The organism is Treponema sp., from assembly GCF_045641405.1.
Lineage (GTDB): Bacteria > Spirochaetota > Spirochaetia > Treponematales > Treponemataceae > Treponema_D.
Genome location: NZ_JAZUGX010000028.1, coordinates 1 through 57671 on the forward strand (window position 1 = coordinate 1; position 57671 = coordinate 57671).

Consider the following 57671-nt stretch of genomic DNA (forward strand, 5'->3'; position numbering starts at 1 on the left):
TCGTCCATCAGCCTCAGGTTCCTGATTATCTCAAGGATCCTCTGCCGTCGTTTTTCTTTCACTATTAACCTCGGTCATATGAATTTCGAGAAGCGCCTTTCTCGATGTTTACATATATATATAACCGCAGAAAAATAAAAAATGACGGTTTCATATGGAAAAAACAAAAAACTCAGCCCAAAAGTATATTTCTGGACAATCAAGAATCGTGTAACAATCCGCATGACGAAAGTTGCAGAAGCTCCTTGCTCCCAAAGTGCCACCAGCCCCCCCAAGATTTTCCGTAGGAAAATCCAATCCGTGTAACACCCCGTGAGCGCCGTAGGCGCGAAAAGATTCGCTGGCAGAAACAGAGGGGACAGACCCCTGTAAAGCATTTTTATAAAATCAACAGTTTTGTCCAATTTGAACAAAATTACAAAAACTGATAAAATGTCATAATAAATCAAAAAGGCAGGCAAGCATGACATACGTTGCACTTTGTGCCGTGGGCGCAGAAAAAATTCTTGGAAATGAAATCAAGCACTTGGGTTATTCTCTAATGGACAGACAGGCACCAGGACGCGTTACATTCAGCGGTGACCTTGATGCCATGTACCGTGCGAACTACTGCCTTCGCACAAGTGACCGTGTATATCTTCAGCTTGCCGAATATAAGGCATACAACTTTGATGAGCTCTTTGAGGGCTGCTACAGGATCAACTGGCAGGACTATCTAAAGAAGACAGCCCGTGTTGTTGTAGACAAGGTGCGCGTTCATGGAAGCAAGCTCAACAGCGAGCACAGCATACAGTCAATGATCTTGAAGTCGATCTACACAAAACTTGGTGATGTGTGGCACATGGCATCAATGCCAGAGACAGGCGAGAGCATTGATGTCCGTGTTTACCTTGACAGGAACATGGCTACGATTCTCCTTGATACAAGCGGTGAAGCACTTCACAAGCGTGGGTACAGAACTGACGGTGGAATTGCACCATTGCGTGAAACTACAGCAGCGGTTCTTCTACAGGAAATGATGTGGAGGAGAAAGACTCCTTTGCATGATCCATTCTGTGGCAGTGGAACCATTGCCATCGAAGCCGCCCTATACGCCCACAATATCGCACCAGGGCTTGGCCGCCGTTTTGCCTACGAAAATCTTGTCATCTATGATCAGCAGAGAGCCCTTGAAATCAAGAAGGAAGAAGCATCAAAAATCCGCACTGATGTTGAATGCCGTATCACTGGAAGCGACATTGATCCTGCGGCTGTTGAACGGTCAAGATTGAATGCAGAGCATGCCTGTGTCATGGCGGGTCGTGCACTTCAGCTTATTGGAAGCGACATGAGGATAGAACGTCCAGACTTCATTCAGAGCGACTACAAGGATATCCGCGCTCCTTATGAAACTGGTCTCCTTCTTTGCAACCCACCATACGGTGAGCGTCTTTTGGATCAGGCGGATGCAGAGGATCTTTACGGTGAAATGAAATCCCTCTTCGTGGACTTTGAAAACTGGCAGATGGGCGTAATCACAAGCCAGAAAAATTTCCAGGAATGCATCTGCAAGAAGGCAGCGGCACTCAAGAACTTGAAGGCTGGAAACCTGGATACAACATTGTATATTTATCGTTAAGGGTGGAGCATAAAGAATGGCAATAGTAGTAGAACATGAAAAACGCAAGAAGGAAATCCTTGAGAAATCCCTTGAGCTTTTTATTGCTGAAGGTTATGAGGATGTTACCTATCAGAAAATTGCAGACCGCTGTGGCATTACACGCACTACCCTCTACATCTATTTTAAGAATAAGCGTGAGATTTTTTCATTCAGCATAAAGCAGCTTACAGGTGATCTTGAACGTCAGCTTCTTGAAATCATCAAGGAACCAGGACTTCATTCCGTTGATTGCCTTAAAAAAATTTTCTTCAAGATTTTTGATGTAGCAGAAGCAAACTGCAAGTTCTTTAAGGTCCTCCAGATGTACCTTATGCAGCTTGAGAAAGGCGGAGTGGATATCAATGAAAGGATAAAAAAACGCGTGATAAGGATCACTCATCTTATGAGTACCATCATCATCCGCGGCCAGAAAAAAGGTGAGATCAAGAATGTTTCGGTAAAGGACATGAACGATCTTTTCTATAGCCTCATCGAATCAGGAATGTTCCGCCTAGGAATCCTGAACCAGTCGAATCTAGACCAGATGAGAAGCATCATCAATTTTACTGTTGAACAGTTCAGGGGATAGGAAATGTTTACAGGACCAATCATTCCTTCAGTTTTGATTTGCATTCTTCCTCTGCTTGCGGTCTTTGCCTGCATGCTTATCCTCGTCAAGGAATTCAAATTCCTGAGCGGCGTTTTTTCGATCCTTCTTGGGCTATTTGCAGTGGTACCGATAGCTGCCATCCAGTTTACGATTGACTATTATCATCTGGTTTCTGCCAATTCCCTTTCCCAGGTGCTTTTAAAAAGTCTTTTGATAAACGGCGTGGTTGAAGAGACCATAAAGATGCTGCTGCTTTTTACTCTTTCAAAAAAGCATAATCTTTCATCTTTCTTTGCCTGCGCACTTTTAAGCGGACTTGCATTGGGATGCTTTGAGTCGTTGGTATATCTTGTTTCAGGAATACAGAATATTGGATTGAGGATGCTCACGGCAGTTGTCATCCATACGACCTGTGCGGGTCTTTCCGGTCTTTTTGTCTACAGCATAAAGAATGAAAGTACAAAGGTTCTTTCGTTTGTTCTTGCAGTTCTTCTTCATGGGATCTACAACTATTTTGCGGGATTCAAGATGGACAGCTTCTTTTTCTGGTTTTCTCTTGTGGTTGTTCTTGTTGCCCTCGTTGAATGCCGCATCCGCTACCGTGCCTTGGTGCCAGAAGGGCTCATTCTCTTTCAGTAAAGACTAGCGGTTGCCGCAGTCCCTGCAGGTTCCCCATAGGTTTGTCTGGCTCTTAAAGAGCTGGAAGCCTTTTGGGAGCATGTCTTCATCAAGATCAATTTTTTCATAGATGTCAAAAATCTTTCCGCATCGTGAGCATTTAAAATGCATGTGGTTGCTTGTGTCTGCGTCAAAACGGAGTTCCCCATCCTCGATGGTAATGGTGTTGACAAGTTCCACTTCGGCAAACTGCTTGAGTGTATTGTAGACCGTTGTCTTTGACAGTGTTGGAATCGAGGGAGCCAAAGCCGTATAGATGTTGTCTGCCGTCGGATGGACAGGGTTTTTCAAAAGATAATCATATACTGCGATTCTCTGTAAAGACGGCCTTATTTTTTTTGATTCCAATCGATCTGCGATTTCCTGTTTGGTCAGCTGGGTGATCATTTTTTTCTTCCTGTTTATAAAAATGAAGGGGAACCAGAAACATACTGATTCCCCGCAAAGAATGGGAGGGAATGGATTTAGAAATATCTTTTGAGCAGACCTTTGAAACCTGCGCCGTGGCGGGCTTCGTCTTTTGCCATTTCATGAACTGTATCGTGGATGGCATCGTATCCAAGTTCCTTTGCGCGCTTTGCAAGTGCAAGCTTTCCTTCACAGGCACCTGCTTCTGCATCGGCCCTCATCTGAAGGTTCTTCTTTGTATCCTTTGTCAAAACTTCACCAAGAAGCTCTGCGAATTTTGCTGCGTGCTCTGCTTCTTCAAATGCATAGCGTTTGTATGCTTCTGCGACTTCAGGATATCCGTCGCGTTCTGCCTGGCGGCTCATTGCAAGGTACATGCCGACCTCCGAGCATTCTCCGTTGAAGTTGTCGCGGAGGCTCTGTACGACTTCGGCATCAAGTCCCTGTGCAATACCTACTTCGTGTTCACAGGCAAATCCTTCCTCTTCCTTTACTTCCAGCCAGGGATTTTTTGCCTTGCACTGTGGGCAGACTTCTGGAGCATTGTCTCCTGTGTGGACATAGCCACAAACCTTGCATCTCCATTTCTTCATAAGTTGTTCCTCCGAATAATATATAAAAATGTAATGATTACAATATTGAATATATTATAGTTTATGTGTCCTGTCAATTAATAAAAAAAGGTTGTCCAATAAGTAAGTACACGGTTGCCGAGCCTGCAGAAGGACTCAGTGATCCTGGTACAAATACTTATTGGGCAACCCCATTTATGGATTGCTTGATGTCCTAGATTTTCTTCAAGTCGTAGGCACGGACTCCAAGACCGATTTTTTCCGCGTGTTCAAGGCAGCTTTCCCATTCAGTGTCAGGATGGTTCATCTTGAATACGTCGTGAGCTTCGTCGTGGTGGCAGTGCATTTCCTTTTCGTTGTCGTGAAGTACGCTTCCTTCGATGGCAGGCATCTTGTTGCATAGGTCGGCACATGCTTGGTCCAGTGCAACTGGGTCAAAGCTTGCAAGCATTCCCACATCAGGGATGATAGGAATGTCGTTTTCGCTGTGGCAGTCGCAGTTTGGAGAAACGTCGCAGATCAGGCAGATGTGGAAGCAAGGTCTGTCCTTGCAGACGGCAAGGGAATATTCCGCCATCTTGTAGTTGAGCATTGCGATGGAGTTGCTGAAGTTTGCGCTGATTACATCCTTTGGACAGACAGCAAGGCATCTTCCGCAGCCAACGCATTTTTCCTGGTCGATCTCCGCCTTTTTGTCCGTGATGATTGGAGCTCCATGGGCACAGATTCTTGAGCAGGCTCCACATCCGATGCATCCGCTCTGGTCAACGTGAGGTTTTCCGTCGCAGTGCTGTTCCATTTTGCCTGCACGGGATCCGCAGCCCATTCCGATGTTCTTGATGGCGCCTCCAAATCCAGCCATTTCATGTCCCTTGAAATGGGAAAGAGAAATGAAAATGTCAGCGTCCATTACTGCATGACCGATCTTTGCTTCCTTTACATACTCGCATTTTGTTCCTTCGAGATTGACGATGGTTTCATCCGTTCCTTTGAGACCGTCACCGATGATTACATGGCATCCCGTCTGCAATGGCGAAAAGCCGTTGAGATATGCAGTCTCAAGATGGTCGAGTGCATTTTTTCTTGAACCTACATAGAGTGTGTTGCAGTCCGTAAGGTATGGTTTTCCGCCAAGTTCCTTTACATAGTCGGCGACAACTTTTGCGTAGTTAGGGCGAAGAAAAGAAAGGTTTCCAAGTTCTCCAAAGTGAACCTTGATAGCCGTATACTTTTCGTTGAAATCGATGTTTTCAAAACCTGCGGTCTTTATGAGACGATGAAGTTTCTTTAAGAGATTTTCACTTCCTGTAGCCTTGAAGCTTGTGAAATATACTGGTGATTTATCTGTCATTTTCTAGTTACCTCTAATCCAATTCTGAACCAAATTCAATTTTGGGACAAGTCGATGGATGTGGGACAAACAATAATTTTTTGATATTATTTTTTTGTGGTAAAAAGATTTTTTTCGCTTGTGATGGTAATGTTCTCTTTATGTTCCGTACTTGATGCAGTTCCAGTGGAAAAAATAGTTCCAGAAGAATTCCTTGAGGAATTGATTGCCGAGAAAGTTGTTTCAGTAATTCACGATGAGGATGATGAAAAGCTTTCCCTTGTTCCTGAATCTGCTTTCAAGGATGAACTGCTTTCAAGTCGAATAGAAAAAAAGGACAGTCCTTATACTGCGGAATTCCTATACCTTGTTTCAAAGCAGGAATTGATTGAATCTGGAAAAAAGAATTTCAGCGAAATAACCATGGCAGACATCTCGGAAATTTTTACTGCCCTTTCAAGGATGAGCGGAATGCGCTACAGGTTTTCAGAGACCAACACAGAAGGAACCGTTCTCTATAAAAAAGTGTGCACCATCGATGCCATTGAAAAAGGAAATGAAATTCCTGACATGATTTCAAGGAACTGTGATGGAATGAAAATTTTCTGCCATCAGCATGACCGTCTCCTAGGCAACCTTAAGTTTCTTCTGGGCTATGAGATGAAGGAGGATGAACTTTATCTTTCCATCACGAATGAAAACAATCTTGGACTTTTCGGATTCAACGCATGCAAAAAAGAAAATCTCCGCATCAACATACTTGTTACTGATTGCGGAGACGACATCCTTTTCTACATATCGGCGGATGCAAACTATGAGAATGTGCTCAAGATGTTCAGCATCAGGAAAATCATAAAGAAAATGATGAATGAACGTCTTGATGCAATCTACCGCTGGTTCTTCATCCAGTTCTAGAAATTGTAGTAATCCTTTTTATCTCCGTTCATCCTCATCTTTACCTTGTTTGCCTGGACGTTGTCAACGCTGCAGCCTATGCCTGCGCTGTAGTGATGTATGAGGTGTCTCAGATCCTTTGGCACATTAAAGTAGCAAAGCTTCTTGAGCCAGTGGAAAGAAAGTCTATCGTCTTTCTTTACGCGCCTGTAGTAGTTCCAGAGGGTATTGTAGGCTTCCCTGGTCTGTTCCCTTTCAAGCTCACGGAGCCTGTCGTCAAAGAAACCGATCTTGAAGCATTCGCTGTTCGTTTCCATCACTTCCCTGATTGATTCTACAAAGCCATCTTCCCAGTCACCCTCAAAGTCGTCTATCTCTCCTTCAAAGACGACCGTGCCGAATAATCTGAACTTGTATTCGTTGTCAAATTCTTCGTTGACCTCGATGGAGACTGAAGGAAAATCAATGTCGCTGTCAGCATTGATGGATTCGCGAATACCCTTGAGCTTTTTGAGCAAGGCTCTTCTCGGCTGGTTGTTGATGAACTGCAGGAACCTTTCACCTGTTTCAAGGACGGCGGGTGCTTTTGTAAGATTGAAATTCCTGGAATCCATGCTACACCTCAAATCCTATCACCTTTTTGTCTCCCTGCTTTTCCCTCTGGATCTCGCACAGCTCGTCGATGATAAGTTCGCTGGAAATATCGTCCGATTTCTTGAATCTTATCTTGCCAGACAGGGCGGCAAAGTCACCTGGCGTAACGGTGGTATAATCCGCAAGACGGCTTACAAGCTTCTCGTTGAAGTCATAGTTCCTGAAGAACTTTTTGAGAAGGGTCTTTATTCCATTGAAATCCAACGGCTTGAATTCGGTGATGATGTGGAACCTTCTCTGCATTGCAGGATCCATGATCTTGCGAAGGTTGGTGGTGCAGATAAGGATTCCGCTGAATTCTTCCATCTGGGTAAGGAATTCGTTTACCATGGTGCGTTCCCAGCTTGTGTGCGCATTGTCACGGTTTGCAAAGAATGAATCGGCCTCGTCAAAGAGAAGGACATCACCGCTGGCCTCCGCCTGTTCAAAGGCACGCCTGATGTTTTCTTCGTTTTCGCCGACGTATTTCCCAAGGATGTCGCTGGTCCTCTTAAGGATGATTTTCTTGTTGAGCTTCTGGGCGATGAATCGGGCAAGCTCCGTTTTTCCTGTACCGCTCAATCCGTAGAAGAGCATTCTGATGCCTGTTTCTTCGGAACCGTTCTTCTCTGCGAATTCCTGGGCGTTCTTTACCATGTCCACAATTTCTTCCGCTGGGGTCGATGTGTTGAGTATGCCGAGGTCGTAGGAGTCCTTGACCTTTTCCCTCATCGTGCTCTTTCCGTAAAGGAGCGTGGAATTTGCCTCGAGGACCTTCTGGACATCGCTTACAACGCGGTCTTCGGTGTTCTGGTCAAGATGCATTCCCTGGACGGTCTTGACCATGTTGTCTACGGATGCACCAGTGACATGATATTTACCGCAGAGATCGACAAGGTTTTCGTGGAGCTCCCTGCTCATGGTGATCTTTCCGAGCTTGGTGTCGACAATGTTCCTGAGCATGGTGCGGCTCATTTCCTTGAAGCGGATGGAGTATGTAAAGCGTCTCAAGGTGGATTCATCGAGGATGTTGGTGTAGTTGAGGATCCAGATGACCTTGTTGTTGCTGTTTTCCAGCATGGTGTTGACCGTCCCCTTCTTTGCGTTGCTCTGGTTTCCGCCAAATAGGCTAAAGAAAGAAATCATTCCAGTTGATAGCATGCTTTCAGCTTCATCTACGATGATGACCGAATCCTTCTTCTCAAGGGAAAGGAGGCAGTTGAGTCGGCTGAGGGCATGGTTGCTGTTGTTGTCGTCGCTGTCGTTTACCTCAAGCTCGTTCTTGAAGAGCAAAGGCTTAAGCCCCGATTTCTTGACGAGGCTTCTTGCGTATTCTGTCTTTCCTGCTCCAGGTGCACCGTAGAGAAGGATGTTGGAGGAGTTGGAGCCCTGTAGAAGGCGGATGGCAAGCTCGCTTTCCTCTTCGCTTACAGAGAAGGAATCCAGTGGGTAGATTTCCTTTTTTGTGTCGTTCTTAAGGACATCGCAGAAGAAAACATTGAGGTCGCCTGCATAGATGCAATCGGCCGCATCCTGCGCAATGCTGCCCTCGCTGTCCATGATTCCGTAGGAAATCAGCTTTTTGTCGTTTCTTAGGATTCCCCTGCACGACCTGACTGGAATATCAAGACACCTTGCATATAGGGAAGGTGAAGTTTCATCATTTTGATTCACAAGGGTGTTGAAAATCGGATAGATTTCCCTTGTTGCATGGGAGATGTAGGAAAGGTTGAGTATCTGCCCTTCTTCTTCGGAAAGGTTGAAGGAATCGATGAAGAACTTGACGGTGTCGCACTTTCTGGAAGAATCAAGGATTTCCTGGGGAATCTTGAATGTCTTAGGAATGGTGAAGTTCTTTTTTTCCTCATTGGGCTTGCAGAAGAAGGTTGATGCGATGATGTCCGTAAATGGTTCGGACTTTGAGGCAAAGACTGCACGGACAAGATTGATGTCCTTCAGGGTGTCCGTAGACCATCCTCCGCAAGTGTCGTAGATCGTCGAGTCTTCCCTGTAGTTGTCGTCAATAGGTCCGCGAAGATCGAAGGGATGCATGAAAGTATCTGAGTCGATGCTTTCTGTAAGGAACTTGTTCCTTTTATGGCGTGCTATGAAGGCATTGATTACCTTTCTTGAGTGATCCTCCAGATTAAGGGCCGAGACAAGTGAATTGTAAAGAATCTGGCATTCTTCATAGTTACGGAAATAGTCTATTCCACAGCAGATTCTGTAGAACCAAAGGGAAATAACTTTCTTTTCTAATTCATTGAAATCCTTGACTGAATATATAAAATTTTTCATCATACTTCCGTTACCTCTGTTTCTTCTAGTTCTTGTTCTAATCATGGTAACAATATAGGACTTAATTTCAGTTCGTCAAATTTTTTAGCAGGAGAATTCAAATGAATGTTTTCAACAAAGACCACTTTATAAAAAGATGTCTCATGAGCGCCATCGGTGTTCTTATCTGTGGAATCGCTGTAGGCTTCTTCAAGCATGCCTTCTTTGGAGTGGATCCCTTCCAGTCCCTCATGGCTGGACTTGATGCCCTCATTCCAATCAAATTCGGAACCCTCTATGTGATAGTGAATGTAATCCTTCTTCTGTTCAGCCTGATTTTTGACCGCCACTACATTGGTCTTGCAACTTTCATCAATCTTTTCCTTTTGGGATATGTGGCACAGTTCTCCCTTGAAACACTGCAGCATTTCTTCCCTGCCCCAGCCCTCTATCTCCGTGCAATTTTCCTTTTGATCGGTATCGGCGTAATCTGCTTTGCCTCATCTTTCTATATAACGGCGGATCTTGGTGTTTCAACATACGATGCTGTTGCCCTCATCATTTCGAACACATGGCACATCTGGCAGTTCAAGTTCATCAGAATCATTACCGATGTAATCTGTGTTGTTGCAGGCGTTGGTCTTTTCCTTCTTGCAACAAAGAAAATCGACGGCATTCAGGCGGTTGTCGGTATCGGTACCATCATCACCGCCTTCTTCATGGGACCTCTCGTTGATTTCTTCCAGGTAAAGGTTGCCCGTCCATTCCTCGAAGGCAAGAAACCAGCCCAGCAGAACCAGTAAAACACCTTCCGAATGCATTCCTTAGGGGGAATTCCCAGGATTCCCCCAAATCTCAAATATATCTGTAAATTTGTTCTTAAATGTGTTAAGATTGAATAAACTATGGAAGAGAATGAGAAAACAGTTTCTACAGGCAAAAGAGTAAAGACTTGGCTTACGGCGGTCTTTGCCATCGGCTTCATCGCCATGACAGTATTCTTTGTCTATGAGTATTCTCAGGGACGATTTAAATCTGAAGAAAACCTTCAGGAATACATTGCCTCCTACGGAATATACGGACCTCTCATCCTCACTTTCTTCCAGTGCATCAAGGTAGTTTACACGGTCATCCCAGGGGCTTTGGGATGCATTGTTGGGGCGACCTTGTTTGGAACGGTGAAGGGATTCATCTGCAGCTACATCGGTATCTGCACAGGCTCCTTGCTTGCTTTCACCTTGTCCCGCAAATTCGGGGTTTCATTTGTAAGTTCTCTCATGGGGGAGAAGCATTACAACAAATGTATAAAGTGGCTTAACAGGAACAGGAAGAACTACTCGGTATTCCTCTGGGTGGCGATAACATTTCCTTTTTCGCCAGATGACTTTTTGTGTTACTTTTCAGGCCTTACTCACCTGTCCTACAAGAAGTTTCTGATTATACTTTTGACCTCAAAACCATGGACCATTCTTGCATACAGCATCATTTTTGGTTACCTTGGCAAAAGCGTGTAGTATATTTAGGGGATAAATATGTTAGGTGTTTACAATTACACAGTTTGGATGACTTATGTGGCTATGATCGTTTCCTTTGTCGGCATCAGCTACGTTCTTGACGGAAACTTTAAGGCAGCCCTTCTTTGCCTCATGGTGTCGGGTGTCCTGGATATGTTCGATGGCAAGGTTGCTTCCACAAAAAAGGACCGTACCGACTTTCAGAAGGGATTTGGAATCCAGATAGATTCCATGAGCGACCTTATCTGCTACGGTGTCCTTCCTGCAATGATCGTCTATGAACTTGGACGCGAAGGTTCAAGACTTAAGTTTGGCCCTCTTCCACCGGTACATAACATTGTGACTGCAATCTGTGCCTGTTATCTTCTCTGCGCCCTTATCCGCCTTGCTTTCTTCAATGTTGACGAGGCAGAACGCCAGAAGACTACTACAGAAGAACGCCATGTCTACAAGGGACTTCCAGTTACTTCGATCGCCCTCATCATTCCTGCAATCTACGACATCTGCAGCGTCGTAAGAAGACCTTTCAGTGAATATGTGGGTGCTGGTATCCTTATTGTATGTGGAATCGCCTTCATAAGTCCATTCAAGCTTGTGAAACCGAACATGCTGGGCAAGATAGTCCTTATCTGCGTCGGCATTGCAGAAATTGTAGCCCTTGTTGTCTGCTGCTAGCCATCGAACTCAATCAATATGAAGAAAGAACCAAACGATAAATCCGTTCTTTTCCTTTACGGAACAAAGCCAGGCAGAGTGCTTCTTGAATTCATCCTTGCGATCAAGACACCTGCCCTTCTTGGACTTTTTCTACGCTCTCCACTTTCGGTTCCTGCAATCAAGCCTTTCATCAGGAAGAACGGAATCAACATGGATGAATGGAAAGGAAAAAAATTCAAGTCTTTTAACGACTTCTTTACACGAAAAAAAGAATCGGTTGCCTTTGATCCTGAGCCTTCACATTTCATCAGCCCTTGCGACAGCCTTTTGACGGCATACGACATCAATGAAGACAGCACATTCCACATCAAGGGTGCGGACTATGGGCTTACTGATTTTTTCCAGAACGAAGAAACGGGGAAGAAATTCATAGGCGGCAAATGCCTTGTGTTCAGGCTTTGTGCCACCGACTATCACCGCTATATTTACTGCGACAATGCAACCGTAGAAAGCAATCACTACATAGAAGGAAAGTTGTACTGCGTTCAGCCTATTGCCCTTGAGAAATACAAGGTTTTTACATTGAACAGGCGCAGCTGGAACATACTCCATACTGAAAACTTCGGTGATGTTGCTTCCGTTGAAATCGGTGCCTTCAGCGTTGGCGGAATTATCAACCACCATGAGAACTGTGCGGTAAAGAAAGGTGAAGAAAAAGGATACTTTGACTTGCATGGATCTACGATTGCCCTTATGTTTGAGAAAGGAAAGATAAAGCTTCTTCCTGAAATTGAAGAAGGCCTTAAGGACGGGGAATACCGTGTAAAAATAGGTCAATGGATTGCCGAAAGCCTTGTCTCTTAGTAATCAGACATCAGGACACTTTCGGCGCACGATTGCGGGGGCAATCGTGATAGCGTAGGAAAGGTGGTTTGCGAAAGCCTTGTCTCTTAGTAATCGGGCACCAGGACACTTTCGGCACACGATTGCGGGAAAGCATCATTAGGATCGGTAATTCTATGCCAGAGAATAAATATTCAGACCAGACGGACTCAGATGTTGAGGTGGAATTTGACGTTCCTCCCCAGTACAAGGTTGTCCTGTTCAACGACGACTATACTACCATGGAATTTGTGGTTGAAATTCTGATGGTTGATTTCAACAAGACATTTGAAGAAGCCAGCGCCGTCATGCTTGAAGTCCACAAGTCGGGCAAAGGCATTGCAGGCATCTATCCTTACGACATTGCAGCTACAAAAGTACGTTCAGCACAGAGCAAGGCAAGGGCTGCTGGATTTCCTTTACAGATTACGGTGGAAGAAGACTGATGGAACTATCTGACGAACTTAGAAAACTTCTGGACCAGGCGGAGGAAATCGTCCTTGACCGTGGCCTTGAATATGCAACGCCTGAGCTTGTCCTTTTCTGCATGCTGGACAGCTCGGTGATTTATCATTTTTCAATCAATCCAAATGTAAATTTGCCATCTCTCGAGAGGGACATACTTGAATACCTTGATGAATACAATCCGACGGACAGGATAAAGTATGGAGACGGAGATGCAGCGCCACATAGCGTTCTCTTTGACGAGGTCTATGACAAGGCTGAGGCTATTGCTTTAAAGGAAAAAGCCCAGGTGGTTTCTCTTTACCATTATCTTTTTGCAATGGTTCAGGACACAAGGCTGCATGCTTCGTTCCTTATGAAAAAGCATGGCATCAACATGGAATTCCTTGTTGCGGCAAGGCAGTTTGAGCATGACCATCCAGAACTCTTTGATCCGACAAAAATGAACTTTGAGCAGATCGCAGAGGAGGCCGCAGCTTCCATTGAAATGGAAACGGATGATACCCTTTCAAGATTTGCGACGAATCTTACTGAACAGGCAAGGGAAGGCAAGCTGGACAGGCTTGTAGGGCGTCATGATGAAATTGAACGCACCATTGAAATACTTTGCCGCCGTACTAAAAACAATCCCCTCCATGTGGGAGATGCAGGCGTTGGAAAAACTTCAATAACAGAAGGACTTGCCCAACGCATCGCAGAGGGGAATGTCCCAGACTATCTTATGGATGCCGAGATTTACTCCGTTGAGATGAGTTCCCTTGTCGCTGGAACCAAATTCCGAGGAGACTTTGAAAAGAGAATAAAGAAGCTTGTCGAAGAACTGCAGAAGAAACCTAAGGCCTTTCTATTCATCGACGAGATCCATACGCTTATCGGTGCAGGGGCTGGAAGCAATTCAAGCGGAAACCTTGATGCGGCAAACATACTCAAGCCAGCGCTGTCAAAGGGAAATCTACGCTGCATCGGATCAACAACCTTTGAGGAATATACAAAGACCTTTGAGAAGGACAGGGCGCTTGCAAGAAGATTTCAGAAAATAGATATCCTTGAGCCTACCCGTGAGGAGTGCATCAAGATACTCAAGGGCATTCTGCCTAAGTATGAGGAATTCCATAATGTCAAATATTCTCCTGAATGTCTTGCACAGGCCGTGGATCTTTCCGTCCGATTCTTCAGTGAAAGAAGACTTCCAGACAAGGCCATAGATGTCATAGATGAAAGCGGTGTCTATTCCCGTCTTCATGGCAAAAGCCGTGTAACGGTAAATGAAATCCGTCATGTGGTATCAAGGGCGGCAAAGGTTCCTTTGGAAAACCTTAGCGGCAAGGAAAAGGAAAACCTGCGGGGCTTTGACCAGAAGATCAAGGCAGAGATTTTTGGACAGGATGTAGCGGTCGATTCGGTTTGCTCTGCAGTAAAGAAGGCAAGGGCAGGATTCCGTAATATTGAAAAGCCAGAAGCAAGCTTTCTTTTCGTTGGGCCTACTGGTGTCGGTAAGACCGAGCTTGCAAAGGTTCTTGCAGAAAAACTTGGAATCAAGCTTCTTCGTTTTGACATGAGCGAATATCAGGAAGCATATTCCATCAGCCGTCTTATAGGTTCAGCACCAGGTTATGTGGGATATGAAAATGGAGGTGTCTTGACCGAGGCAGTAAGAAAGGAAAGCCATGCGGTGGTTCTCTTTGATGAAATAGAAAAAGCCCATCAGGATATCTACAACACCCTTCTTCAGGTCCTTGATTATGGAATGCTTACCGACAGTCAGGGAAGAAAGGCGGACTTCAGGAACTGTCTCATTATCTTTACAAGCAACTGCGGGGCCCGTGACATGGGAAGGAATTCCGTGGGCTTTGGTGGAACCGTAGATAGACTAACTAACGACCGTTTTGTCCTGAAGGATGCTGTTGAGAAGACCTTTACGCCTGAATTCCGCAACAGGCTGGACAGAATAGTATATTTCGAGCGCCTTGGAAAAGAAATGGCGGTAAGGATAGCCTGCAAGGCTGTCGATGCCATTGGAAGGCGCCTTGAATCAAAGAAGGTAGTTCTTGAAATAGTCCCTGAAGCCCTTGATTTCATCGCTGAACAAGGCATGAGCGAGGAATTCGGCGCAAGAAACATCCAGCGCTATGCCGAAGATAAAATTTCATCCCCATTGATTGACGAACTATTGTTCGGTAGTCTGATTAACGGTGGTAAGGTAAAGGTTGTCCTTCAGGACGGAGATATCAAATGCCAGGTAATCTCATAGACCCGTCGCTGATATATAGATTCCCAGAACCAGGAACCATTTATAGGGATTTTGGGGATTCCATATGTGCGGTGACTGAGGACATTGATCTTCAGCTTCTCTATTCAGCATACATGCAGGGAGTGTTTCCCTGGTTCAGCGAGGATGATGGGGAACCAGTAGTGTGGCATTCCACTGATCCACGGTTTGTCCTTATGCCTCAGGAATTCCATGTTCCAAAGAGCGCTGTAAAATTCCTTAAGCATACTCCGTATACTTATACAATGGACAAGGCGTTTCCTCAGGTAATGATGGAATGTGCAAGGCAAAGCCGCGAAGGACAAAATGGAACCTGGATCGGCACGATGATGCTTGAGGCATATACAAAATTCCACGAGGAAGGCTATGCCCACAGCTTTGAAGCATGGAAGGATGGTGAGCTGGTGGGAGGCTTCTACGGTATTCTGATTGGCAGCGTTTTCTGTGGAGAAAGCATGTTCACAAAGGCGACCGACAGTTCAAAAAGCGCCTTCATAATTTTCATGAGAGCCTTCATTGAGTGCGGTGGAATGATTGTGGACAGTCAAAGCTATACGGACAACATTGCACGCTATGGAGCAAAGAACATAAGCCGAAGCGCATTTTTAAAAATTGAGGAAAAGGCACTTTACACTCCACTAAAAAAAGATCTTGCGGTAGAATTTGAAATACAGTCGGACAAAGTGACAGGAGGCCGCGCATGATCAGTATTTACAGGACATTCATTGTACTTGCATATATTTTTTTCTCTGGGTGCATCCTCGGTTGGTTCATAGAATTCTTTTTCCGTCGTTTCAAGAAGGCGAACAAGGAACATGTCTGGTATAATCCTGGGTTTCTTACAGGTCCCTGGCTTCCTATCTATGGCTTTGGAGCCATGGTCCTCTTTGTGTTGAGTTCGTTCGAGCAGTATGTGGTCAAAGTCTGTGCTTCAGGTGCCGTTTATTATTTGATCATGTTTCTCGTGATGGCTCTGTTCATGACCCTGGTTGAATACATTGCAGGAAAGATCTTTATCAACGGAATGCACATCAAGCTTTGGGATTATTCAAAGGAATGGGGCAACATACAGGGAATCGTATGTCCTAAGTTCACGCTGTACTGGGGTGTGCTGAGTGCCATCTATTATTTCCTGCTGTTTCCAAAATTCCAGATGATGGTCCTGTGGTTTATTGACCATCCATGGTTTTCGTTTACTGTTGGTACTGTCTTTGGTTTGTTCCTGGTGGATTTTGCCTTTGCCGTAAGGCTTGGTGCTTTGCTCAGGAAGCAGGCGTGTTCCCTTGACAGGAAAGCGGCTCTGGATTTCCAGAAGCTGCAGGGAAAGCTCAGGATGAACAGCCAGTCGATTCACTCAAAGGGATTCCTTGAGAACAAGTTTGACCAGTTTGAGGATTTCATCCAGAGAAGCCCTGCCGCAAAAGATACACCATCCCACGATTGATGTGGGATGATATTGTTGTTTTTTAGAAAATGTATGTCATGAAAAGTCCGCTAGACCAAGCCTTTCTGTTGTGTCCGTCGAAGGCTGTACGGCTTTCAATGTTAAGGTATGCGTTGAATGTTGTATGGCTTGAGTAGATGAACTTGATGCCAGGCTTGATGTCGAAGATGGTACCACCGTCCCAGTCATCTGTAGCAGAGTAGTCCTTCCATCTCTTATCCTTTGAACCTGAAGCAAATGATCCCCAGAGGTTGAATTCGAATTCCTTTGTAAGAGGAAGGTCAAGTTCTGCGCCTGTGTAGAATGCGCTTGAGTAGTTGTCGTCTTCAAACCAGTTGAGGCCTGCTTCCGGTCTTAAAGTAATGTCTGTTGAAGGAATGATGAATGTGATTGAAGCGCCGATTCCGTATGCTTCATCGTTCTTTGCGTCAGAGAAAAGGCTGTCTGCGGCAAAGTATACATCAAGCACGAAGTTCTTCATGCCGATTGTAGCACCAGTGTAGAAGTTTGCCTGCTGGTCGAAGGCTCCTTCCAAAGCTGCGCTGAAGGAAAGCCAGTCGCATGGAGTGATTTTTGCGCCGAAGTTTGATGCAGGATCATCTGTGTTGAATCCGTTTGGAATTGCAACGCCAAGTTCAAGTCCGATGTCGCTCTTCTTGTCAGTCTTGAATCTTACACCAAGTGCGCGCTTTGCATACTTGTTTGCGAATGGAACAAAACCAACAACATCTGCTGTACCAGGTCTGTTTCCTGCAGCATGTACATTAAACTTGTATGAATGTACAAGTTCCGATGAAGTCTGAGTTCTAACTCCGCCCCTGTCATCGTAGCTTGTAGAGAATCCACCCTGGCGGGAATGTGCACCAGGTTCAAAGAGCCATGCACCGTAACGTGGGCAAGGACCAACCTGCCAGTTGAGCTTTGTTCCTACACCGACATCGAAGTTTTCGTTGATGTGGTAGAGGAAGTTTACATAGTAAGAATCCTGTGTAGTGTTTGATGAGTTTACTGCGTTGCTGTATTCTCCATCAAGCAACCTAGCTTCGCCCTTTACTGTGTTGTCGCTAGAGATTCCGCTTCTACCATAGTGAAGGCTGAGAGCGTTCTGGTTTGATGTTCCGAATACGAAGTTGTCTACGTTTCCCTTGTTGTTGTAGTTTGCAAGGAAGCTTGTGTTGAGCATTCCTTCTACAATGAAGTCCTTGGTGTCAAAACGAGCCTGCATTGTGTCTGTAAAGCCGTAAAACATTGTATCGCCGACATAAGGATTGCCGACTCCAGTCCAGAAAGTATTCTTCATCATAGGAGATGGAAGAACCTGTGCAAAAGCTGCAGCAGAGAAAAGTACTGATGCTGCAAAAGCAATAAGTGTCTTTTTCATAAAAAAGAACCTCCCTTAATAATGTCTGACATTTTAATGTTTTGTGTCATCTTAGTCACTAGGGGGGATCCCTTGTTGCGCTCGCAATGTCGTGTGAAAAGTGGTACACTAGACCCCATGGAACAGTACAAGAAAGATTTTATTGATTTTATGGTTCAGTGCCAGGTTTTGAAATTCGGTTCTTTCACTCTCAAGAGCGGAAGAAAATCACCTTTCTTCATGAACGCAGGAGCCTATGTTACAGGCAGCCAGCTTGCAAAGCTCGGTGAATACTATGCCCAGGCAATCCACGCTAACTTTGGTGATGATTTTGATGTTCTATTTGGACCTGCGTACAAGGGAATTCCCCTTGCCGTAACAACCGTAATCGCATACCAGAAGCTTTATGGAAAGGAGATCCGCTACTGCTCAAACCGCAAGGAGGTTAAGGATCACGGTGCAGACAAGGGAGCGATCCTTGGGTCTGAACTTAAGGACGGCGACAGGGTTGTCATCATCGAGGATGTCACCACTTCGGGAAAATCTATTGAAGAAACATATCCAATCGTTACTGGGCAGGCAAAGGTTACTGTCGTTGGCGAGATGGTTTCCCTCAACAGAATGGAAAAGGCATCTGCTGACTGCAGCAAGAGTGCCCTTGATACGATTACGGAAAAATACGGTTTCCCAGCCCGTGCCATCGTTACGATGAAGGAAGTAAAGGAAGCTTTGACGGGGACAGTCCTTACGCCTGAGCTTGTAAAGGAAATAGACGCCTACTATGCTGAGTGGGGTGCCGAAAGCGTTTGATTATAAAGTGATCTAGGTCTTTTGTAACTTTCGGCACACGAAATGCTTGAGGCATTTCGTGAAAGCTGCGGTAGAGGTAGAAGGGCGGAAGCCTTGAACTCTTAGTAATCAGGGGCTTTAGTAACTTCCGCGCCACGAAATGCTTGGGGCATTTCGTGAATGCTGTGGTAGAGGTAAGAAGGCGGAAGCCTTGAATTCCTAGTGATCAATATCTTTAGTAACTTCCGCGCCAGGGAATGCGGGGTTTATGGGTGCAGACTCTGTACCCATTTTTTATAGGCAAGGAGACGGAATCCATGACAGACGAGCAGTGGAAGGCATTTTCCTGGTTTCGTGATGAATATAGATCCCTATGTGAAGAATGGGGCAAGCTGGCTCCGAAACTTTTGCCGTTGCAGAAGGAGCTTGCAGGCAAGGATTATAGCGTTGAGACAAGCATTGTGTTCAATCGAGCGTACGATGAAATCACAAAGGAAGACGAAATAAACCTGATAGTCATAGGGGACAATCCTGGAAAGGACGAGCAGCTGGCAAAGAACAACCGCTATTTTGTAGGAAAAAGCGGCATCGTTGCGGAAAACTTCTTTAAGAAAAATCCTGAGCTTAACATGGACTTCAGAAAGAAGACCATCATAATGAACAAGACTCCGATCCATACGGCAAAGACAAAGCAACTTAAGGAACTTGCAAAAAAAGGTGGCCCAGAAATACGTGATCTCATAGAACAAAGCCAGCTAAAGTGCGCGGAGATTACCGCAAGGCTTCATATGGGTCTTGGCAAGGAATGCCAGCTCTGGCTTGTTGGACACAGCGAGCTTAAGAAAGGCGGTGTATTCCTCAAATACAAGGACCAGCTCAGAAAAAGTTACGGGGACAGTTCCATATGGGACAAGGTGTTCCTTCTGAATCATTTTTCCATGGGACGCTTCAGCTGCGACCTTAAGGCATTCGGAAAAACGAATCCAGAAGTTTCATTAAGCGATGCCCTGCATCAGATAGGCACAAGGCATAAGAATGAAGTTTACGGAGTTTGAAATTGAAAAACAATGGAGGAAGTAAAGGGTTCAAGCCCTTATGTCTGGCTGGGTTGGTCTGTCTTGCATTGATTACGGCCTGCAGCTTGCATCGTCCAAAAGCAGCTAAGGAATCTTTTGCCTCAAGGGTTGTCTGTCTTTCACCTGCAGGAGCAGAAATTCTCCATGCGATAGGTGCTGGTGAAAAAATCATTGCCCGTACCGATTTTTGTGACTATCCGCCTGAAGTTCTGAAGCTGCCTTCTGTCGGTGGTTTTGATGGCAGGACGCTGAGCGTGGAGAACATAGTTGCATGCAGACCAGATCTTGTTTACGGGGCAAAGGGAATGCATGATTTTCTGGTTCAGCCGTTGGAAAGCCTTGGAATAAAGGTGTACCTTTCCTCTGCTGGAACTGTGGATGCAATCTACGATGAGATGGAAGAAGTTTCTGTGCTGGTGGGCTGCGCTGAGAATGGAAAAAGTTATGTGGAATCACATAGACCACTCAGACAACTGTATGAATATGCAGTGCCTGTCTACTACGAGGTCTGGTATGCTCCCTACATGAGCACAGGAAGATCATTCGTCAGCGATGTCATTTCCTATGCAGGAGGTGCCAGCATCTTTGCCGCTCTGGATGAAGCATATCCGATGATAAGCGAGGAAGCGGTCATAGCGGCAAAGCCTGAGGTAATAATCATACCTCGTCAGAACGGTGTGACGGCAGAAGCGGTGATGGAAAGAAAAGGATGGCAGGATATTCCAGCGGTTAAAAACGGAAGGGTATATCTAGTTGACGGTGATGTTGTTTCAAGACCTGGTCCAAGAATCGTGGATGCGGTTGAGGAACTGAAGAACGCAATCAGGTAAAGGCAGCGGATCTTTCTGCTGGCATCATGGGGAGGAACCATGAAGAATAAAATATATGTTTCAATATTTCTCTCACTGATTGTTCTATCGGTGTCATTTGCCCTTTCTCTTTTTTTAGGAGCACAGAAGCTTTGTGTTTCTGAAATGCTTACGGAAGGTTCCGTTGCGAACAATATTTTCCTCAACCTTCGCCTTCCAAGATCCCTGCTATGTCTAATCGCAGGAGCGATGCTTGGAGGCAGCGGCGCCGTGTTCCAGATGTTTTTCCGTAATTCCCTTGCGGAGCCTGGCATCCTTGGACTTTGCGCAGGGGCAACCTTTGGTGCTGTTTCCTTTGTCTGTCTTGTTCCAGCTGTAGGTGTGGCAGGACTTACCCTGCTGAATCTTGGCGCTTTTACTGGAGCAATCCTCGGCGGAACGATAATAGTTTCCCTTGCTTTTTTTTCACGGCATTCCTTGAATTCTGTCCTTTTACTGTGCGGAGTTTCCCTTGGAACCTTGTATTCGGCATTGACCTCAATAATCCTTTCCATCGACACCGAAAGGATATCTTCAATGTACATGTGGATGCTTGGAAGCTTTTCTGGTCGCGGCTGGAATGAAGTGCTTTTGATTTTTCCAGTTGCGGTTGTGGCCTGCATCCTTTTCATCATTGCAATGGGACATCTGGATCTTCTTTGCGGAGGTGAGGAAGCGGCTTTTGCCCTTGGACTCAGATTGCCTGTCCTAAGGATACAGGTGCTTCTGTCAGGTGCCCTTGCAACAACGGCGGCTGTCTGCGCTGGTGGAACCATAGGTTTTGTGGGACTGATTGCTCCCCATATGGTCCGTAAGATTTACGGCACCCAGGCAAAAGTGCTTGTACCTCTTTCCATGGTGATGGGTGCAGTTGTTCTTCTTTTGTCTGACACCCTTTGCCGATGTGTTCTGCCTCCAAGAGAAATACCAGTGGGTACAGTTACAGCCATACTGGGAGTTCCATTCTTCCTGTCGCTTTTACTTTCAAAGAAAAGGGGTACAGAATGAACGCAGACAAGACTGAAAGAATCTCTGTGGATAAGGTTGATTTTTCCTATGGGGACAAAAAGGTCCTTTATGGTGTCAGTCTGATGGTGGAAAGGGGACAGATTACTGTTCTTACAGGTCCCAATGGAAGCGGCAAGTCCACCTTGCTTCGCTGTCTTCATTCTTCGTGTAGTCCTGAAATAAAGGACCCAAAGGATAGGGCCAGATTAATAGCCTATATGCCACAGAATGAGACGGCGGCGTGGAACTATGGTGTCAGGGATTTTATCCTTACGGGAAGGTACTGCCACACAGGTTTCAGCGGATTCTATTCCAGAAGGGACAGGATGGTGACAGATGAGGTCATTCAATGGTTGCAGATAGAAGACCTTGCAGAACAAGGGGTACAGAGTCTAAGCGGTGGTGAATTCCAGAAGGTTCGGCTTGCAAGATCTCTTGCCCAGGAACCGTCATATCTTCTTCTTGATGAACCTGTGGCAAACCTTGATTTTGGTTATCAGAATGAATTGATGGAGCTGCTCCACCGTCTTGCCGTTGAGCGAAACATGGGAATATGCGCCACGATCCATGACATTAATTTTGCCGCACTTCAAGCCGACACTATGGTGCTCCTTCCAAAAGGTTCACGGGAAATTACGGGAAAAGTGGAAGAGGTCATGACCAGGGAAAACCTTGAGCGGACCTATGGCATTCCGATGCAGGTTTACAGACATCCATTGCTGGGCGTGATTCAAGCCTGCTGCAGGTGAATTTATGGATTCAGCCTTAATGACAAAAACTCTTTTTCCTACTATATTGTTATCACAATTCTTAAAAAATCGTACCAAAGGAAATCATTATGAAAAGATTATATGAACCAGGACAGCTTGTAGAGACTACAGTTGTAGCGATCAGCGGTGACACAGTATTCATCGACTTGGGCTTGAAGAGTGAAGGCTTTGTTGATGTTGCAGATTTCAAGGATGCAGACGGAAACATCACTGTAAAAGAAGGCGACAAGATCAAGGTTTACTTTGTTGGCGGAAAGCACGAAGAACTCCACTTTACGACAAAGATTGCAGGAAGCTCTGCAAAGGGTGACAATTCAGTATTTGAAAATGCATATAAGAACGGCATCCCTGTAGAAGGAACAGTCAAGGGAGAAATCAAGGGTGGATTTGAAGTTATGCTCGGAACAACACGCGCTTTCTGTCCATTCAGCCAGATGGGTTACCGCCAGAGAAAGGAACCTTCTGAATATGTTGGCCAGCACCTTTCGTTCAAGATCACAGAATTCAAGAACGACGGAAAGAACATTGTCGTTTCAAATCGTGTTCTCCTTGAGGAACAGGCCGCTGCTGAACTTGCTTCCCTTGCTGAAAAATACACTGTGGGAATGACAGTTACAGGTACAGTCAAGTCAATTGAATCATACGGTGCATTCATCGACCTTAACGGATTCCAGGCACTTCTTCCAGTTTCAGAAATCAGCCGCACTCGCGTAAGCAGCGTTGCAGATGTTCTTGAAGTTGGTCAGGAAATCACGGCAAAGATCATCAAGGCAGACTGGAAGCACGAAAGAGTTTCCCTTTCAACAAAGGAACTTGAAGCAGATCCATGGGATTCAGTTGCAGACAAGTTCAGTGTTGGCGACAAGATTGAAGGAAAGATCAGCCGCGTTGCAGACTTCGGTGTTTTCGTTAATCTTGCAGACGGCGTTGACGGTCTTGTTCACGTTTCAAAGCTCAATGTTGAACGCAACACAAATCTCAAGAAGGTTTTCAATCCAGGTGATGTTCTTGATGTCATCATCGAAAAAATCGATACAGATGAAAAGCGCATTTCTTTGAGCACAGTTGTTTCAAACGAAGAACAGGACAACGCAAAGGAATACATGTCATCTCACAGCGATGATGATGACGGCGAGACATACAATCCTTTCGCAGCCCTCCTTAAGAAATAAGCGATAAATTTAACTTATTATAGGAAAATACCGACAATGGGAGTATGAGGAAGTTTGTCATATTCTTGCTGTCGGTATTTTTTTTGTCCGAAGCATTCTGCCTTGAACTGTACAAGGACAAGGTTGTCGTATCTTACTACGCTGAAAAATTTCACGGGCGAAAGACTGCCAACGGCGAAAGGTTCAACATGTATGACATGACCTGTGCCCACAAGACCCTCCCTTTCAATACAATCATCAGAGTCACAAACTATGCCAACGGTAAGAGCGTAGATGTACGCGTAAACGACCGAGGACCCTTCGTTGCAGGCCGTGAAGTAGATCTTTCAAAGGGTGCCGCCGTAAAGCTTGGAATGATAAAGACAGGTACCGCAAAGGTAAAAATCCACATCGTAAAGATGGGTCCAAACACAAAGCAGAGTGCAGTGTCTGCCGCAAAGGCCCAGAAAATTCCACTTACTCCTTCAAAAGGAACTGCTGCAAAATCCCAGTCTGCAAAAAAACTTGTACTTAAAAGCGGACAGCTCTATGACATTCAGCTGGGCTCTTTTTCCGATGAGAACAATGCCCGTGAATATGCAAGAAAAATCTTAAAGGCAAAATTCAAGAATGTCGCAATACAGAAATCAGGAAGCAATACTAAAGTTTTAGTGATAAAGGTTGACGGAAAGGATGTTCCATCGATTGTGGAGCGGCTTGAGCTCAAGGGTTTTAAAAATGCCCTGGTAAAGGAAAGGAAGAAGTAAAAATGTCGTTAAAACTTATCCATGTATCCGAGCAGAAGCCTTTGTTCGTCGCTCTTGAAAAATTTGTTCTTCCCCATGAGAAATTCTGCAGCGTCCTTTATGAAAAGATCCTGCTCAAGGATGAAAGTGTCTACGCCATCATGGGGGATGACATACAGGGTGTATTTTCTTTTTCCAGGGGAAACTCCTTTGTCTGCTGCATTCCAAAATGGAATAAGGAAATCAAGAAGATGATCTCTGATTTCTTTAAGAACAGAAAGGTCTTTTGCATCCACGGAGAGGAAAGCGATGTTCTCAAAGTGGAAAGGATTCTCAAGAATAGATATGAACAAAAGGAAATCAGGAACATGTTCCTCATGGAATATGATGGCCGTGTATATATCGATGGATCTGGACCACGAACCTTTGTCTGCGGAGTGGAAGACTGCGAAAAGCTTATGCCCCTTCAGACTGGGTTCTGCCGTGAGGAAGTTCTTCCTGCGTGGAAGGAAATAAATCTTCCGTTGGAAAGAATGAATCTCGACAAGGCTGTAAGGAACAACACTGTATATGCGGTGGGCGATGACAGCGACATCTATACAAAGGCAAACATCAACATGTTCTCAAACAAGATAATACAGATTTCAGGAGTCTACACAAGAAATGATCTACGTGGCAAAGGCTATGCTTCGGAGCTTGTGAACAGGATTGCCCTCATCGCTGAGAAAGTCGGAAGAAAGGCAACCTTGCTTGTCCGTCAGGAAAACATACCAGCATACAATGCCTACAAAAAGGCAGGCTTTGGAATCTCTGGAACCTATAAAATCGTATATCTCAAGTAGCTGCCGTCAAAACCGTATTCCAAGCTGAATGGAAGGATATAGCTGGAATTTCTGGTTGATTCTTATTCCGTCAAAGGTTCGTTTGCGTGCGTTTGATTCAAAGGCGCTGTCATTGAATCCGTCTATGTTCAGGTCAAAGGCAAATGCAAGAAAGCTGTTTGAGTGCGCGATAAGATTGCGGGAAAAAGAAAACCTTACTTCTGGGACAAATGAAGCTCTTTCGGAAACATCAGCCCTAGAAGAAAAAATGCACATCTTTCCAAGAAGTTCAGTATCAAGGGCATATCTTCCGTAGAAGGCCGTCTTATGTCCAAACCCACCGAGGATATCCACGCCTCTGTCCCATTTTGAAAGATCGTAGTTGATGAGGGCTGTCCCATATAGGACAGGAATTCCATAATGGATTCCCATGGTGAGGTTTCTATTTGTTCCAAATGAAAATTCTGGATAGAATCTTACCTGATGGTCCGGCTTCAGGTCCGCAAGGTCAACATATTCTTTCCTTTGCTTTAATGTAAGCTTTTCTTCGCGGATCCCAGGCTTATCTACGGCTTCATTTCCTATTTTGAACCTGCTTGCGTTGTACATGCTTAGGTAGATTCTCTGGGCTTCCGTAGTGCTTTTATATATTCCCGCTGAATTGAAATGCTCAAGATAGACTTTTGCAGGAGAAAGAAGGACCGTGTCGTCCGTAACGAACATCTCAAATTCCATGTTTGACGGAACTCCTACAAGAAGCTGTTTGCTTGCCGTTGGAATTGCGGCGACAGGAATGGTCTGGTTTTCAATTCCTACAAGCCCTTCCATGACCTTGAGGTAGATCTGACGGTTGCTGTCAAAAACCGCTGCTTCTATTGCTCCGTCAAGAACTACAAGGGTGTAGTCTTCATCGGAATAGGTATCCTCTTCTTCAGTGACAAGGAGAAATGAAAGATAGGTTTCAATCTGGTGCATGTCGGTAAATGCCTTTGCCATGTAGTCGGTGAAGCCTTCTCTTTTTTCGTCGATGCGTTCCTTCATTTTTTCTACCAGACGGGATTTCTGCCTGTTCTTTTTTTCCTGGATTTCTTCCTTGAATGAAGGGAAAATCCTGTACATAAGGTTGACTGCCTTGCTGTGCAAACCAGAAAAACCTCTGTAGAATTTTTCAACATTTCCAACATAATGGGAAACAATACGGGTGATGTAGATTGGAATGAAAGGTCCCGTGTAGAAGGGGCAGTAATCCCTGTCGAAAAAGCTGTTGTACAGCCTGTTTATCTCTGGGAGAATTTCATCATCGAATCTGCTCTGGTCCATGTTGGTGTAATTGGAAAGAGCGAGGGTATGCCCGTATTTCATGAAATGCCAGTTGTTTCTGTAGAAAGGCAAGGTTGGAACTATGTCCTCTGCATTGACGATGTTCCAGATGAAATCATATTCCTTGTTGTGGGCGTCTTCAAAGGTCGTCACGTTTGGAGAGGCAAAGGTATAGACATAGCAGTTGTCTGGCTTGAAGAAATTGTCATCGTATAAAGTTCTTGCAAGGAGATTTGATACTGCAGCCCCACGGCTATGTCCCGTAATAAGGATGTATGAATCGGTCGGGTCGATCTTGTTTCGCAACAGGTAGGAAATCAATGCCGTATGTATTATGGCAGAGGCCCTTCCGAAGCCCTTGTGTATCTTATCCTCCGTCTGGGAGCTGTCGTTGATGTTCAGGTTTGACAACCATTCGTTGGCGTTGAGAGGAGTTCCGCGGATGTTCAATATAACTAACGATTGTTTTCCTTTTGCGCTGTTTATGTCCTTTGAGGCAATGCTGAAGGCGCACTGGTCATTTCCCCAGAGGGAATCGTTGTAGTCTACATCATAGTGGAGCTCAATATTGTCTGGGGAGATACCTAACAAACGATAGTTAATATCTATCATTTCCGTGCTGTATGCGGTGGCAGAAAGAAAGCAGGCGAATCTTGCGATGCCATGATGATAGCTATAGGATGAGGATTCACCAAACCATTTTTCATTCCATTCGACAGGGAGTTTAGTCCTATGGCCAGGAGTAATATATGTGAAAGGAATTTTTTCCGAATGGATGGAAGCAAGGGAGAAAAACAGGGAAAAAACGGCAAGTATGATTCTTTTCATTGCGGCCATTATATTCCATTGTGGGATAATTTAATACTGCAATTTGCGCAAATCCATTGCCCAGGCTGGTCATATAATTCTTGCATCTGAAAGAAAGTGTGATATACTCTATCATATCAACGCGTGTTGATAAATTCATGTATTTTCGGGGTAAAAAATGAAAAAAACAATTCTGAATGCAAATCTTGTTATTGCTGGAGTAATGGCTCTTTCTCTGTTTGGTTCCTGCAGCCTGAAAAAATCCCCGGTGACAGTGAATCCGCAATCTGAAAAAATTACTGTTCTTCCGGTAAGCAATATTCCGGAAAATTTTTATATGGGTGTGGACATTTCTTCCCTTGTGTCCGTTGAAGCAGGCGGTGCAAAATTTTATGACGCAAAGGGAATGACTTCTGATCCAATTGAACTTTTAAAAGCCGGCGGTGCAAATGCTGTCCGCATCCGTGTATGGAACAATCCAAATACTATAGACGGAAGAACCTACGGCGGCGGAGCTAACGACATTGAAGTTGCATGCAAGCTTGGAAAGAGAGCGACAAAGGCCGGAATGAAGGTCCTCATCGATTTCCACTATTCTGATTTCTGGGCAGACCCTAACAAGCAGACGGCACCAAAGGGATGGGAAAAGTTCAGCCTTGAAGAAAAGCAGAAGGCAATAAAGGAATTTACTACCGACAGCCTTAAGAAACTTAAGAAGGCAGGAGTTAAGGTTTCCATGGTTCAGGTTGGAAATGAAATCAACAACGGGCTTTGCGGTGAAATCTACGATGCACAGGTCTGCTCCCTTGTAAAGGCAGGAGCAGAGGCAGTACGCGATTTTGACAGGAACATTCAGATTGCAGTTCACTATACTGATCCTCTTTCCGAAGGCTATCTTGAGCACAAGGCTTCATTGCTTGAAAAATACGGAGTCGATTACGATGTGTTTGGAACTTCCTACTATCCTTACTGGCACGGTGATGTAAAGAAGCTTTCGGTTGTTCTCCGCAAGCTTTCGAATTTCTACAATAAAAAAGTCATGGTCATGGAAGTTTCCTATCCGTTTACAGATGAAGACGGAGATGGATTTGGAAATGTTGTTTCAACCATGTCGGCAAACCAGGAATTTAAATATCCACTTACAGTTGAAGGGCAGGCAATTGCAGTCCGCGATGTAATCGAGGCAGTTGCAAAGGTCAAGGGTGCGGGAATCGGCGTGTTCTACTGGGAACCTGCATGGATTCCTCCAAAGCACTTTGATCTTTCTAAGCGTGATGCGGAAAAAGTTCTTGCCTACAACCAGAACTGCTGGGCTCAGAACGGAAGTGGCTGGGCAACTTTCAATGCACGCGATTATGACAAGGAAGTTAAGTCTGCGGTCAACGGCGGAACCTGGGACAATCAGGCATTCTTTGATTTTGACGGAAAGGTTCTGGACAGCATCAATGTATGGAACTATGCCCGCACAGGATCAAAAGGTGAGCTTAAGGTTGTTCACATCGATGATCTACGCGTGGAATTTGCCTACGGAAAACAGAATGAACTTCCTGCAACTGCAAAGGTTGCCTATAACGACGGAAGCGTTGTTGATGAGGCCGTCGATTGGCACAGGGCACAGGCTGAAGTGGTTTTGATTCATCCTGATTTTGGTGAATACAAAGTTACTGGAAAGACAAAAAAGGGCGATGATGTTACATGCTACGTGAATGTTACGGCAAGCAATTTTCTTGTAAATGGAAATTTTGAAAAGGGCAGTCTTGAAGGCTGGACCGTTACAAACGATCTTGGAAAGGGAAATCCTAAGGTAGACAAGAACAACCAGAATGCAAAGGAAGGGCTCTGCTATGCAACGGGTTGGGAACCTGACAACTTTGATTTTACCTTGAGCCAGGAGCTTAAGGGTCTTGATAAGGGTGAATACAAATGCTTTGCTTCCTTTGAAGGAACTGGAATTAAAAATCCAAGCGGGTCCTATCTTTTGGTTGAAGTAAAAAAGAAGGACGGAAAGACTGTTGCTTTCAAGGCTGATGCCGTAATTCCAAACCAGTGGAAAAAATTTGATCGTGTGGAAATTCCTAGCGTTAAGGTTGATGATTCCGTTGATAGCATCACGGTTAAAGTCCGCATGGCAGCCGAGTATGCCAAAGACGGTGCCAACGGTGCATGGCTGGTCTGCGATGATGTCAATTTTCTGTTTGTAAAGTAATAAAAAAGCCTGCTCTCGTCAGGAACTGTCCCAAAGCCGCTCCGGTGCGCCCTTCGGTTGCAAGTCGCGTTTTGGGACAAACCCTGACTACGCAGGCTTTTTCTAGCTGTTAAAAGAAATTAACATCAGCTTGGGATATGGGAGAAGGGTAGAAAAAATCTGCTTGCGTCAGGAACCGTACCAAAGCCTCTCCGAGGCGCCCTTTACCTCATACCCCAATTAACAGAAAACTGGCATTTTCTATCAGATGGGGTATGGGGAATCAACGGGTATATGATGCTAATATACTAAGTAGCAGATTTCTCCATTTTCTGGCTTAGTATATAAAACGGCCTTTCCGTCATAATTTTCGCTGTTGATGGATTTTAATATGATTTCTTCTGTGCCTCTAAAGTGACTGGCATTATCCGCGGAAAGATTCAATTCGGATTTTTTCAATACATAGCCTTTTCGGGGAATAATTACTGTAGATTTTAAATCTTCGCATGAGATTCTATTGATAGTTTCATCCAGACGTATAGCATCATAATTCGATTGAAGAAAATATCCATCATTTGCTTTTATCCAGAACTTAAGTTGTTCTGAATCATATGTAAAAAATATATCAGCATTAATTAGTCTATAACGAATTTTTTCTAGATCATTTTTTACACAATTGAGTTTGTCTTCAATTGTATTTGCTGTTGGTGGTGTTACAGGCGATTCATTAGTTGAGTATATTTTTTGATATATATCATCGAATGAAATTTCTTTCCATACCCAATTAGGCATACTATAGCTTGTTGAAATCCACCTGTGATATCCACTTTCAATACATTGTTTTGATTTATGCCCTTTTCTAACATATTCATTCGTGTGTTCATCAAGTTCATACTTAGATTCATCCAAAGGTAAGGTATGTGAAATTGTGATTAAATCTGTTATAGATGAGGCATTCTCTGATTCTGCAATTTTAATGTAGTTTCCATTGAAAGCTTTAATGTAAACCTGACCATTTGGAAGAACTGATATTTCTGATACATCACCGAATTCATCAGGATATTTTAAGCACACATTATCAACATAATATCCATAATTACTGCGAATTTGCCGTTTGTTATTAAAATTAATTGGACCTAGTGCTTCTGTATTATCAACAGTGTTGATAGTATAGCTTTGAATATTTACACTTCCATAACTTAAATACTTTCTATAAATGTCTAAGAATTTTTCTTTGCTAGGTGTAAATACTGCTGTAGTCTTAAAAACGTTGGTGTGAACCTGATCATGTTCTTGTTCTTCATATACTGAATTTGAACTTTCTGATGAACATGCGGCAAATAGTAAGACCAATAGCATCGAACCCGTAAAACTTGATAATTTTTTAATTAGGCACTTCATAAAATTTCTCCTTAAACTTTTTATATTTAAATCATAGCATACAAATGAAAACAGCAAAAGAAAAATTCTTAAAACAGGCATAGCCGATATCCAAAGCTTGAGGAAAAGGATCAGCTGGGAACAGGAGGGAACCTCCTGGTTCAATTTGCTTCAACCTAACTTTATTCATGGTAAAAATGGAAAAATTCCATCACTTTTTCATCTGATTTAAATATATAAAGAAGCCATACTTAATTTCCACGAGAGGTACGATTATGATTAAGATGGCAACTACAGCAATCAACTGTGTTTTTGATAAGAAGAAGAATTTGGAAAAATATTTCAAGTATATTGATGAAGCTGCTGCAAACGGATCTAACCTTGTAGTTTTTGCAGAACAGAGTCTTCAGGGGTATCTTACAAGCCTTGTTAAGATGGAAAGCTCGGATTTCATGTACCAGTACAAGAATGCAGAGATCGCCGGTGAAGGTGAATGCTTTAAGGCAATCATGCAGAAGGCTAAAGAAAAGAACATATACATAATTTTTGGATATACAGAAAAAGACAAGGATCAGGATTGGGTTCTATACAACTCAATGGCTCTTGTTGGACCTGAAGGGCTTGTTGGAAATTATCGCAAGGTTCACAATCCATTTGATGAACTCCACATCTATACTCCAGGAAATGAATTCAAGGTATTTGATACTGCCATCGGAAAGATCGGCATGCTCATCTGCTACGACAAGTCGTTCCCTGAAAGCACAAGAACTCTTGCACTCAAGGGAGCTGAAGTAATCGTCATGTCTACTGCATGGGGTTATGATACTTTTGAAACAAAACCTGAAGATATCGGCAAGGACAGATCATTCTACATCTATGATCTTTATGACCGTGTCCGTGCCATGGAAAACTGCTGTTACTTCATTTCTGCAAATCAGGTTGGAATTACCGGAAAGGGAAATTATTTTGGAAACAGCAACATCGTAAACCCACGCGGTGAAATCGTTGCGTCTACAGGAACAAAGGAAGGCATCGTTTACTACGAAACTGAAAGCATTCAGGAAGACCGCTACGATGCAATGCATGTAGGTTTCTTTGGTCTCAACATGATCAAGGACAGAAGGCCCATTGCTTATTCCAAGATTGCCGAGCCAAAGGAATTCAGCGCAGACGGTGAATGGCTATAAATTTTAGTTATGAATGAATTCATTGCTTAAATATACAAGAGCTGGCACTGTTCCGAATTTATAATCCTCCTTAGGACAGTGTCAAAGGCGATGCGTACTTTTTGTGCGCGTCGCTTTTTTTTTAGGAGAAACAAATGCCTACATTTTCGATTCTGATTGTTGATGACAACAGGTTGTGCAGGAAACAGATTGCGGGGTTGAATTTTTTCAGCGATAAGAAAATTTTTAAAATCGTGGGTGAAGCCCAGAACGGTTTTGAAGCTCTGGAAATTCTACGCCGTGAAAAAGTCGACATGTGCCTTGCGGACATCAACATGCCCAAAATGAACGGAATTACTCTTCTTAGGGAAATAAAGAGGGAGAACCTCTGTCCCGTTGTAATTTTTATTTCCGGTTTTGCAGAATTTGACTACGCAGTTGAAGGTATTCGTGGCGGAGTTTTCGACTATATTCTGAAGCCTGTTGATGAACAGAAGATTTCTGGTTGCATTACAAGGGCAATGGAATTCATTGAGTCTAAAAGAAAGCATGATTATTTCTGGTCCTTCAAGGCAGATTCAATCGTCAAGGCAATCAACAGCGGTGCCTGGCTTATTGACGGTGTCATCTATGAATTCATGGAATACATTCAGCAGCAGGATTTTTCCATTACGGAACTGGACATTGAATTCAACCACATCCTCAAATATATTTCGGCCAAATGCCTTGAATCAAAACCTTACATAAACAAGTTTTCAATGCTTGAAGAAATCTGCAGCATAAGAAATCAGCTTTTTAATTCCATGGAAGAACTTATTGAAGTTGCAAGGTTCAGGATTAAGGAAATGTACAACGAATTCAACAAGTTCAATCTGAGTACGGAAAATCAGGTTTTAAAAAACATCGGGGTTTACATTCTTGAGAACATAGAGAATTCAATCAGCCTTGAAGACATTAGCCGTGATTTTCTCATGAACAAAAAATACTTGAGCACATTCTTTAAAAAAGAAACGGGCATGAGCTTCATTGATTATGTTTCCTTTGCAAAAATCGAGAGGGCAAAAATTCTTTTGCGTCGTTCAGGCTACAAGGTGAACCAGGTTGCGGCAAAACTTGGCTTTGAAGATGTTGCTTACTTCAGCAGGCTGTTCAAGGAAAGGACCGGAATGACTCCTGTGGTCTATGCAAAGTCGTAAGCGGCTCTGGAAAGCAGGATGTGGAAATTCTCATATAAAATCTGACTAAAACCTATAATTACCAGTGCTTCAATCAGGATATTCTTTGGCCATCTTCAAAAAGACGGGGGTCGAAAATGATTGAAGCACTTAAAGAATACAAGGTAGCAGCCATCAACTGCGAGCCTAAGATGTTCGAAAAAGAAAACAATCTTAAAAAGCAGTATGCACTTGTAGAAGAAGCCGCAAAGAACGGAGCAAAACTCATTGCCCTTCCTGAAATGGCAACTACAGGTTACTGCTGGTACGACAGGGAAGAAGTTGAACCTTATGTTGAGCCGATTCCAGGTCCTACTACAGACTTGTTTGGAAACATTGCAAAAAAATATGACTGCTACATTGTAGTCGGCATGCCTGAAGTAAACACAAAGACTGGTGCCTACTATAACAGTGCAGCCCTTATTGGTCCTGACGGTGTTGTCGGAACTCACAGAAAAACTCACGGATACATTTCAGAACCTAAATGGACAAAGCAGGGTGATCTTGACCACGTTGTCTTTGACACTCCCATCGGAAAAATCGGAATGCTCATCTGCATGGACATCCACTTCATTGAGACGGCTCGTCTTGAAGGTGTGCGCGGTGCAGATGTAATCGTCCACATAAGCAACTGGCTTGCAGAAAAAACTCCTGCCCCATACTGGATCAACAGGGCTTATGAAAACGGCTGCTATGTTCTTGAATCAAACAGAATCGGTCTTGAACGCACCGTTGAATTTTCAGGCGGAAGTTGTCTCATCAATCCAGACGGAACTCTGCAGAGTTATTGTGACAGCGAAGAGACAATCGTATACGGAACTGTAAGTCTTGAAAAAGCACGCGAAAAGAAATTTGAAAACGGAATGGCAAAATTCGAAAGCCGCCGTCCAAAGCAGTACATGGATCTTTTGAGGGATCCATACCTTTGGAATCCATTGGACTTCCATCCCCTTTACGGACACGATCCGCTTCCAAAGGGAAAGAAGAGTCTAGTGACTGTCTGTCAGATGTCACCTTCAGCTGATGTCAAGGCAAACCTTGAAAAGATAATTGCAAAATCGGAAGAGGCAGCAAAGTCAGGAAGTGAACTTGTGGTATTCCCGGAACTTGCCCTTGCCTCAAAGGATTCTCCATTGACAGAAGGCTGTGCAGAAATCGATGCATTGATTGACTGTTCCATGAAGAACGGAATCTACATTGTGTTCGGTGCTGCAGAACTTGACGGCAGCGAAAAATTCAACAGCGCATTCATGGTAGGTCCACACGGTCTTGAAGGAAAGTACAGAAAGATCCACTTGAGCGAGGAAGACAAGAAATGGGCAAAGGAAGGAAACCTTGGCTTCGTTTACTGCAACATTCCATGCGGAAGAGTGGGGCTCATGATCGGTACTGATGCCTTGATTCCAGAAACAGGAAGAATCCTTGCACTTCTTGGATGCGACATTCTTGCTGCTCCTTCAAGCGTAGACTGTCCTGTTCCATACGGACTCAGGGGAACTACAGCCGGACACAACTATCCGATTCCTAAGGGATATTCAACAATCCACTGGCACCTTTGGAGGGTCCGCGGTGGAGAAAACAACTGCTACATGCTTTTTGCAAACGAAGTTTCATCAAAGGCATTCGGCAGAAGCGGAATCTTTGGTCCTGATACCTTCAAGTTCCCACGCGATGAAAGGATCTGCAGTGCAGACAAAGAGGAGCTTGTTTCAATGACAGTTGATACAGGCAATTCTCCAGATTCCGTATATCCGACAAATGTTGTCCGCAGAAAGGATCTTGTTTCAATGAGACAGCCTTTGTGGTACGACCCGCTGGTAATGTAAGGGAGCAGTGAAAATGGCTAAGAGATTTGCAATAACGATAGCAAGAACTTTGGGAAGCGACGGTGGAGAAATTGCACGCCGTGTTGCTCAGCAGCTGAACATCAGGTTCATCGATAAAGAACTTCTGAGCATTGCTTCTTCGGAAAGCGGAATCAGCGAGGCTTTGTTCAACGTAATGGATGAAAAGCTGAACAGAAGGATTTTCCGTCAGAGTACCGCCGCATACCGCGGTGAGGTATATACACCAGGTCATGAAGATTTTCTGTCAAACAAAAATCTTTTTGAATATCAGAGCAAGGTCCTTCGTGACATCTACAATCAGGGAGAACCCTTTATTGTGGTGGGACGCGCAGGAAGCTTCATCCTTGATGAATTCCCTAATGTTGTGAAGGTAAATGTTGTTGCCTCCGAACAGTATTGCGTGGAAAACATCATGGACAGGAACTGCATCAGTGAAAGTGAGGCGAAGAAACTCATAGCAAAGACAAACAAATACCGCTATGACTTTTTCAAATACTTCACTGGAAAGGAGTGGGGCAATCCGTTGAACTATGATCTGTGTCTTAATTCATCAACACTTGGAATTGAGAACTGCGTTCAGCTGATTGTGGAATCAGTCAAGGCTAAAGGACTCTTGTAGGGGTCATTCATCGGGAAGATGAAAATAAACAATGAGAGGTAGACTTATGAAGAGAATTACAAAAGTTGCATTGGGATTTTTGGCAGCAGGAATCATGGCTTTTACAAGCTGTGGTGGAAAGAAGGCTGCATCTGACAAGATCAAGATTGCAATCCTTACAGACGTTACTGGAGACTTTTCAAGCTATGGTATCCAGGCATCAATCGGTACAAAGCTTGCTGTAGATGAAATCAACGCTGCAGGCGGTATCAATGGAAAGCAGATTGAACTGATTCAGTATGATACACAGACAGACAACACAATCTACCAGGAAATGGCAAGAAAGGTTTGTCTTGAAGACAAGGTAGACATGGTTATCGCAGGTATTTCAAGTGCATCACGCGAAGCAATCCGCCCAATCTTTGAAGAGAATGAAACACTTTACTTCTACAACCAGGAATATGAAGGTGGTGTTGCAAGCCACTACGTATTCTGCTGTGGTCCAATCCCAGAAATGCAGATTGATCCAACTGTAGATTACCTTATGAAGGATGTATGTCCTGCAGGTGCAAAGGTTTACATCATCGCAGCCGACTACAACTTCGGTCAGATTTCTTCACAGTGGGCAAAGAAGGCTGTTGAACGCAACGGAGGTTCAGTTGTAAAGACTGAATTCATTCCTCTCGGTGTAAGCCAGTTCAGCTCTACAATTGCAAACATCAACGCTGCAAAGCCAGACATGATCATTTCATTCTGTACAGGTGCTGCACATATGTCATTCTACGAACAGTGGTCAAACAGCAAGTTTGCTGAAATCCCTATCGTTACAACATGTGCCCTTGCAATCAACGGTGAACACAAGCTTTTTGAAGCTCCTGCAATGGCAGACGTATATGTAGGTGCTCCTTACTACGAAGAAGTTGAAACACCTGCTGCAAAGAAATTTACTGCAGACCTTAAGGCAGCAAACCCTTCTGTAAAGTACATGGGTTGGGATGCTGAAACATGCTACACATCAGTTTACCTTTACAAGGCTGCCGTAGAAAAGGCAGGAACAGCAGATGTTGAACCAGTCATCGCAGCTCTTGAAAGCGGAGTAAGCTTTGACGGTCCAGGCGGAATGGCTGTAATCAACGGAAAGGATCACCACACAATCCGTGACATTGCCGTAGGTAAAGTTGAAAAGGACCACACACTCAAGGTTATCAATACTTTCAAGGGTGTTAAGTCAAACTTCATCGAAAGCCTTGGTGTTGACCTTGCAAAGGAAGGAAAGAACGCTAAGAACCTTCAGTACACTCCAGACGGAAACTAAGGTAAGTAAAACATAGGAGAAGAGTTTTATTGAACACAATGGCGTGTTGAATCCAAAGTTTATCCAGGGTTTAACGCGCCATTTCACTATCAGGGGGTCGTAAATGGATATAGTAATTTCATACCTTTACCAGATAATAGACAGCTTCAGTTTTCTTATTCTGAGTTCAATAGGTCTTGCTGTCATATTTGGAATGATGAACATCATCAACATGGCACACGGTGAATTCATCATGCTTGGTGCCTACATTTTTACAATAAGCGCTCTGGCGGGAATTCCGTTCATCTTGAGCGTACTTATTGCAGTTCTTGGAGTGACGGTTTTTGGCATCTTGATCCACAAACTGATCATCTCAAAGCTTCACTCAAGGCCTATGGATTCAATCGTAATCACATACGGAATGAGCCTTGTCATGAAGCAGCTCATACAGATCATCTTCGGATCTACAATGCCGTCTGTATCAATGCCGCTTGGTTCGGTTACCTTGGGTGGCAATGTTCTTTCAGTGTACAGACTTGTTCTTGTGGTAGTTTCAATAGTAATGCTCGTTGCATTCTACATGTTCTTCAACTACACAAAGTTCGGCCTTTATTCACGCGCCACAATGCAGAATGCAGAAGTTGCAAAGGCACTTGGAATCAACACAGGTTTTGAATATTCAATGACCTTTGCCATCGGAGCTGGAATCGCAGGCCTTGCCGGTGCCCTCTATGCACCTGTAATGGCAGTTTCTCCAATACTTGGAGACAGCTTCATCATCCAGGCATTCACAACTGTAGTTGTAGGTGGTGGCAATCCGCTCATCGGAACATTCCTTTCTGGAACAGTTCTCGGCGTCATCAGCGGAATCGTTTCTCTTGAACAGGGACAATTCATCGGAAAAATTGCAATGCTTGTTGCGGCAATCATCTGTATCCGTGTTCTTCCAGGCGGATTCTCTGGTCTCGTTGAAAAAATCCGCAAGGGGGTTTAACTATGAACTTGAAATCAATAAGCCGTTCTTTTAGAAGTGAATCAGAAAACCTGATAGCAGTACTCATGTTTGCTTTCTTCATGATCCTTCCGGCAGCAACATCAGCATATAAAATTCAGATCTATACAAACTTTTTCAACAGTATCCTTCTTTGCTTGAGCATCGTGTTCATCTGGGGATACTGTGGAACATTCAGTTTTGGTCAGGCAGCCTTCTACGGTCTTGGAGCCTACAGCTACGCAATAATTTCTGGCAACATGGGAATCCATTCAATGACTCCTGTGGCAGCTTTGCTTGCAATTGCAATTGTCTGGCTCTTTGCCCTGGTCCTCGGTTACTTCATGTTCTACGGCGGAGTAAACGATGTTTTTGTAGGAATCCTTACACAGTGCATTACCCTTGCCCTTTCAACCTTCTTTGGACAGACAGCGGGTCCTGAATGGCATGTGGGGAAAATCCTTCTTGGCGGGTACAACGGAATCACAAAGATTTCACCGCTTTACCTTGGAAGCCTTAAGCTCAAGGGAGTTTCACTCTACTACTTCTGTGCAATCGTGGTTTTCGCAGTGGTTCTTGTTTTCAAGATTCTTGAAAAGTCAAAGTTCGGCTATACAATGGTTGCCGTCAGGGAAAACCGTCAGAGAAGCAGCATGTTCGGTTACAACGTTCCAAAAATTCAGATGATCGTATTCAGCATCGGCGGTGCCATCGCAGCTTTTGCAGGCGTACTCTATGCATCATGGGGTGGATATGTATCTCCTTCTTCAATGAGCATCACACAGGCAACACTTCCTGTAATCCTTGTTGCATCAGGCGGAAAGAAAAGTCCTGTAGCAGCAATGCTCTTTGGATTCATCTACTACTTTGCAAACAACCTTCTTACAGGATCAGGAAGCAGCTATTCACTCCTTATCCTTGGCCTTGCACTTGTAGTTGTAGTCCTCTTTATTCCTCAGGGACTCTTTAAGGCTCTCTTTGGAAAACTTGATGAAAAGATTATGAGGAGATTCTGCCATGAGTGAGATTCAGGAAACAGAAAGAGGGTCTGAAAGACCAGGGTCAGAAAGACCCGTTGTATTGGAAGTTAAAAACATAGCAAAAAGATTCGGTGGAATCACAGCCCTTACAGACTTCAACCTTACTGTCCGCCAGGGAGACATCCACTGCCTTATCGGACCGAACGGTGCGGGAAAGACAACTGTCCTCAAGATAATCATGGGACTTTATCCTCCGTCAGCTGGAAGGGTAGAACTTAACGGCCACAACATTACGGGAATGAAATCCCATGAAGTTGTCAAAAAGGGCATCTCCATCAAGATGCAGGTTCCGGGAGTCTATCCTGACCTTACCTTGAGGGAAAACATGGTGATTGCAGCACAGAACTTCATTCCTAAAAAGGATCTTGATGCGGAAATCGACAGGCTCATAAAGCTTGTAAAGATAGACAACCTGGGAAATCCTCTTGTAAAGAACCTTTCCCACGGACAGCAGCAGTGGCTTGAAATTGCAATGGCATTGTCCAGTCACCCTAACATCCTTTTCCTTGATGAACCTGCAGCAGGTCTTGGTCCTGAAGAGACACAGTTTACTGCAGATCTTGTAAAGGAACTGAATGCCCAGGGAATGACAATCCTCTTCATTGAGCACGACATGAACTTTGTCCGCGCAATCGCAAAGCAGGTAACGGTTCTTCATCACGGAAAGAAATTTGCGGAAGGAACCCTTGATGAGATTCTTTCAAATGAAGAAGTAGTCCAGATCTATCTTGGAAAGCAGTAGGAGGCTGACATGCTGAAAGTTACTAACCTGTCATCAGGATATGGCAAGGTACAGATATTGAATGATGTGAATCTTGAAATTGCGGAAGGTGAAATCGTTTCCGTCATCGGTCGTAACGGTGTTGGAAAAAGCACATTCTGCAAGACTGTAATCGGAATTCTTCCAACTATGGAAGGACAGATTATTTTTGACGGAGACAAGGACATTTCAAAGACAAACGCCTACAAAAGGGCAAGGGCCGGAATTGCCTATGTTCCACAGGGACACGGTATTTTTCCAAAGCTTACAGTCCATGAAAACCTTACAATCGGTGCGCTCATAAACGAAGCACAGAAGGAAGAAGCCTACGACAGAATCTACAATTACTTTCCACGTCTTGGAGAACGCCGCAACCAGATGGCAGGAACCATGTCGGGTGGAGAACAGGCAATGCTTTCAATTGGACGTGCTTTGGTTAACAAGCCAAAGATCATGATTCTTGACGAGCCGAGCGAAGGTGTTCAGCCGAACATCGTAAACAGGATGGGTGAAATCGTTCAGAAGGTAAGCAGCGACCTGGGTCTTACGGTCATGATGATCGAGCAGCACCTTGGACTCATCCAGCAGGTAAGTCAGAGGGGATATGTAATGGACAAGGGGCACATCATTGAACCTTTGACAAAGGAACAGATCAACGACGAATCTTACGTAACAAAGTTCCTTTCCGTATAAAAAATCAGGCAGACTCCGTTTATATGGAACCTGCCTGTTTATATTCCCTGACACGGAGCATCAAACGACCCCTGGTGTTCCGTGTCTCTTTTTTTTACAGTGCCTGTCTGTACCTTTCATACAGCAATACGCCTGCTGCGACTGAAACATTCAGGCTGTCGATTTTTCCGCATGTGGGAATGGAAACGATGTTGTCGCACTGTTCTTCAAGAAGACGGCTCATTCCGCTTCCTTCGCTTCCCATGATGATGCAGGTCTTTCTGTCAAACTTGATTTCCTGCAGTGATGTTCCGCCTGCATCTGCACCGTAAACCCAGAAACCGCATTCCTTGAGCATCTGAACCGAACGGACAAGATTTGAAACCTTGGCGACATTTACCCAGCTTGAAGCACCTGCACTTGTACGGGCGATGATTTCATTGTCCTTTACGTCGCTTGCGCTTCTGTGGTCTGGAATTACAAGGAGGCTTGCACCAAACTGGTCGCATGAACGGAGTATTGCGCCGACATTGTGAGGGTCGGTTACGCTGTCGAGGACCACAACGGTTGCATTTTCGGGGCAGACCGTAAGCCATTCTTCCAATGCAACGATGTTCTTTGCGTTTTCTTCTTCGCCGTCTACGACAAGGATTATTCCGCGGTGGTCGCGTGACTGAGGTGGAAGGGCTGCACACATTGCATCAAGCTGCTTGCCGTCGACAAGGGAAACTTCAATGCCGCCTTCCTTTGCCATGCCGATGATTTTCTTGATGCGTGGACCAGGTTTTGAATAGTAAACATGAGGAACAATGCCTTCAGGCTTTGAAACGGAATAACGACGAACCTTTTCCTCAACGCCGTGGAATCCTGTATAGATGTTCTGTGCCATATCTGTACCTTAAAAAAATAGCGCAGCAAAAAGCTACGCCATGTATAAATAATGCTGAAAAAGCAAATCTAAAAACCAGTGGGCCCCAGCTACGGAGATAAGGGCAATGGATAACCTCCCGCTTCACGATTAAAAGCGCTGAGCCATTATGGCGGGCCCCTCCTTCCCCTTCTCTCCTGCGTCCCACAGGTTTTTATTAGTTTTTACCACACAAGGTCATAGCAGGTGCGTGTGACCTTGCGAAAATCGGAGAAAAAATTAATCGCAGACTAATTTTTTCCACACACGACCAAAGCAGGTGCGTATGGTCGTGCGAAAATCGGAGAAAAAATTAATCGCAGATTAATTTTTTCCACAACACTGCTTGTATTTCTTGCCTGAACCACAAGGACATGGTTCGTTGCGGCCGATCTTTCTGCCTTCGCGTACAACAGTTGTAGGGCGCATCATGCCTTCGCTGTAAAGCCATTCGCCGTCAACCTTTCTGAAGCCGCCGATTTCGTGGTGAACATCGCGCATGCCGTCAGATGTGTATGTTGCTTCGAATTCAACGATACCTTCGTCGTCGTTTTCTGTTCCCTTTTCTGTGCGCAGAATCTTGAGCCCATGCCATGTGCTCTTGTTGCTCCAGTCCTCAGTTGCCTTGCGGTCGATCTCTGCGATCTTGTCGCCTTTTTCGCAGCTGTTGATGATGAAGTCGATTTCATGCTTTACGTATGAAGTATAGCGGGCTCTCATGAGGGCTTCTGCAGTAGGAGCCTTTGTTGTTCCCTTGATGATTGGTTCGCAGCAGTCTGAATAGTTTTTGCCGCTGCCGCACGGACATAAATCTTTGTTTTCACTCATAATGTTAAAATTATACCAATTATGATATAATTATGGAAGATTATGAAAAGTGACCGCAGTTCCCCAAGAAAGAGAATATTCCTTGCCTTGCTTTTTGCAGCCATAATGTTTTTGGTTGCTGGCATCATACTGTTCTTTTCAAATATTCTTCCAAGGCTTAATGGACAGGGGGCAATCTTCGAGTCCACGGGAAATGAAAGGAAGCACCACATTCTCGTTGTTGGGCAGGCGGACAATTCTGCTTTTCTGAACCAGGTCTTTGAGGGTGCAAGGAGTCTTTCCGTCCATTTCAATTCAGTCGTCGAATTGAGGGCACCTAGTCTTCAGGCAGAGAACATGTCCTTGCAGACCCTTATAGACTATGCCTCCTTCGTCAACTGCGACGGAATAATCGCCTATGTTAATCCTCATGTGGAAGCTTTGCGGAAACCTGTCCGTTCTGATGGAACCGAAATTCCTATGATAACCATTGGACACTATGTTCCTGAGATTCCTCAGATTTCTTTCATCGGAAACAACTATTCAAGCCTCGGATGGCAGATCGGAATCGAATCCGAATCCATGGCAAGGGACAGCGATAAGACCTTCATCGTCATAAGCGGAAAATCGACAAATCCAAACTATGGAAACATGGTCAACAATCTTGTGACCTACTACAAGTCTAAGGGTATAGGCACCTACGAAATTCTTGACAAGGCGGAAGAAGAGAATGAAGCAAGGATAATAGACGCAATCAAGGATCCTGCCCTCAGAAAGACTTCCATTGTCTGCCTTACTGAAGAGGATTCCCTCAGGGTCATGAGGATCGTATCGTCGGTTCCTGCAGCACATAAGGCAAAGGTTCTTGGATTTGGTGAAAATGAGACGCTTGAAATCTACCTTAAAAAAGGACTCCTTACAAAGCTTGTTTCCCTTGATCCAGTCAAGATAGGACGGACCGCAATGTACGAATTCTTTGAGTACCGCAGCCGTGGCTATGCAAACAACTACATCAGCGCAGAAATCCGCGTAAGGAAGGGAAAATGAAATTGAAGATCTTCAGTTCCTTCCTCAGTAAAAGTCTCCGCTGGAAAATAATGTTCAGCATCACGGTTTTTTTCTCCATAATCGGTTCAAGTCTTTTTGTCACCATGCTCATCGACCAGTATGCTCTTGGGGTCATCGGGCGTTCATTCCGTTCCAACGAGGAATTGAATTCATTTTCCAACGATATCGTCCTTGCCGAGAATGCCTTGGAAACATATATCAACTACAGAACCTACGAAAGCATAAACAACTATTACATCGCCGCAAACCGCGTGGAATATTTCTGCCAGACAATGCAGGTTTTTCCATCGACAAATGAAATCAGGCATCAGGAATACATTGTCCATCAGCTTGCCCTTTCATTCCTGCAGTATACATCGAAGGCTGTAGCGGCACATCGAGCCAACAGTCCTGTAAATGAAAGTTACCAGAAGAGCCTTGAAGTCTATCAGTTCCTTGTGGATGAAATTTCCAGGCTGAACATCCTTTACATGAAGAAGAACTCAACGGTCTACAACGCGGACAGAAACAACGTAAGGCTCATACTGAATTTCTACATCGTGTTCTTTGCAGGATTCTTCATGCTTCTTCTTCTCATACTCTATGCCCTGGTCGGCTCCATGACAAAGCCTTTGGGGGAGATTTCCGATGTTGCCCTAAGGGTTGCAGAGCGAGATTTTGACGTTCCGCTTTTCAACAGGGAAAGCCATGATGAAATCGGAAACATCTGTCGTGCCTTTGACAGGATGATCATAAGCATCAGGGAATATATCGACACAATCTGGGAAAAGGCAAGAACAGAAAACGAACTTCGCGAGCGTGAAATGGAAATGCAGGCCCTCTATGCCGATGCACAGCTCAAGGCGTTCCAGAGCCAGATCAATCCACACTTCCTTTTCAACACGCTGAACACTGGAGCTCAGCTTGCCATGATGGAAGGTGCCGACAAGACCTGCTATTTCATCGAGCAGACCTCAGACTTTTTCCGCTACAACATCCAGCAGCAGAAAGAGGATGCGACAATCAGCGATGAGCTTGGAATGGTGGACAACTTCGTATATATAATGAAGGTACGCTTTGGACAGCGCCTTGAATTCATAAAGGATGTGCCACAGGAAAGCTTTAACCAGCATCTTCCGTCAATGACGCTTCAGCCTCTGGTGGAAAACTGCATTCAGCATGGCCTTCAGAATGCGACGGGCAGGGTGGCATTGAAGGTTGAGCGCACTGATGGTTTTGTTGAGATTTCCATAAGCGACAATGGAAGCGGTTTTGATCCAGCAGTAAGGGAAAAATTCCTTGAGGCTGCAAGACGCGGTGTTACGCCTGATTACAGTGAAGTAAAGAAAGAAGAGAAGAAATCAACTGAAGAGCATACGGGAATCGGTCTTATAAATGTTTTCCTTCGGCTTAGGCTTTATTTCCACAGGGATGATGTCTTTGACATTAGGACAAACGATGACGGACAGGGAACCAAATTCATAATAAGGATACCAGAGAATGTATAACATTTTGACTTGCGATGACGAACAGATTGTAATTGATTCCCTTCAGTTCATAATCAAGAAGAATTTCGAAGGACAGATAAATTTATTTTCAGCCCTTTCTGGAAGCGATGCCCTTGCCATTGCAAGCCGTGAAAAGATAGACATCATTTTCATGGACATAAACATGCCTGGAATGAGCGGACTTGAGACCATCAGCTGCATAATGAACCTTAAGCCAGATACGGTGATAGTTGTCCTCAGCGCCTTTGATAAATTCCAGTATGCACAGGAAGCAATGAACCTTGGTGCCTACAAGTACATTACAAAACCTGTAAACAGAAATGTCGTGATCCAGACAGTTCGCAATGCAATGAACCTTGTGGATGAAAGAAGGGGAAAGGACAGCGACGGTCAGGAACTTCAGAAAAAGCTTGATACGGTTTCTCCTATGGTTGAAAGCGACTTCATCTATTCCTGCATGTTCAGCACGGACAGGAATGAAGATCTTTCAAGCTATCTTGAATACTTCAACCTTGAGGTGACAAATTATTTCTTTACCTGCATTGAGGTTCCCCACATCGATTCAAAGAACCAGTATGAAATCTACAGCAGCATAAGGAAAATGTTCGCCGATAGGTACAAGTGCCTGATGGGTTCCTTTATGGCAAACAGACTGGTCATGTTTTTCTGCCTGGACAAGAAAGATCCTTCAGAAGATCTCTTAGAAAGCTTCCATGGAATGACAAAGAGCATCTATCAAATGCTCAGCATGAACATAAGCCAGAAAGTCCGTATGGGTGCAAGCCGTCTTTCCAATGAGTTTGCAAATGTTTCTTATGCATGCAAGGAAGCGGTCAATGCCCTCAACGGAACATCTCCAAACGGAGAGCTTCTGCTTGCCGAAGACCAGACAAAGAAAGCTACTACCACGGAAAAAACCTTTGAGGTTCGTGAAAGAATCTACAACCGCCTTCGCATAGGAGATTCGGCTGGAGTCCAGTTCCTTGCGGGTCTTTTCTGTTCAGAGCAGGCTGCGGCGGGAACGGAACTGGACAAGATAAAGAGCAGTGTATTTGAACTTCTTGTCAACATCAGGAACATCACAAAGGAATTGAATCCTGCCTATGACAATCCATCTTTCGATTCAGCCTTTACCGTTCTTGTCGGTACCCAGGAAATTTCCGTCATGCAGGACTTCCTTACAAATGTCCTTGTGGAATGTGCCACCGCTATCGCCTCGGTTAAGGAACAGAGGGAAAATCCTCTTGTAAAGAAAATAATAGAATACATCGACCAGAACATGAGCCGCAATTATTCCCTTGAGGATGTTGCCGCCAGCGTAGGTGTAAGCTCCTTCTATATGAGCAAGCTTTTCAAGGAAGAAATGGGAGAGACATTCATAAATTATGTTACTGACAGAAGGCTGGACAGGACAAAGAAGCTTCTGCTTGAAACTGACCTTTCGATCAAGGAGATTGCGGGGCAGACAGGCTACAGCGACCAGAACTATTTCAGCCGTCAGTTCAAGAACAAGTTCGGTATTTCACCGACTGATTTCAGGAACACAGGCATTCAGTGAGAGGTCAGAAAATGAAAAAAGTCTTTGTTTTATTAAGTGCATTGATTCTCTTCTTTTCATCCTGCAGCAAAAAGCACAGCGGTGAGCAGAACATCCAGAATCCCAAGGACGCCATCACCGTGGGGTTTTCCATCGACACTCTTGCCATCGAGCGTTGGCAGAGGGACCTGGATGTGTTCATGGCAAGCGTGCGCAGTCTCAATGCCGATGTAATTGTCCAGAATGCTGGCAACAGCGTTGAGGAGCAGAAAAGGCAGCTTATGTACCTGCTTGAAAGGAATGTTGATGTAATCGTCATTCTTCCAAAGGATGCCGAATCCTTGACAGAGGAAATAGAAAAAATCCAGGCTAGGAACATTCCTGTCATTTCCTACGACAGGCTTATAAGGAATACGAAGGTCGATCTTTATGTTTCCGTAGACAGCACAAAGGTTGGAAATCTTATGGGACAGACAATGAAGTCCATTGCGGGTACAAAGAACTGGATATGTATCCTTGGACCTCAGGAAGACTTCAACATGACCTTGATCCAGAACGGAATTCTCAGTTCCATAAAAAATCATGGTCCTGTAATCAATGATATTTTTTATACTGAAGGATGGGATTACGATCATGCAAAACAAAAGATGGTTGATGTAATTACCAGCGGTCAGATTCCTGATGCGATTATCTGCGGAAACGATGCGGTTGCGGATGCCGTCCTTTCAGTTCTTCATGTCTATTATCCAGACAGGCATGTTCCGATCTGTGGACAGGATGCCGACATTGCAGCCTGCCAGAACATTACCCGTGGATACCAGGACTTTACGGTCTATAAGCCAATCACGCTTCTTGCCCAGAAAGCCGCTGAATATGCAGTCCGTATAGGAAAGGGTGAAAATGCGGAATCCATTGCTGCGACGGGAATGACCATCGATAACGGGGATTCAAAGATTCCCTGTATCCTTCTTGAGCCTACTGTGGTTACAAAGGAGAACATGGATGAGGTGATCGTCGACTCAGGATTCCATACCCACGGTGAAGTTTACATGGATTAGAATAGAAAGTATAATTTTTGACACGTTAAATAGAGGGGATAAAATGAACGTAATCACAAAAACTGAACTTGATGAATGTTTCAACTATATAAAAAGCGCCCGCGAAGAAGTAGGCAACCGCGTTGTTGGTCAAAGGGATGTTGTCGATGGAATCATCATGGCTCTCATTGCTGGTGGACATGTTCTTCTTGAAGGCGTTCCTGGTCTTGCAAAGACTCTTGCGGTAAAGACTTTTGCGGACATTTCGGGTCTTGAATACAAGAGGATCCAGTTTACTCCCGATCTTCTTCCAGCGGATGTTACAGGTACACTCATCTACGAACAGTCTACAGGAAGATTCAATGTAAGGAAGGGACCTGTTTTTGCTAACCTTGTCCTTGCGGATGAAATCAACCGAGCTCCTGCAAAGGTCCAGTCTGCGCTCCTTGAAGCAATGGCAGAACAGCAGGTTACAATCGGTGAGAATACATACAAGCTTGCAGATCCTTTCTTTGTTCTTGCAACCCAGAACCCAATCGAACAGGAAGGAACTTACAGTCTTCCAGAGGCAGAACTTGACCGTTTCCTCCTTAAGCTGATCGTCCACTATCCGACACCTGAAGAAGAAATCCAGATCGTAAAGTCTGAAGGCCGTGCAGAAAAAATTCCTGTGAACAGGGTCTTCAATTCATATGCCCTCCAGAAATGCAGGAGTGCAGTCGATGCCGTTACAGTTGACGACAAGATGCTTGCCTACATCGTTTCCATCGTAAACGCAACACGAGCAAATTCCGTACAGCCTAACAGAAAGAACGACATTCAGCGCTATATCGCTTTCGGTGCATCACCCCGTGCAGGAATCGCACTTCTCCGCTGCGCTAAGGTCCACGCACTTTTTGAAAACAGAAGCTTTGTCCTTGCAGAGGATATCCAGGCAGTCGCAAAGCAGGTTCTCCGCCACCGTCTTGTGCTTAACTATGAAGCCGCAGCAGACAATGTGACGGCCGACGACCTTATTGAAAAGATCATCGATTTCATGCCGGTGCCATGATGAAATCACGAAGTGATTTCATCTATCCAACTCTGACGAGTTGGATCGGTTTTCTCGAATCTATTCTGATGCGTTAGTTTTTATGTTAGTTGAAAATTTCAGCACATGTAGCGGAGCATTTTTTTGAAGAACAATACAGCCCAGAGGGCGCACCTTTTACATCTTACCTCCCTTTCTCTTGCAAACGGAATGAAGAATGGATCCTTCAGGTCTCTTTTCCGCGGTCAGGGCATGGAATTTTCAGGAGTCCGTGAATATCTTCGCGGTGACGATGTGCGTGCCATCGACTGGAACGTCACTGCAAGAATGGGAAAACCCTTTGTAAAGGTTTTTGAAGAAGAAAGGGAACTGGACGTCTTCATGATCGTGGACAGGTCCCTTTCCATGAATACAGGTTCGGGAATTCAGTCACGCCTTGAGACGGCAATGGATTGTGCTTCCCTCATCACCATGGCTTCCCTTCACAATGGAAGTCCTGTAGGTTCCGTCATCTTCGACGGCAAGATTGAATTCTCCATTTCACCCAAAGCTGGCAGAAACCAGGCCATGCTTATACTTTCTGAACTGGATAAGAAAGGCAATCAGATAATCGGTTCAGCCCTGGATAGTGCCCTTAGAGGTGCAGAAAAACTCCTTCGCAAGAGAACCCTTGTTTTTGTGATTTCCGATTTCCGTGCCGCAGGCTGGGAAATTCCGTTTGCCCGTCTATGCCAGAAAAATGATGTCATAGCAATAAAGATAACGGATCCACTTGATGATATTCTTCCATCTTTGGGTGCCGTTCCTTTCCGTGATCCTGAGACAGGCTTTGAATGTGTTCTTCCGACATCATCGCAGAAATTCTCCAGGGCTTGGAGAGAAGATGCGGAGAACCGCAACGAGATGTGGAAAAGGGAATGCCACAGGAACGGAGGAGTTCCACTTTCCATCAGCACCATGCAGGATCCTGCCGCAGAGCTTATAAAATTCTTCAGCACAAGAGAGCAGTATTCACAATGAAAAAATTAATCCTTGCCCTTCTTTTGTCAGTGTCGTTTTTCTCAGGCTTTGCCCAGTCAGCAGGTGAGGAAGAAGATGATTCGACCTTGCAGGTTATGGTTCCACGCGATGTATTCATTGGAGACTCAGGACAGATACAGTATTCCTTCAGAAGTCCTGTAGATTTCTTTGCGTTCACCGAAACCGTGGCTTCCAATGAGACCATGGAAATAGACCTTAAGGCAGAGGACTTTCTTGAAGATCCCCTTTCATGCCTTGTCACAAAGACCACACTTTCCCGCACTGGCATCAACTACAACCTTTGCATAACCTTTGTTCCGTGGAAAACGGGCATCATAAAATTCCGTAAGTTCAACCTTGAGGAGATCTGTGTTGAAGGAAAGGAAAATATTTCCGCGGACTTCAATATTGAACTTTCACCAGTGCTGATTCTTTCTCTTGCGGAAAAGCTTGGCACGACAACATTGAGGCCACCTAAGGCTCCAGAAGTTCTTCCATATACAAACTACTATTTGTGGTTTTTCCTTGTGCTTGCAGTGATTGTATTTTCACTTTTATGTACGGCAATAATCAGGTTGCCTGACATCATCAGGAAATGGAAGGAAATAAAGACAAGGATCGGATTCTACAAGAATGCCGTAAAGACAAAGAGACATCTCAACATGCTCCTGAGAAAGAAAATCACTGATGCTGATTTCTCTGAGCAGTGGCAGATGATTCTTCGTGAATATCTTGAGTACAGATTCAAGACACCTTTTGCCTCTGTCACAGGAAAGAACATCGAGTTCAAGATAATGACCGTTACTGGTGGAATGATGGGCGACAGACAGGAAAGGGCTGTTGAAGATTTGACCGCTGACTTTGTGCGCACAAACTATATCCGCTTTGCTTCAGGCTCCATCGATTCAAAAAGGCTTCCAGTGGAAGAACATCAGGCGGGCTTCATGAAGGGCGAGAAAAAATCCCTTATCCTTTCAACTCATAAGATAATCGACGCATTCGAGAAGGAGGACAGCAATGGTTGAATTTGAAAATCCAGGTACATTCATTCTTCTTCTCCTGATTCCTATTCTCTATATCCTGCGCCATATTAAGATCTTATCGCGCATTACTTTTGCACTCAACATGAGCGACTGGAATGGAAGCAATTTTTCATGGGACGGCAAGGTGCGAAAGGCGTTTTCGATTTTAGTCAAGGTTCTCTGCATCCTGCTGTACATATGCTTGATCATTGCTTGTGCATCTCCCGTATACCATCGGCAGCAGAAGGTCTATTCTTCTAGGGGAGCATCCATCATATTTGTTGTGGATGTAAGTCCTTCCATGGCTGCACGGGACATAGGAGAACTTCACCGAATCGATGCCGCAAAGGATGCGATCCATTCCCTTGCTCTCAAGAACGATGGAAGTGAATTCGGTCTTGTTGAAATGGCTGAATCGGCAAGCCTTCTTATTCCCCCTACAATGGACAGGAAGGTTTTCTTTGACAGGCTGGACACCATGAATGTTGGAGAACTTGGAGACGGAACGGCAATCGGCAACGGACTTTCCCTTGCCATCTATCACCTTGAGAATTCTCCTGCAGAAAAAAAAGCAGTTGTCCTCATTACAGACGGAGAAAACAACGCGGGTACGGTTCATCCCAACACCGCGGCGCGTCTTGCAAAAAGCAAGGATATTTCCCTGTATATACTTGGCATAGGAACCAGAGGTGTCGTGCCTTTGGACTATGTGGATCCAAAGACCAACAGGGTTTATTCAGGATATCTTGAATCCAACTTTGATCCTGCAGCCCTTGCAAAGCTGGCCGCTGAATGCGATGGAAAGTTCTTTGAGACGGGGTCCATCGTTTCACTTTCACAGGCAATTTCCACCATTGGAAAAAATGAAAGCGTGATGCAAAGCTATCACATAAAGAACAACGACACCTTCTACTATGCATATTTTCTTTTGGCTGCCGTTTTGCTTGCAGCCCTTGCATGGATCATCAAACGCATTTTCTTGCAGGAGGTACTATGAATTTTTCAGTCGGACATCCAGTTGCTTTCTGGCTTTTTATTCCTCTTGTCTTTGCGCTTTCCTTTGTCATCGTAAAGTACAGAAGACTGAAGAAAGTTCTTTCGGAAAAAAATGAGGTTTCCCGCGGTCACTTTCTGTCCAACAGGCTGGAGCATTGCTTCTGGTTCAAGACGATTTTCCGAACTCTGAGCGCCGCCATGGTCATCCTTGCAGGGGCTGGAATTTCCTGGGGGACAGATACGATTCCTGTTCAGAAAAACGGAAAGGCAGTTTCCCTTGTGTTTGACATTTCATACAGCATGGAAGCACATGATGCTCCAGGTGGAATCTCAAGGCTCAATGCCGCCGCCGCCTATGCAAGGGGGCTTCTTGATCGCTTTGACGGGACAAAGGTTTCGGTTGTTCTTGCAAAGGGAGATGGAACTGTCGCTGTTCCCCTTACGGACGACTACAACTGCGTAGAAACCCTCATCGACAATCTTTCTCCAAGGCTCATGACCGCAGAAGGAACCAGCCTCGGAAAGGGAATCAAGGCTGCCGTATCTTCTTTTCCTGAGCAGTCTTCTGAAGCTTCCTATATACTCCTGTTCACTGACTGCGAAGAGACGGATTCAAGCCTTCAGTCTTCCCTTGCAGAATCCGCACGCTATGGAATTCCAGTGGTGGTGATAGGTTTTGGAAGTGAACGTGAAAGCGAAGTGCTTACTGGCGATGGTCAGACGAAGGTAAAGACCGCATTGCGTACCACGGAAATCGAAAGGATCATAAGGGCTGTAAGCAGTTCTGGACATGCATCTTCATGCGAGTACATAGATGCATCGGAAATGGGATCTGCGACAAAGATACTCAAGATCATTTCAGCTGCGTCAAAAGGCACTGCGGTTACCTATGAATACCAGAGCATCAAAAGACATAAGATGTTCACCATCCTTGCGATCATTTTCTTCCTTGCATCCATTCTTTTTGGGGAACTGGATATTTCAGGAGGAAAAAACAAGCTGCTTTCAAGCGTGGCTGCGACTTCCTGTCTTTTTATCTTCACAGGATGTACTCCAAGGTTTGACGATGGGGTAAAGATTCTACAGGGAAAACTTGACTGGGGAAAAGGCAACTACCAGAATGCTACGGCAAGCTTCCTCCAATCTGCCAGCAGCGCAAAGCTTCGTGGAGATGATTTTGTATATCAATATTCGATCTATGGAATCGGTTCAACATATCTCATGCAGGGAGAAAACGATGCCGCCCTTGCAAAGTTCAACCAGATCTATGAGAACGCTCCAGACCAGATCAAGTTTGCCATTCTCTATAATTCTGGAATCATCGCACACAGAAACGGTGACTATGAGGCCGCGGCAAATTTTTTCAGGCAGTCTCTTTATATAGACGGAACAAGCACGGATGCAAAGATAAATCTTGAGCTTTCATTGAGGGAAGGATCGAGCCATTCAAATGAAAGCGCAAGGGAAATCGTTCCTGTATCGGAAAACAAGGAGGACCAGACTTTGGAAAATGCCCTCTATTCAATAATCAAAGAAGGTGAACAGCAGCAATGGAAAAGCCAGCAAAAAGATTCAGAAAGAACATCGCAGGATTACTGATTCTCTTTTTCCTTTCAGCGGGAACCACATTGTCTGCAAAGGTTTCATGGGCATATCTATGGGGCATGAGGTTCAGACCGACACAGGATACCCTTTTTACGGAAGACGACAATTCCTTCTTTGTTGAGATTGAAAACGTCACTCCAGACAGCGTTCAGATTTCAGTAAACTCACTTCCTCCAAATGTAAGCTTTGTTTCCCAGAAGAAGGAAACAGTCCTTATTCCAAGGGATGAATCCCAGGGAGGCGGTTATGCCCACGGAACAAGGATCATCCTCTGGATGCGGTTTGCAAAGACAGGAAACTACAGGATCAAGCCTATCGACCTTACCATCGACGGTGGCTTCTATCAGATTCCAGTTGAAAGCGTCGAGATTTTCCAGAATCCAAGGTTCATACATCCAGAAGTCAATGTCGTATTCCAGAACCAGAACCTGGAGTCCTCAAAGACAAACCGTAAGAAGCCTCTAAAAATAAATGCAGGCGAGCATATCGTCTTTACCGTGACCGCCCGCTACATGGAATCCGTCCAGAATATTTTCTGGAACATTCCAGAGAATTCAATATTCAAGAAAGTCAGGGATCATGAATTCAAGTCTACGGGAGAAAAGAATTTTGTTACACAGTTTCAGAGCGTGGCAACCTTTGACTGGCAGCCGCTTTCCGAAGGAGACAATGTGCTCCCAGAAGTTTTCATAACGGCAACTTCATATGACGGTTCCATGGAAGATATCCAGTGTCCTGTCTACAGCTTCAAGGTTGAAAAGGCACAGGAACTGATGTCGGAAACAAAGGACGAAAATCCCTTTGTCTATGCTTTCCATGAATCGGAAAAAGTAGCTGGTGACAGAAAGGCTGTGGAAGTAAAGCCTCAGGAAGTTCTTGCATTATATGAGCTTCACAGGAAGGAACGACGTTCTTTCTTTTTTTCGAAGGTGACCGCAGAAAGAAAGAAAGCCGAGATGACCCTTGGTCTGCCATATGATTATCACGAGCCAAGCATCCTTATGCTTAATCTCCTTTGCCTGATAGCCTGCATTTTCCTGGGGCTCATGGTCATGTTCCTTGTTTTCAGACGCAAGACCTGGACTGCGATCTTTGCTTCGTTTTTCATATTGCTGTCGGTTTTTGTTGGAATCTACGGAGTGCGCGTAAAGGCATCCCGCGGTGTGTTCACAGGCGGCGAAATGAGTCCGATTCCTGAATATAATATGCTGACAAGTGTAACCATTCAGCCAGGTAGCGTTGTTTCCATTATCAGGATAGCGGGGGAATGGATGTATGTCCGCCACAACGACACCTACGGATGGATTCCTTCCAGCAGTGTCTGCATCATAAAATGAATTGGAGAAAAAATGGATTTCGGTGATATCTTGAATCAGTGGGAAGGCTCCCAGAGAAAACAGCCGCAGAAAAAACAGCCTCAGGTTTCCCACAAGAAAGCCAATGCTCCGACAAAGGAAGAAAAGGAAGCCGCAAGACAGGGGTATTCATGGGAACAGATTATGGAGCAGGACGGCAAAAAGCGCATGAATCCCATGGATATCTGGCTCAACCGTCACGGCACCGTAGACAAGGATAGAATCAACGAAGAAGCAGAACGAAATGAAAGGCTCAGCAACATCGACTACCTTCGTTCCATGAATCCTGAGGCGGTCATAGACCTCCACCAGCTTACTCGCGATGAAGCATGGTCTAAGCTTCAGAATTTCGTAAACGACTGCTATCGTCGCAACCTCAAGAAAATCCTCATCATCCATGGAAAGGGAATCCATTCCAACGGGAGCGATCCTGTCCTTGGTCAGATGGTCCGCATATTCATCGAGCAGGACAAGCGCCTTGGAACTTCAGGACATCCCGACAGGAACCATGGCGGTAATGGAGCTACATGGGTAATAATAAAGCCTGGCAAGATAAAAGACTGATTCAGTTTGCAAACCTCATGTATTTTTATTATCTTTATGTTATGGAGCCTCTGAAAATTTGCATATCCTTTGTTTTTTTATTATCTTTAGACTAGGAACAGATGAAAGACTTATACGAAGTACTTGGTGTGCAGAAAAGTGCCACAGCAGATGAAATAAAGAAAGCCTACAGGACTCTTGCCTTTAAATACCATCCTGACAGGAATGCAGGCGACAAGATTGCCGAGGAAAAATTCAAGGAAATCAACGAAGCCTACACTGTTCTTGGAGATGACTCAAAGAGACGCCAGTATGACAGCTTTGGTCAATATGCCTATCAGAATTCAAGCCAGCAGAACGGATATCACAATGCGGAGAATTTCTACACCGATGATCCTTTTGCTGAATTCTTCAGGAATGCTTACAGGAACGGCGGCACCTATAATGGCAGCAGTGATGCAAACAACAACTACAGGTATACCTATACCTGGACTTCAAGAAATACAGAGGAACCCAAAGGAAGGAAGGCATTTCCATTTTTCTGCAGGAACCTTTGCAAGGTTATGATCAGCCTTGCGGTAATATATGTTTCAGGTCCATGGTTTTTCCTTGTGCAGATAATCGCCTTCTTTACCCTTATTTCGGGAATAAAGGGAATGATAAAGGGTGCAAGGCTCATGGCAGAGTAATAGGGAAACAAAAAAGGCCTTCCGTATAGGAAAGCCTTTCTGCTATATTCAAGAATTTTTTTGATTACCTTTCGCGGAAAATGATTCTTCCGCGGTTAAGGTCATAAGGTGAAAGTTCAACCTTTACGCTGTCACCTGGAACGATTCTGATGTAGTGCTTTCTCATCTTTCCGCTGAGGTGACCAAGAATGATATGACCGTTCTTGAGTTCTACACGGAACATTGTGTTTGGCAATGCTTCTTTTACGATACCTTCAACTTCGATAGCTTCGTCTTTGTTAGCCACAATTCCTCCAAAATATTTGCCTTTTCTAGAAAATATACTATACTATTATGAACAAAAGAAAAACGGCTGTCAACTAAAAACTACCGAACAGCCACAAGAGATGGGAGACACAATGAAAAAGGATTTCTTAGATAAACAGAAAAAGAAGCTTACTGCTGAACGCAACGAGCTGATCGATTCCCTCATCGGGCGTAATGATCAGTTTGAAAAGCTTGGTGGTGCAACAGAAAGTGGAGACGACGTAGACATCGCTTCTGACACTATAGATAGAACTCTTCTCAATTCCCTAGGGGAAGCAGATCAGTTCCGTCTCAAGATGATCGATGCCGCACTGGATAGAATCGTTCAGGGCACATACGGAATCTGTCTTGAATGTGGAGAACCGATTGCAGAAGCAAGACTCGATGCGATTCCTTACGCACCTTTCTGTGTCGGATGCCAGGCAGAATACGAGCGCCGTCAGTAATCAATCCAGATTAAATCTTTTGGAATTTAAGGCCGTCTTCATAGAACGCAAGTTCTGTGTAGCCGGCTTTTTTTATGTACTGAAGGGCTTCGTCAAACCAGCAGTCGATTCCGCCTGCGGTGTGGGCATCAGAATTAATTGTGAGCGGAACATTGTTTGCCTTGAGCTGTTCAAGAAGGTATGGGCTTGGGTAAGGACCCGATGCACCTAGCCTGCATATGGCACCAGTGTTCACTTCGACACAGACGCCAGATTTTCCGATTTCCTTTGCAAGGACCTTAAGTTCCTTTTTATACCAGGATTCGTTTTCGTCAAAGAGCTTTGTCTTTATGTTCTGCTTCTGGACAAGGTCGCAGTGGCCGAGGAACGTAAAGTCTCCGTCTTTCAGAAGCTTGCGTTCACAATGGAAATATTCCTGCACGGCTTTTTTTATCGAGCCACCGAAAAATTTCCCGATTCTTTCCTTTACGGAACTTTCGCCTCCGTCCGCCTCGTAGTATCCTCCCTTGCCTGGAACAAAGTGAACGGAGCCGATCAGATAGTCGGGCTTGAATTCCTTGTATGTGTCAAAGCAGGGGATGGAGATTCCATCTATGTATTCAACTTCAAAGCCAGTGTAGATTTTTATCCTGTCACTGTACTTTTCCTTGAGCCGGTTTATTTCCGCAACATAGTCGCCGTAATTTTTTATTCCGATGTGCCAGCCGCCCTCAAAGGGATACATGGCGTGGCTTGAAAAACCGAGTATTGAGATGTTCTTTTCGATTGCGGCAAGAACCATTTCCTCTGCAGTGTTTTTTGCATCGCAGAATTCTGTGTGGGTGTGATAGTTTGTTCTGATCATATGGATGTCTTCCAGTTGTTTACGATGTTGGTGAAGGTAATGAAGTCAATCTCGTAGTTGATTCTTGCCGATTCAAGGTCGGTAAGGTTTCTAGTCTTTGCTGCATCATTCATTTTTCGTCCAAGCTCTGCAAATCGGGTTGCGCTTACAGAAGCACTGCTTCCCTTCATCGTATGGGTATAAAGTTCAATCTTCTCGTAGTTGAGCGGAGTCTTCTTCAGTTCTTCCTTAAGGTTGTCCATGAGTTCTTTTGACTGGGTAATGTATTCGTCCATAAGGGAAATGGCGAATTCAATGTTCTGCCCAGTGGTGTCCATGAAGTCCTCGATGTTCCACATTTCGGAAGATTTGTTCTCGATGAAGGTAAGGGAAATGATGTCCTTTGCATTTGGAACCGTAAGAACGGAATTCCATTTGTCGAGGATTTCGCGGATGGTATTTCTCTTGAAAGGCTTTACGATGATGTCGTTGATTCCGATTTTCTTGTATGTCTTGAAGTCGTCGGAATCATTGTTTGCCGTACATGCAATGATGATTCCCTTGTAGCCCTTGTTCCTGAGCTCGATGGTTGCATCAATACCACTCTTAACCGGCATGAAGATGTCCATGAAGATAAGGTCGATTTCCGGATGGAGTGCAATCTGGTCAACGGCAACCTGACCGTTTTCTGCAAGGTATACAGTTGCTCCGAATTTCTTGAGGAAGGTTTCAAGAAGCCTCTGGTTGATAGGAGTATCTTCCGCAACGAGGATGGACATTCCGCTGGCAACCTGCTGGTCAAGGATGGAAGAGACTTTCTTCGTGCTGGTGTTCTCAAGGAATTCATCGACTCCTGTATTCTCTTTTTCCTTCTTGAG

The 57671-nt window shown here is 44.6% G+C and carries 56 protein-coding genes (1 of these 56 running past the window's edge); 43 read left to right on the plus strand and 13 right to left on the minus strand.

All coding sequences use genetic code 11. The features are described from left to right. The first annotated feature begins 463 nt into the window (after positions 1-463). Genes ACKI39_RS04170 through ACKI39_RS04180 form a run of 3 tightly spaced genes read left to right on the plus strand, consistent with a single transcriptional unit; the run spans position 464 to position 2888 of the window. Positions 464-1618, plus strand: a complete 1155-nt coding sequence (locus ACKI39_RS04170; RefSeq protein WP_407397954.1) for a THUMP domain-containing class I SAM-dependent RNA methyltransferase — start codon at positions 464-466, stop codon at positions 1616-1618. 16 nt (positions 1619-1634) lie between these two features. Then, positions 1635-2228, plus strand: coding sequence for a TetR/AcrR family transcriptional regulator (locus tag ACKI39_RS04175; RefSeq protein ID WP_407397956.1), 594 nt, complete (start codon positions 1635-1637; stop codon positions 2226-2228). A 3-nt stretch (positions 2229-2231) separates the two neighbouring features. Beyond that, entirely contained in the window at positions 2232-2888 is a 657-nt protein-coding gene (locus tag ACKI39_RS04180; protein ID WP_407397958.1) for a PrsW family glutamic-type intramembrane protease, read from the plus strand. A gap of 3 nt (positions 2889-2891) precedes the next feature. On the opposite strand, the gene ACKI39_RS04185 is transcribed toward ACKI39_RS04180, so the two are convergent. The 3 genes from ACKI39_RS04185 to ACKI39_RS04195 all read right to left on the minus strand — a co-directional run bounded on the left by ACKI39_RS04185 (position 2892) and on the right by ACKI39_RS04195 (position 5258). After that, positions 2892-3314, minus strand: coding sequence for a Fur family transcriptional regulator (locus tag ACKI39_RS04185; protein ID WP_407397960.1), 423 nt, complete (start codon positions 3312-3314; stop codon positions 2892-2894). A gap of 77 nt (positions 3315-3391) precedes the next feature. Continuing rightward, positions 3392-3928: a ferritin family protein gene (locus ACKI39_RS04190; protein WP_407397962.1), complete on the minus strand. Its 537-nt coding sequence runs from the start codon at positions 3926-3928 to the stop codon at positions 3392-3394. A gap of 193 nt (positions 3929-4121) precedes the next feature. Beyond that, a complete protein-coding gene (locus tag ACKI39_RS04195) occupies positions 4122-5258 on the minus strand; it encodes a DUF362 domain-containing protein (RefSeq protein ID WP_407397964.1) in 1137 nt (378 codons plus the stop codon). A gap of 96 nt (positions 5259-5354) precedes the next feature. Here ACKI39_RS04195 and ACKI39_RS04200 point away from each other — a divergent pair, with 96 nt between their 5' ends. Beyond that, positions 5355-6152: a DUF6675 family protein gene (locus ACKI39_RS04200; protein ID WP_407397966.1), complete on the plus strand. Its 798-nt coding sequence runs from the start codon at positions 5355-5357 to the stop codon at positions 6150-6152. On the opposite strand, the gene ACKI39_RS04205 is transcribed toward ACKI39_RS04200, so the two are convergent. Both ACKI39_RS04205 and ACKI39_RS04210 read right to left on the minus strand, forming a co-directional pair. Then, a complete protein-coding gene (locus ACKI39_RS04205; RefSeq protein WP_407397968.1) occupies positions 6149-6745 on the minus strand; it encodes a hypothetical protein in 597 nt (198 codons plus the stop codon). The two genes, ACKI39_RS04200 and ACKI39_RS04205, sit on opposite strands and share 4 nt — an antisense overlap. A gap of 1 nt (position 6746) precedes the next feature. Beyond that, positions 6747-9107, minus strand: a complete 2361-nt coding sequence (locus ACKI39_RS04210; RefSeq protein WP_407397970.1) for an AAA family ATPase — start codon at positions 9105-9107, stop codon at positions 6747-6749. A 56-nt stretch (positions 9108-9163) separates the two neighbouring features. Here ACKI39_RS04210 and ACKI39_RS04215 point away from each other — a divergent pair, with 56 nt between their 5' ends. The 8 genes from ACKI39_RS04215 to ACKI39_RS04250 all read left to right on the plus strand — a co-directional run bounded on the left by ACKI39_RS04215 (position 9164) and on the right by ACKI39_RS04250 (position 16272). Beyond that, positions 9164-9844, plus strand: coding sequence for a YczE/YyaS/YitT family protein (locus ACKI39_RS04215; protein WP_407397972.1), 681 nt, complete (start codon positions 9164-9166; stop codon positions 9842-9844). A gap of 102 nt (positions 9845-9946) precedes the next feature. Further along, the gene (locus ACKI39_RS04220) at positions 9947-10555 is read left to right on the plus strand and encodes a TVP38/TMEM64 family protein (protein ID WP_407397974.1); all 609 of its coding nucleotides are present in this window, start codon (positions 9947-9949) and stop codon (positions 10553-10555) included. Positions 10556-10573: 18 nt separating this feature from the next. Continuing rightward, positions 10574-11230 carry a CDP-alcohol phosphatidyltransferase family protein gene (locus ACKI39_RS04225; protein ID WP_407397976.1) on the plus strand — a complete coding sequence of 219 codons (657 nt, stop codon included), beginning with the start codon at positions 10574-10576 and terminating at the stop codon, positions 11228-11230. 18 nt (positions 11231-11248) lie between these two features. Further along, positions 11249-12076: a phosphatidylserine decarboxylase gene (locus ACKI39_RS04230; protein WP_407397978.1), complete on the plus strand. Its 828-nt coding sequence runs from the start codon at positions 11249-11251 to the stop codon at positions 12074-12076. A gap of 155 nt (positions 12077-12231) precedes the next feature. Next, entirely contained in the window at positions 12232-12540 is a 309-nt protein-coding gene (locus tag ACKI39_RS04235; protein WP_407397980.1) for an ATP-dependent Clp protease adaptor ClpS, read from the plus strand. Then, entirely contained in the window at positions 12540-14810 is a 2271-nt protein-coding gene (locus tag ACKI39_RS04240; protein ID WP_407397982.1) for an AAA family ATPase, read from the plus strand. The genes ACKI39_RS04235 and ACKI39_RS04240 overlap by 1 nt, the downstream gene beginning before the upstream one ends. After that, positions 14792-15532 carry a leucyl/phenylalanyl-tRNA--protein transferase gene (gene aat / locus ACKI39_RS04245; protein WP_407397984.1) on the plus strand — a complete coding sequence of 247 codons (741 nt, stop codon included), beginning with the start codon at positions 14792-14794 and terminating at the stop codon, positions 15530-15532. The genes ACKI39_RS04240 and aat overlap by 19 nt, the downstream gene beginning before the upstream one ends. Then, a complete protein-coding gene (locus ACKI39_RS04250; protein WP_407397986.1) occupies positions 15529-16272 on the plus strand; it encodes a putative ABC transporter permease in 744 nt (247 codons plus the stop codon). Before aat ends, ACKI39_RS04250 begins: the two co-directional genes overlap by 4 nt. Before the next feature lie 22 nt (positions 16273-16294). On the opposite strand, the gene ACKI39_RS04255 is transcribed toward ACKI39_RS04250, so the two are convergent. Beyond that, complete coding sequence (locus tag ACKI39_RS04255; protein ID WP_407397988.1) at positions 16295-17653, minus strand: hypothetical protein; 1359 nt, start codon at positions 17651-17653, stop codon at positions 16295-16297. 117 nt (positions 17654-17770) lie between these two features. Here ACKI39_RS04255 and pyrE point away from each other — a divergent pair, with 117 nt between their 5' ends. The 8 genes from pyrE (at position 17771) to ACKI39_RS04295 (ending at position 24862) form a co-directional block, all read left to right on the plus strand. Continuing rightward, the gene (gene pyrE, locus ACKI39_RS04260) at positions 17771-18442 is read left to right on the plus strand and encodes an orotate phosphoribosyltransferase (protein WP_407397990.1); all 672 of its coding nucleotides are present in this window, start codon (positions 17771-17773) and stop codon (positions 18440-18442) included. 296 nt (positions 18443-18738) lie between these two features. After that, positions 18739-19476 carry a hypothetical protein gene (locus ACKI39_RS04265; RefSeq protein WP_407397992.1) on the plus strand — a complete coding sequence of 246 codons (738 nt, stop codon included), beginning with the start codon at positions 18739-18741 and terminating at the stop codon, positions 19474-19476. Between the two features lie 2 nt (positions 19477-19478). Then, complete coding sequence (locus ACKI39_RS04270) at positions 19479-20327, plus strand: ABC transporter substrate-binding protein (RefSeq protein ID WP_407397994.1); 849 nt, start codon at positions 19479-19481, stop codon at positions 20325-20327. A gap of 39 nt (positions 20328-20366) precedes the next feature. Then, positions 20367-21353 carry a FecCD family ABC transporter permease gene (locus ACKI39_RS04275; RefSeq protein ID WP_407397996.1) on the plus strand — a complete coding sequence of 329 codons (987 nt, stop codon included), beginning with the start codon at positions 20367-20369 and terminating at the stop codon, positions 21351-21353. Then, positions 21350-22102, plus strand: a complete 753-nt coding sequence (locus tag ACKI39_RS04280) for an ABC transporter ATP-binding protein (RefSeq protein ID WP_407397998.1) — start codon at positions 21350-21352, stop codon at positions 22100-22102. The genes ACKI39_RS04275 and ACKI39_RS04280 overlap by 4 nt, the downstream gene beginning before the upstream one ends. Before the next feature lie 89 nt (positions 22103-22191). Next, positions 22192-23295, plus strand: coding sequence for a 30S ribosomal protein S1 (locus ACKI39_RS04285; RefSeq protein ID WP_318691705.1), 1104 nt, complete (start codon positions 22192-22194; stop codon positions 23293-23295). 83 nt (positions 23296-23378) lie between these two features. Beyond that, positions 23379-24041 carry a septal ring lytic transglycosylase RlpA family protein gene (locus tag ACKI39_RS04290; protein ID WP_407398000.1) on the plus strand — a complete coding sequence of 221 codons (663 nt, stop codon included), beginning with the start codon at positions 23379-23381 and terminating at the stop codon, positions 24039-24041. A gap of 2 nt (positions 24042-24043) precedes the next feature. Then, entirely contained in the window at positions 24044-24862 is an 819-nt protein-coding gene (locus tag ACKI39_RS04295; RefSeq protein ID WP_407398002.1) for a GNAT family N-acetyltransferase, read from the plus strand. A gap of 6 nt (positions 24863-24868) precedes the next feature. Here the strand turns inward: ACKI39_RS04295 and ACKI39_RS04300 are convergent, their stop codons facing one another. Further along, positions 24869-26989, minus strand: coding sequence for a lipase family protein (locus tag ACKI39_RS04300; protein ID WP_407398004.1), 2121 nt, complete (start codon positions 26987-26989; stop codon positions 24869-24871). 157 nt (positions 26990-27146) lie between these two features. Between ACKI39_RS04300 and ACKI39_RS04305 the strand changes: the two genes are divergently transcribed. After that, positions 27147-29174 (plus strand): glycoside hydrolase family 53 protein, encoded by a 2028-nt coding sequence (locus ACKI39_RS04305; protein ID WP_407398006.1) that lies wholly within the window; start codon positions 27147-27149, stop codon positions 29172-29174. 279 nt (positions 29175-29453) lie between these two features. On the opposite strand, the gene ACKI39_RS04310 is transcribed toward ACKI39_RS04305, so the two are convergent. Continuing rightward, a complete protein-coding gene (locus tag ACKI39_RS04310) occupies positions 29454-30554 on the minus strand; it encodes a hypothetical protein (RefSeq protein ID WP_407398008.1) in 1101 nt (366 codons plus the stop codon). A gap of 254 nt (positions 30555-30808) precedes the next feature. On the opposite strand from ACKI39_RS04310, the gene ACKI39_RS04315 reads away from it, so the two are divergent. From ACKI39_RS04315 to ACKI39_RS04355, 9 genes are all read left to right on the plus strand, one after another. Beyond that, positions 30809-31720, plus strand: a complete 912-nt coding sequence (locus ACKI39_RS04315) for a carbon-nitrogen hydrolase family protein (RefSeq protein ID WP_318691700.1) — start codon at positions 30809-30811, stop codon at positions 31718-31720. A 134-nt stretch (positions 31721-31854) separates the two neighbouring features. Then, positions 31855-32895: a response regulator transcription factor gene (locus ACKI39_RS04320; RefSeq protein ID WP_407398010.1), complete on the plus strand. Its 1041-nt coding sequence runs from the start codon at positions 31855-31857 to the stop codon at positions 32893-32895. Positions 32896-33011: 116 nt separating this feature from the next. Continuing rightward, positions 33012-34739, plus strand: a complete 1728-nt coding sequence (locus ACKI39_RS04325) for a nitrilase-related carbon-nitrogen hydrolase (protein ID WP_407398012.1) — start codon at positions 33012-33014, stop codon at positions 34737-34739. 13 nt (positions 34740-34752) lie between these two features. Further along, a complete protein-coding gene (locus ACKI39_RS04330; RefSeq protein WP_407398016.1) occupies positions 34753-35379 on the plus strand; it encodes a cytidylate kinase-like family protein in 627 nt (208 codons plus the stop codon). Positions 35380-35425: 46 nt separating this feature from the next. Further along, the gene (locus tag ACKI39_RS04335; RefSeq protein ID WP_407398018.1) at positions 35426-36673 is read left to right on the plus strand and encodes an ABC transporter substrate-binding protein; all 1248 of its coding nucleotides are present in this window, start codon (positions 35426-35428) and stop codon (positions 36671-36673) included. Between the two features lie 103 nt (positions 36674-36776). Continuing rightward, positions 36777-37646 carry an ABC transporter permease subunit gene (locus ACKI39_RS04340; RefSeq protein WP_407398020.1) on the plus strand — a complete coding sequence of 290 codons (870 nt, stop codon included), beginning with the start codon at positions 36777-36779 and terminating at the stop codon, positions 37644-37646. Positions 37647-37648: 2 nt separating this feature from the next. Continuing rightward, positions 37649-38668, plus strand: a complete 1020-nt coding sequence (locus ACKI39_RS04345) for an ABC transporter permease subunit (RefSeq protein ID WP_318691694.1) — start codon at positions 37649-37651, stop codon at positions 38666-38668. Then, entirely contained in the window at positions 38661-39425 is a 765-nt protein-coding gene (locus tag ACKI39_RS04350; protein ID WP_318691693.1) for an ABC transporter ATP-binding protein, read from the plus strand. Before ACKI39_RS04345 ends, ACKI39_RS04350 begins: the two co-directional genes overlap by 8 nt. Before the next feature lie 9 nt (positions 39426-39434). After that, a complete protein-coding gene (locus ACKI39_RS04355) occupies positions 39435-40136 on the plus strand; it encodes an ABC transporter ATP-binding protein (RefSeq protein WP_407398023.1) in 702 nt (233 codons plus the stop codon). Positions 40137-40230: 94 nt separating this feature from the next. Here ACKI39_RS04355 and rlmB read toward each other — a convergent pair whose 3' ends face one another. Further along, on the minus strand, positions 40231-41004 hold the full coding sequence (rlmB, locus tag ACKI39_RS04360; RefSeq protein WP_407398025.1) for a 23S rRNA (guanosine(2251)-2'-O)-methyltransferase RlmB: 774 nt from the start codon (positions 41002-41004) through the stop codon (positions 40231-40233). Positions 41005-41346: 342 nt separating this feature from the next. Beyond that, positions 41347-41850, minus strand: coding sequence for a YchJ family protein (locus ACKI39_RS04365; protein ID WP_407398027.1), 504 nt, complete (start codon positions 41848-41850; stop codon positions 41347-41349). Positions 41851-41892: 42 nt separating this feature from the next. Between ACKI39_RS04365 and ACKI39_RS04370 the strand changes: the two genes are divergently transcribed. The 12 genes from ACKI39_RS04370 to ACKI39_RS04425 all read left to right on the plus strand — a co-directional run bounded on the left by ACKI39_RS04370 (position 41893) and on the right by ACKI39_RS04425 (position 55218). Further along, a complete protein-coding gene (locus ACKI39_RS04370) occupies positions 41893-42876 on the plus strand; it encodes a hypothetical protein (RefSeq protein ID WP_407398029.1) in 984 nt (327 codons plus the stop codon). Then, positions 42873-44384, plus strand: a complete 1512-nt coding sequence (locus tag ACKI39_RS04375) for a sensor histidine kinase (RefSeq protein WP_407398031.1) — start codon at positions 42873-42875, stop codon at positions 44382-44384. Before ACKI39_RS04370 ends, ACKI39_RS04375 begins: the two co-directional genes overlap by 4 nt. Continuing rightward, positions 44377-45942, plus strand: coding sequence for a response regulator transcription factor (locus ACKI39_RS04380; RefSeq protein ID WP_407398033.1), 1566 nt, complete (start codon positions 44377-44379; stop codon positions 45940-45942). The genes ACKI39_RS04375 and ACKI39_RS04380 overlap by 8 nt, the downstream gene beginning before the upstream one ends. Before the next feature lie 11 nt (positions 45943-45953). Further along, on the plus strand, positions 45954-46979 hold the full coding sequence (locus ACKI39_RS04385) for a sugar ABC transporter substrate-binding protein (protein WP_407398035.1): 1026 nt from the start codon (positions 45954-45956) through the stop codon (positions 46977-46979). Between the two features lie 43 nt (positions 46980-47022). Further along, the gene (locus ACKI39_RS04390; protein ID WP_407398037.1) at positions 47023-48009 is read left to right on the plus strand and encodes an AAA family ATPase; all 987 of its coding nucleotides are present in this window, start codon (positions 47023-47025) and stop codon (positions 48007-48009) included. A gap of 123 nt (positions 48010-48132) precedes the next feature. Beyond that, positions 48133-49008 carry a DUF58 domain-containing protein gene (locus ACKI39_RS04395; protein WP_407398039.1) on the plus strand — a complete coding sequence of 292 codons (876 nt, stop codon included), beginning with the start codon at positions 48133-48135 and terminating at the stop codon, positions 49006-49008. Then, positions 49005-50033 (plus strand): hypothetical protein, encoded by a 1029-nt coding sequence (locus tag ACKI39_RS04400; RefSeq protein ID WP_407398041.1) that lies wholly within the window; start codon positions 49005-49007, stop codon positions 50031-50033. Before ACKI39_RS04395 ends, ACKI39_RS04400 begins: the two co-directional genes overlap by 4 nt. After that, positions 50026-51027, plus strand: coding sequence for a VWA domain-containing protein (locus ACKI39_RS04405; protein ID WP_407398043.1), 1002 nt, complete (start codon positions 50026-50028; stop codon positions 51025-51027). Before ACKI39_RS04400 ends, ACKI39_RS04405 begins: the two co-directional genes overlap by 8 nt. Continuing rightward, the gene (locus tag ACKI39_RS04410; RefSeq protein ID WP_407398045.1) at positions 51024-52625 is read left to right on the plus strand and encodes a VWA domain-containing protein; all 1602 of its coding nucleotides are present in this window, start codon (positions 51024-51026) and stop codon (positions 52623-52625) included. Before ACKI39_RS04405 ends, ACKI39_RS04410 begins: the two co-directional genes overlap by 4 nt. Further along, positions 52577-53968 (plus strand): hypothetical protein, encoded by a 1392-nt coding sequence (locus ACKI39_RS04415; RefSeq protein ID WP_407398047.1) that lies wholly within the window; start codon positions 52577-52579, stop codon positions 53966-53968. The genes ACKI39_RS04410 and ACKI39_RS04415 overlap by 49 nt, the downstream gene beginning before the upstream one ends. 12 nt (positions 53969-53980) lie before the next feature. Continuing rightward, complete coding sequence (locus ACKI39_RS04420) at positions 53981-54550, plus strand: Smr/MutS family protein (protein ID WP_407398049.1); 570 nt, start codon at positions 53981-53983, stop codon at positions 54548-54550. A gap of 101 nt (positions 54551-54651) precedes the next feature. Beyond that, complete coding sequence (locus ACKI39_RS04425; RefSeq protein WP_407398051.1) at positions 54652-55218, plus strand: DnaJ domain-containing protein; 567 nt, start codon at positions 54652-54654, stop codon at positions 55216-55218. Positions 55219-55282: 64 nt separating this feature from the next. Here ACKI39_RS04425 and infA read toward each other — a convergent pair whose 3' ends face one another. Continuing rightward, positions 55283-55504, minus strand: a complete 222-nt coding sequence (gene infA, locus ACKI39_RS04430; protein ID WP_318689404.1) for a translation initiation factor IF-1 — start codon at positions 55502-55504, stop codon at positions 55283-55285. Positions 55505-55616: 112 nt separating this feature from the next. On the opposite strand from infA, the gene ACKI39_RS04435 reads away from it, so the two are divergent. Next, positions 55617-55970: a TraR/DksA family transcriptional regulator gene (locus tag ACKI39_RS04435; protein ID WP_407398053.1), complete on the plus strand. Its 354-nt coding sequence runs from the start codon at positions 55617-55619 to the stop codon at positions 55968-55970. 10 nt (positions 55971-55980) lie between these two features. On the opposite strand, the gene ACKI39_RS04440 is transcribed toward ACKI39_RS04435, so the two are convergent. Together ACKI39_RS04440 and ACKI39_RS04445 are read right to left on the minus strand one after the other, a co-directional pair. Further along, positions 55981-56814, minus strand: a complete 834-nt coding sequence (locus tag ACKI39_RS04440) for a histidinol-phosphatase (RefSeq protein ID WP_407398055.1) — start codon at positions 56812-56814, stop codon at positions 55981-55983. Further along, positions 56811-57671 carry the 3' end of a hybrid sensor histidine kinase/response regulator gene (locus tag ACKI39_RS04445; RefSeq protein ID WP_407398057.1) on the minus strand. Its footprint extends 1119 nt past the window's final position, so 861 of the gene's 1980 nt are visible here — the last part of the coding sequence; the start codon falls outside the window, past its right edge; it ends in the stop codon at positions 56811-56813. Before ACKI39_RS04445 ends, ACKI39_RS04440 begins: the two co-directional genes overlap by 4 nt.

Excerpts from the sequence above, each read along its gene's own strand:
- ACKI39_RS04255 (WP_407397988.1), bottom strand. The coding sequence starts at position 17,653 with ATGAAAAAGACACTTATTGCTTTTGCAGCATCAGTACTTTTCTCTGCT.
- ACKI39_RS04375 (WP_407398031.1), top strand. The coding sequence starts at position 42,873 with ATGAAATTGAAGATCTTCAGTTCCTTCCTCAGTAAAAGTCTCCGCTGG.
- ACKI39_RS04340 (WP_407398020.1), top strand. The coding sequence starts at position 36,777 with ATGGATATAGTAATTTCATACCTTTACCAGATAATAGACAGCTTCAGT.
- ACKI39_RS04435 (WP_407398053.1), top strand. The coding sequence starts at position 55,617 with ATGAAAAAGGATTTCTTAGATAAACAGAAAAAGAAGCTTACTGCTGAA.
- ACKI39_RS04390 (WP_407398037.1), top strand. The coding sequence starts at position 47,023 with ATGAACGTAATCACAAAAACTGAACTTGATGAATGTTTCAACTATATA.
- ACKI39_RS04285 (WP_318691705.1), top strand. The coding sequence starts at position 22,192 with ATGAAAAGATTATATGAACCAGGACAGCTTGTAGAGACTACAGTTGTA.
- ACKI39_RS04325 (WP_407398012.1), top strand. The coding sequence starts at position 33,012 with ATGATTGAAGCACTTAAAGAATACAAGGTAGCAGCCATCAACTGCGAG.
- ACKI39_RS04195 (WP_407397964.1), bottom strand. The coding sequence starts at position 5,258 with ATGACAGATAAATCACCAGTATATTTCACAAGCTTCAAGGCTACAGGA.
- ACKI39_RS04320 (WP_407398010.1), top strand. The coding sequence starts at position 31,855 with ATGCCTACATTTTCGATTCTGATTGTTGATGACAACAGGTTGTGCAGG.
- ACKI39_RS04380 (WP_407398033.1), top strand. The coding sequence starts at position 44,377 with ATGTATAACATTTTGACTTGCGATGACGAACAGATTGTAATTGATTCC.
- ACKI39_RS04295 (WP_407398002.1), top strand. The coding sequence starts at position 24,044 with ATGTCGTTAAAACTTATCCATGTATCCGAGCAGAAGCCTTTGTTCGTC.
- ACKI39_RS04400 (WP_407398041.1), top strand. The coding sequence starts at position 49,005 with ATGAAAAAATTAATCCTTGCCCTTCTTTTGTCAGTGTCGTTTTTCTCA.
- ACKI39_RS04265 (WP_407397992.1), top strand. The coding sequence starts at position 18,739 with ATGACAGACGAGCAGTGGAAGGCATTTTCCTGGTTTCGTGATGAATAT.
- rlmB (WP_407398025.1), bottom strand. The coding sequence starts at position 41,004 with ATGGCACAGAACATCTATACAGGATTCCACGGCGTTGAGGAAAAGGTT.
- ACKI39_RS04210 (WP_407397970.1), bottom strand. The coding sequence starts at position 9,107 with ATGATTAGAACAAGAACTAGAAGAAACAGAGGTAACGGAAGTATGATG.
- ACKI39_RS04425 (WP_407398051.1), top strand. The coding sequence starts at position 54,652 with ATGAAAGACTTATACGAAGTACTTGGTGTGCAGAAAAGTGCCACAGCA.
- ACKI39_RS04345 (WP_318691694.1), top strand. The coding sequence starts at position 37,649 with ATGAACTTGAAATCAATAAGCCGTTCTTTTAGAAGTGAATCAGAAAAC.
- ACKI39_RS04405 (WP_407398043.1), top strand. The coding sequence starts at position 50,026 with ATGGTTGAATTTGAAAATCCAGGTACATTCATTCTTCTTCTCCTGATT.
- ACKI39_RS04220 (WP_407397974.1), top strand. The coding sequence starts at position 9,947 with ATGGAAGAGAATGAGAAAACAGTTTCTACAGGCAAAAGAGTAAAGACT.
- ACKI39_RS04415 (WP_407398047.1), top strand. The coding sequence starts at position 52,577 with ATGGAAAAGCCAGCAAAAAGATTCAGAAAGAACATCGCAGGATTACTG.
- ACKI39_RS04410 (WP_407398045.1), top strand. The coding sequence starts at position 51,024 with ATGAATTTTTCAGTCGGACATCCAGTTGCTTTCTGGCTTTTTATTCCT.
- ACKI39_RS04215 (WP_407397972.1), top strand. The coding sequence starts at position 9,164 with ATGAATGTTTTCAACAAAGACCACTTTATAAAAAGATGTCTCATGAGC.
- ACKI39_RS04250 (WP_407397986.1), top strand. The coding sequence starts at position 15,529 with ATGATCAGTATTTACAGGACATTCATTGTACTTGCATATATTTTTTTC.
- ACKI39_RS04330 (WP_407398016.1), top strand. The coding sequence starts at position 34,753 with ATGGCTAAGAGATTTGCAATAACGATAGCAAGAACTTTGGGAAGCGAC.
- ACKI39_RS04240 (WP_407397982.1), top strand. The coding sequence starts at position 12,540 with ATGGAACTATCTGACGAACTTAGAAAACTTCTGGACCAGGCGGAGGAA.
- ACKI39_RS04385 (WP_407398035.1), top strand. The coding sequence starts at position 45,954 with ATGAAAAAAGTCTTTGTTTTATTAAGTGCATTGATTCTCTTCTTTTCA.
- ACKI39_RS04235 (WP_407397980.1), top strand. The coding sequence starts at position 12,232 with ATGCCAGAGAATAAATATTCAGACCAGACGGACTCAGATGTTGAGGTG.
- ACKI39_RS04175 (WP_407397956.1), top strand. The coding sequence starts at position 1,635 with ATGGCAATAGTAGTAGAACATGAAAAACGCAAGAAGGAAATCCTTGAG.
- ACKI39_RS04350 (WP_318691693.1), top strand. The coding sequence starts at position 38,661 with ATGAGTGAGATTCAGGAAACAGAAAGAGGGTCTGAAAGACCAGGGTCA.
- ACKI39_RS04370 (WP_407398029.1), top strand. The coding sequence starts at position 41,893 with ATGAAAAGTGACCGCAGTTCCCCAAGAAAGAGAATATTCCTTGCCTTG.
- ACKI39_RS04420 (WP_407398049.1), top strand. The coding sequence starts at position 53,981 with ATGGATTTCGGTGATATCTTGAATCAGTGGGAAGGCTCCCAGAGAAAA.
- ACKI39_RS04305 (WP_407398006.1), top strand. The coding sequence starts at position 27,147 with ATGAAAAAAACAATTCTGAATGCAAATCTTGTTATTGCTGGAGTAATG.
- ACKI39_RS04355 (WP_407398023.1), top strand. The coding sequence starts at position 39,435 with ATGCTGAAAGTTACTAACCTGTCATCAGGATATGGCAAGGTACAGATA.
- ACKI39_RS04315 (WP_318691700.1), top strand. The coding sequence starts at position 30,809 with ATGATTAAGATGGCAACTACAGCAATCAACTGTGTTTTTGATAAGAAG.
- ACKI39_RS04280 (WP_407397998.1), top strand. The coding sequence starts at position 21,350 with ATGAACGCAGACAAGACTGAAAGAATCTCTGTGGATAAGGTTGATTTT.
- ACKI39_RS04310 (WP_407398008.1), bottom strand. The coding sequence starts at position 30,554 with ATGAAGTGCCTAATTAAAAAATTATCAAGTTTTACGGGTTCGATGCTA.
- ACKI39_RS04190 (WP_407397962.1), bottom strand. The coding sequence starts at position 3,928 with ATGAAGAAATGGAGATGCAAGGTTTGTGGCTATGTCCACACAGGAGAC.
- ACKI39_RS04225 (WP_407397976.1), top strand. The coding sequence starts at position 10,574 with ATGTTAGGTGTTTACAATTACACAGTTTGGATGACTTATGTGGCTATG.
- ACKI39_RS04440 (WP_407398055.1), bottom strand. The coding sequence starts at position 56,814 with ATGATCAGAACAAACTATCACACCCACACAGAATTCTGCGATGCAAAA.
- pyrE (WP_407397990.1), top strand. The coding sequence starts at position 17,771 with ATGGAACAGTACAAGAAAGATTTTATTGATTTTATGGTTCAGTGCCAG.
- ACKI39_RS04275 (WP_407397996.1), top strand. The coding sequence starts at position 20,367 with ATGAAGAATAAAATATATGTTTCAATATTTCTCTCACTGATTGTTCTA.
- ACKI39_RS04335 (WP_407398018.1), top strand. The coding sequence starts at position 35,426 with ATGAAGAGAATTACAAAAGTTGCATTGGGATTTTTGGCAGCAGGAATC.
- ACKI39_RS04180 (WP_407397958.1), top strand. The coding sequence starts at position 2,232 with ATGTTTACAGGACCAATCATTCCTTCAGTTTTGATTTGCATTCTTCCT.
- aat (WP_407397984.1), top strand. The coding sequence starts at position 14,792 with ATGCCAGGTAATCTCATAGACCCGTCGCTGATATATAGATTCCCAGAA.
- ACKI39_RS04170 (WP_407397954.1), top strand. The coding sequence starts at position 464 with ATGACATACGTTGCACTTTGTGCCGTGGGCGCAGAAAAAATTCTTGGA.
- ACKI39_RS04365 (WP_407398027.1), bottom strand. The coding sequence starts at position 41,850 with ATGAGTGAAAACAAAGATTTATGTCCGTGCGGCAGCGGCAAAAACTAT.
- ACKI39_RS04300 (WP_407398004.1), bottom strand. The coding sequence starts at position 26,989 with ATGAAAAGAATCATACTTGCCGTTTTTTCCCTGTTTTTCTCCCTTGCT.
- ACKI39_RS04185 (WP_407397960.1), bottom strand. The coding sequence starts at position 3,314 with ATGATCACCCAGCTGACCAAACAGGAAATCGCAGATCGATTGGAATCA.
- ACKI39_RS04230 (WP_407397978.1), top strand. The coding sequence starts at position 11,249 with ATGAAGAAAGAACCAAACGATAAATCCGTTCTTTTCCTTTACGGAACA.
- ACKI39_RS04205 (WP_407397968.1), bottom strand. The coding sequence starts at position 6,745 with ATGGATTCCAGGAATTTCAATCTTACAAAAGCACCCGCCGTCCTTGAA.